Genomic DNA, 56,000 nt, shown 5'->3' with positions numbered 1-56,000 from the left:
AACGCGGAGCCGAGGATGTAGTCCTTGTACTTGGCGAGGGCCTTCTGCTTGTACTGGTCCGAGTCGACGCCGATGGCCCACTTCTTCTGCGAGCCTGCCTCCTGGATGACGCCCTGGCCCGAGAGGCCCGCCGCGTGGTAGATCACGTCCGCGCCGGCCTCGATCTGACCGCTCGCCGCGTTCTGCCCGCGGTCCGGGCTGGAGAATCCGCCCTCCTCGGGCTTCTCGGTCAGATACCGCTTCTCAATTTTGATCTTGGGATCGACGGATTTCACGCCCTGCACGAATCCGGCCTCGAATTTGTGGATGAGCGGAATGTCCACGCCGCCCACGAATCCGACGTGTTTGGCCTTGGTCGCCTTGGCGGCGGCGACGCCCGCCAGATAGGAGCCCTGTTCCTCGTGGAAGACCAGGTCGGCGACGTTGTCCGCTTTCACGGTGTTGTCGTCGATGATCCCGAAGGTGGTGTCGGGGAACTTCTTGGCCGCCGCCTCCACCGCGGGCGCGTAGACGAAGCCGACGCCGATGACCGGGTCGTAGCCCTGCCTCGCGAGCTGTTCGAGGCGCTGGACCTTGTCGGCGCTGGACTCGCCGTCGCCCGGCTCCATGTCCACGCCACCGATCTTGAACTCCTTGCGGGCCTTCGCATAGCCCGCGTACGCGGCGTCGTTGAAGGACTGGTCGCCCTGCCCGCCGATGTCGTACGCGAGTCCGATGCCCTTGCCCTTGTACGAGGAGCCGGCGGAGCCCTTGTCCTTGCGGTTGTCGTCCTGCGAGGCCTCGTTGCTCGTCTCGCCGCAGCCGGCCGCGGCGAGAGCGAGGACCGCGAAGGCGGCGGTGATGTGAGTGGCGCGAGATTTCCGCGATTTCGAAGAGAGACGACGCACAGGAGCACCCCTTGATCGCCAACGCGCCGCGTACGGCGCTGATTTCGGCGCACATTAACGCGCGTAGAAAGGGAGGGGAACGGGTTTTCGCGATGCCGTTACCCCTTCGTGCTTTTCGTGCTCCACGCGACGGGGGCCGGTTACGCCGACGGGCTCACGCCCCGCGCAACCGGCCCCGCCGTCATGCCGTGCCGTGCCGCTAGCTCACCGCGTCCAACAGCGCTGCGGCGGTGAAGAGTTCGACGCCTGCCGTGATCGCCGCCTCGTCCACGTCGAAGTCGCCCTGGTGGAGGTCGCGGACGGTGTGCTCGCCCGGGACGCGCACGCCGAGCCGGGCCATGGCGCCCGGCACGTGCTCCAGGTACCAGGAGAAGTCCTCGCCGCCGAGGCTCTGCTCGGTGTCCTCGACGGAGTGCGGGCCGCGTCGCTCGGACATCGCGTCGCGCAGGAGGTCGGCGACCGCGCCGTCGTTGACGACGGGGGGCACGCCGCGGATGTAGTTGATGCCGGACTTGGCGCGGTACATGTCGGCGACCTCCTGCACGGCGCCGTGCAGCAGGTCCGGCGCCTCCCGCCAGGCCCTGAGGTCGAGGCAGCGCACGGTGCCGGAGAGCTCGGCGTGCTGCGGGATGACGTTCGGCGCGTGGCCCGCCTCGATGCGGCCCCAGGTCACCGAGAGGCCGGAGCGGGCGTCGACGCGGCGGGCGACCAGGGCGGGCACCTCGGTGGCGACCTTGGCGGCGGCGGTGACGAGGTCCGTGGTGAGGTGCGGGCGCGCGGTGTGCCCGCCGGGTCCGTCGAGCGAGACCTCCAAGCGGTCGCAGGCGGAGGTGATGGGGCCGTGCCGCAGGCCGATGCGGCCCGCGTCGACCCGGGGGTCGCAGTGCACGGCGATGATCTTGCCGACGCCGTCGAGGGCGCCCGACGCGATGACCTCGGTGGCGCCGCCCGGCAGGACCTCCTCGGCGGGCTGGAAGATCAACCGCACCGGAAAGGGCAGCTGCCCCTTCCTCGCAAGATCGGCGAGGACGAGTCCGGCGCCGAGGACGACGGTGGTGTGCACGTCGTGCCCGCAGGCGTGGGCGCGGTCGGGCACGGTGGAGCGGTACGGCACCCCGAGCTTGGTGTCCGGGATGGGCAGCGCGTCGATGTCGGCGCGCAGGGCGAGCATGGGCCGCACGCCGTGCGCGCCGCCCCCGGCGGGGCCGCCCGCCGCCACGGGGTGCGCGCCGATGTCGCAGACGAGCCCCGTGCCGGTGGGGAGCACACGGGGCTCGAGGCCCGCCTCCTCGAGGCGGGCCTTGATGGCCGCGGTGGTACGGAACTCCTGGTTGCCGAGCTCGGGGTGCATGTGGAGGTCGCGACGGAAAGCGACCAGTTCGGCACGCAGCGCTTCGGGCAGCGTGCCGGGGAGTGTTTCCGCAGGTGCGGACTCCGTTCCGGACACGCCGTCGGACACCTCTTCGGACGCACGGGACATCAGTTGGTTCACCCTCTGAAGGGTAAGGCGATGCAACGGCCAACTAACCCACGATCAACAAAAGTTCAGCCCGATAGGGGAAGAATTACTGGCCTCGTGGCGCATGGCCGCCGATCGGGATGGGTAGAGATTTACGCCGCCTCGGGGATGCGCAAGTCGTCCGGCGCCTGTAGTAGGCGAGGGCGACCGCTGTGAGCAAGGGCGGCCACGCGATCAGCGGTATATAGCAGAACACGAGTAGTGCGGTTTGCGCTGTTCCGCCCGTCACACCCGTTTCGCTCCCCAGTCCGGCGACCTGGGCGTAGCAGGCCCAGCCCAGGAGCCCGAAGAGCCCGGCCGCGCCGAGCAGGGCCGGTACGACGGCGGCCGGCGGCGGGATCTGCCGCCCGCCGAGCACGGGTACCCACGCGGGGACGACCTCACCCCACTCGCGCACCAGACCGAGCGTGAGCAGGGCCAGCCCCTCGGACACGACGCTGAGCAGCAGGATGTACACGGCCTCCCCCACTCCTCGCTGCGGTTCCGCGGCCACGGGGAGCCCGGCGACGAGGGCCACCCGCCACAGCCCCGAGGGCAGTGTGACGAGCGGCACGGCGTGCGCGGCGAGGGCGGCCCAGCGGGGGACGTCGGGCAGCGCGGTGATTTTCATCGGCATGCGTCCGATGCTCCCGCCGGGCACGGGTGCCCCACGTCCTCATCGAGGCCCAGATGCCTCCGCCGTCCGGGGGAGCCGGCCTCACCCCCACGGGTCGGAGAACGACCGCCCCGGCACGGGCTTGGCCACCAGTGCCACGGCGATGAAGAAGTTGACCTGACCGATCGCGAACATCAGGGTGGCGAGCGCCTTGGGGTCGTAGTGCTCGGCCGCTTCGGCGTACAGCTCGTCGGAGACCCTCTCGCCGTGGGCGGCCGGCTGGAGCACGGCCTCCACGAGCGCCAGCGCGGCCCGCTCGGGGCCGGTGAAGTACGGCGAATCCTGCCAGGACGCGACCGACGTGATCTTCTCCTCCGGCACGCCGCCCTTCCGCAGGAAGCCGGTGTGCAGCACGGTCAGATAGGTGCTGCCGACGATCTGCCCGGCGCGCAGCTGCACCAGGCCGATCGTCGGGCGCGGCACCGAGCCGTTGCCGGTGGCCCGGAACAGTGCCGCCGAGACGTCCGCCAGCTCGGGGACGAGCTGCGCGGGGTCCTGGGCCATCCGGGGCGCCATCGGGACCTCTGCCGTGATCGAACGCGTTTCCATGGCCATCTCCTCGTGTCGTGGTGCCTGCTCTCGGTGCACTGACGGAGCCCGGCGGGGAGATGTGACCGGTCGCGCGCTAGGAAGCGGAAATTTCTCGTGCCGTCCGTGCGAAGGCCGCCACCGCGCCCGTTTCCTGGTCCCTGCGCCAGACCAGGCCGTAGGCCGTCGGCTCCGCGTCCGTGAGGGGGACGTAGGCGATGCGGGGGCGGGCGAAGTACGTGGCGGTGTGGGCAGGGGCCAGGAGGGCGCCCTTGCCCCCGGCCACCAGCGTCAGGGCCTCCTGCATGTTCGTCACGCCGGGGCCGCGGCCGATGGGGCGGCCGCTCGGGGTGGTGGACGGGACGTGGTGGTCGAGCCAGTAGTCCGGGACCTCGCCGGCGATGGTGAGGAGGGGGACGTCGGCCAGGTCCTCCAGGGTCACGGAGGACCTGGCCGCCAGGGCGTGGCTCGCGGGCAGGGCGAGGACCCGGTCCTCCGCGAGCAGCACCGACCCTCCGCGCAGGTCCTCCTCCCGTACGGGGAACTCCGTCAGCTGCACGTCGAACTCGCCCTTGCGCAACTGCCCGTACGGATCGCCGAGCGGCACCTCGCACACCTCCACGGCCAGGCCGGGGTGGCTGACGCGCAGGGCCTCCGTCGTCCTCATCACGATCTCGCCGGTGAGGGGGTTGTCGAAGCCCACGTGCAGGACGGAGTCGATGCCGCGGGCCGTCGCCACGGCCCGCGCCAGGGCGTCCTCGATGCCGCGGTGGTGCGGTTCGAGGTCGGCGCGCAGCTGGCGGCCGAGCGAGGTGAGGGCCACGCGGCGGCTGGTGCGGATGAACAGCGGTGACCCGACGCGGCGTTCGAGGCGCTGCACGAGCTGGCTCACCCGGGCCCTGGACAGCCGCATGCGCTCGGCCGTGCGGCCGAAGTGCAGCTCCTCGGCGAGGAGCAAGAAGCACTCCAGTTCGTCGCGTTCCATCGCCGTACCCCCAGGTCGTTCCGTATCGGTCAGCCTGGCTGAACGAACGTTGCGATGTTCGCCGTTGTTCCGCGACCGCGCCCGGCCGAGGGTGTCGGCATGAGCGAAAACCACGCGCCGCACGCGCACCAGTCCCCCGACAGACCCCTCACCGGCCGCGAGTGGGGCGTCCTCCTCGTCCTCTGCGGCGCGATCTTCCTCGAGGGCATCGATGTCGCGATGCTCAACGTCGCCCTCCCCTCCATCCGCGCCGACCTCGGCCTGTCCACCGGCTCGCTCCAGTGGGTCATGAGCGCGTACGTCCTCGGGTACGGCGGGTTCATGCTGCTCGGCGGGCGGGCCGCCGACCTCTTCGGGCGCCGCCGGATGTTCGTCCTCTGGCTCGCCGTCTTCCTCGTCTTCTCCGGGCTCGGCGGCCTCGCCACCGAGGGCTGGATGCTGATCGTCGCCCGCTTCGTCACGGGGATCGCCGCGGCGTTCATGACGCCCGCGGGGCTGTCCATCATCACCACCGGATTCGAGGAGGGGCCGCGGCGCAACAAGGCGCTGCTCTTCTACTCCGGCACGGCCGCCGGCGGCTTCTCCATCGGTCTGGTCGTCGGCGGGCTGCTCACCCAGCTCGGCTGGCGGTGGGTGTTCTTCGCGCCCGTCGTGCTGTCCGCGGTGATCCTGCTCGCCGCCCTCGCGCTGGTGCCCCGCTCGCCGCGGCCGGACCGCGCCGGGCAGAGCGTCGACCTGGCGGGCGGGCTCACGATCACCGCCGCCATCGTGCTGCTGGTCCTCGGCGTGGAGCGCGCCGCGCACACCGCCTTCGGGTGGACGGCGCTCACGGTCGGCGCCGGGCTCGCCCTGCTGGCCGCGTTCGTCGCGATCGAGCGCCGCGCGCCGGCCCCGCTGGTCCGCCTCGGCATCCTGCGGAGCGGCCCACTGGTCCGCGCCAACCTCTCCGGGCTGCTCTTCGCCGCGGGCTTCTTCGGCTTCCAGTTCCTGGTCGTCCTCTACCTCCAGGAGCTGCGGGACTGGTCGACGCTGCAGACCAGCTTCGCGATGATCGTCATCGGGGTCGACGCGATCCTCTCCCCCGTCCTCACGCCCCGCCTGGTGGCCCGCTTCGGCAACGCCCGGGTGATCTTCGGCGGCCTGCTGCTCGCCGCGCTGGCATACGCCCTGTTCCTGCCGGTCGGCCCCGACTGGACGTACGCGATGATGTTCCCCAGCCTGATCATCCTCGGTACCGCGTTCTCCCTGGCGTACGGCCCACTCACGATCGTCGCCACGGAAGGCGTGGCGGAGGAGGAGCAGGGCCTGGCGGGCGCACTGCTCTACACGTCCTTCCAGTTCGGCGCGGCGGTCGGGCTTTCGACGGTCACGGCGGTCAACGTCGCGGCCACGACGTCGACTTCACCTGCGGCGCTGCTCGACGGTTATCGGGCCGCGCTCTGGGTGCCATTGGCGGCGGCGCTGCTGGCGGCGCTGATCAGTGCGTTCGGGCTGCGCGGGCGGCGGAGTGCGCTGGTGGCGGCCGGGGCCCCGGCCGCCGGGGACGAGGTGCCCGTCCTCGATGCTGCGGGGCGCCCATGACAAACCCTGTACGCCGGCGGAGCCCACGCGTGAGACTGAGGTCATGGACGAGAACCGTGGCGTGACGACAGTGAGCTGGCAGGCCGCTGCCCCCGGTGTTCTCCGGTTGCCCTCCGGGCGGCTGGTCCGGGGGCGGGGGCTGCGGCGGCCGTTGCCGGAGGGGGATGTGCCGGGCCTCGGTGTGTATCTGCTCGGGAAGGAGCCGCCCGGCGTCCCCTGGGAGGCGCGGTGGCTGCGGTGGCCCGACTTCCGGCTTCCCGGGGACCGGGAGCTCGCGCGGGAGGTGTTGCGCGAGGCGTGGGAGCGGGCCGCCGGGGAGCGGGTCGAGGTCGCGTGCGGGGGCGGGCGCGGCAGGACCGGGACGGCGCTGGCGTGCATCGCCGTCCTCGACGGGGTGCCCGCGGACGAAGCCGTCTCCTATGTACGGGCGCATTACGACCGGCACGCGGTGGAGACGCCGTGGCAGCGGCGGTACGTGCGGAACTTCAGCGGTAGTGGCGGTACGTAAGGGACTTCAGCCGGTGGCGGCCGCCCCGTGTCGTACCGAGGACAGCCGGTGCACGTCGCGGGCCGTGCCCGTGACGCCGGAGAGGAAGCCCTGGGCGCGTGGTGACGCCGTCTCTGTGAGCCAGGCCGGGTCGATGTCGCAGACCGCCACCTTCACCTCCGTGCCCGCCAGGGCGAGCGGCAGGGTGTGGACGACGGTGGAGGGGAAGCTGAGGATGGTGCGGCCGACGGGGCCGCGGCGGGCGATGAGTTCGAGGGGGAGGTCCGGGCGGACCACCTGGAGGCCCGTCTCGACCGCGAGCCGGTGGAGTTTCTCGGAGCTTTCGCGGCGGTGGGCGAAGTAGCGGTTGGCACCGTGGGCGCGGGAGAGGGCGCGGACCGCTTCGACGTAGCGGTCCGGGTCGACCACGCCCGTCTCCACCAGTGAGGTGCCCACCAGGTCGGCGCCGCGCGTGATGCGGGGCGGGCCGAAGCGTTCCCTGGTCCAGGCGAAGGTGTTGACGGAGACGGTCACGCCGTCGGGCGCGCTGTCGATCGGCATCGCGGAGAAGACCTCCACGGTGCGGGTGCCGCCCGGGGTGAGGCGGCGCCGCGCCGAGGCCGAGACCGGGGCGAAGACCAGGTCGCGGGGGCCCGGCCGGCCGCCCTTGCGGTGCCAGCGCTGGAGCCGCTCGCCGCGGGCCAGCTGGGAGATGAACTCCATCGTGGCCGTGCCGTCGTCCACCACGGCCAGGGAGCGGGCCCTGGTGATGGTGAGGAGGAGCTGTACGTAGCGGGAGAACGGGTCGCCGATGACGATCCGGTCGGCCCTGCGCAGGGGGCCCGCGAGGCCCCCGATGGTCTGGAAGGGAGCCGACGCGCCGCCGCGCGCCTCCTCCCAGCGGACCTCGACGCCCTCTTCGCGGGCGAGCTGGGCCATGCGGCGCAGCTGGCCGCGTGTCATGGGGTCGTTCGGGGACAGGACGACGACGGTGAGGCCCCCGGCCGGGCCGGTGGCTGCCGCGGAGTGCGCCCACTCCAGGACGTTCAGCAGCTGGACCGGGCTCTCCACGAACGCGAGCGTCGTGGCGGCCCCGGCCGGGGCCGTGGTGTCGTCGGCCCGGCCGACTCGGGGGCTCATCGTCGTATGTCCGTCTCCCGGTAAGAGGTTCAGACCGCGACCGGCTCGGCGTCCGAGGAGTTCTCGCTCTCGGCGACGACGCCGGCGACGCGGCGGAGCTTCTTCATGGGGCCGAGCTCCGACTCGTAGACCTTCTTGACGCCGTCGCCGAGGGACGCCTCGATGGTGCGGATGTCGCGGACGAGGCGGGTGAGGCCCTGCGGCTCGACGGAGGCGGCCTGGTCGGAGCCCCACATGGCGCGGTCGAGGGTGATGTGGCGCTCGACGAAGGTGGCGCCGAGGGCGACGGCGGCGAGCGTTGTCTGGAGGCCGGTCTCGTGGCCGGAGTAGCCGATCGGGACGTTCGGGTACTCGGCCTGGAGGGTGTTGATGACGCGGAGGTTGAGCTCCTCGGCCTGCGCCGGGTAGGTCGACGTGGCGTGGCACATCAGGATGTTGTCGGAGCCGAGGACCTCCACCGCGTGGCGGATCTGCTTCGGGGTCGACATGCCGGTGGAGAGGATGATCGTGCGGCCCGTGGCGCGCAGGGCGCGGAGCAGCTCGTCGTCGGTGAGGGAGGCGGAGGCGACCTTGTGGGCGGGCAGGTCGAACTTCTCCAGGAAGGCGACGGCCTCGGTGTCCCACGGGGACGCGAACCAGTCGATGCCGCGCTTGGCGCAGTGCTCGCTGATGGCCTGGTACTCGGCCTCGCCGAACTCCACGCGGTGGCGGTAGTCGATGTACGTCATGCGGCCCCAGGGGGTGTCGCGCTCGATGTCCCACTGGTCGCGCGGGGTGCAGATCTCCGGGGTGCGCTTCTGGAACTTCACCGCGTCGCAGCCGGCCTCGGCGGCCACATCGATCAGCTTGAACGCGTTCTCCAGGTCGCCGTTGTGGTTGATGCCGATCTCACCGGTGATGTACACGGGCTGACCGGGACCGGCCGTCTTCGAACCGAAGCGGCGGAGACGGGAGTTGGCGCCGATGGAGGTGATGTTGCTCATGGTGGGAACAGTCCTTAATTGTGGAGGGAGTCGAGAGAGGGGCCGAGGATCCAGGTGGCGATCTCTCGGATCGCGCCTTCACCGCCGGGGAGGGTGGTGACCGCGCGTGCGGCGCCGCGTACGACGTCGTGGGCGCTCGCGACCGCCACGGGCCAGCCCACGAGGGCGAAGCACGGGAGGTCATTGACGTCGTTGCCGACGTAGAGCACGCGCTCGGGAGCGATGCCCTGTTCCTCGCACCACTGCTTCAGTGCGAGGTCCTTGCGGTCGATGCCGTGCAGGACGGGAAGCTTGAGCTTCCTGGCGCGCGCGGCGACGACCGGGTTCTGTTCCGTGGACAGGATCAGCATGTGCAGGCCGCTCCTGCGGAGGGCCGCGATGCCGAGGCCGTCCCCGCGGTGCACGGAGACGAACTCCCGTCCCTCGGAGTCGATCAGCACCCTGTCGTCGGTCTGGGTGCCGTCGAAGTCGAGGACGACCGCGTCGATGTCGGCGGCGGTCGGGAGGGCGGCCGCGTCCCCGGGACGGGCCGCGTCGAAGAGGGGGGCGAGCGCGCGGGCGCGGGCGAGGTCGTGCGGGTCGTCGACCTCGAGGACGCGCGCGGGGTCGGTGCGGACGGGCTCGGTGCGGCCGAAGAAGCGGTGCTTCTCGGTGCGGAAGCCGGCCGCGTCCATCGCGTAGGCGGCACCGGTCTCCAGGAGGTCCTGGGGGCGGTCCTGGCGGCGCGGGCGGAACGACTTGTCGTGGTTGACGCCGTAACCGCCGTGGATCCGCTTGGAGTTGGCGAGCATCGCCGTGCCGCCGCGGGTGTCCGTGCGCTGGGCGGGGACCTCGGTGGAGTTGTCGGCGTCGTCGGCCGCGTCGCGCCAGATGAAGCCGTGGAAGGGCGCCACCGTGACGGCCGTGTCGGCGCCGTGCTCGGCGACGGCCGACGCCACCCCGTCGATGTCCTCGTGGGTGAGGAAGGGGCTGGTGCACTGCACGAGCAGGACGACGTCGACGGTCGTGCCGTGCAGCTCCTCGTGGGCGTCCATCGCGTGCAGCACGGCGGCCTCGCTGGTCGCGGTGTCCCCGGCGATCGCGGCGGGGCGCAGGACCACTTCGGCGCCGGCGGCGCGGGCGGCCTCGGCGATCACGTGGTCGTCGGTGGAGACGACGACGTCGGTGACGAGCCGGGCGGCGAGGCACTCGCGGATGGCGCGGGCCACCAGCGGCACGCCGCCGACCGGGGCGAGGTTCTTGGCGGGCACGCCCTTGGAGCCGCCGCGGGCGGGGATGACGGCGAGCACGCGGCGGTCCTGCGCGCTCGCGGGGTCGGGGAGGGGCATGGGGGCTCCTTGGAGGGGGTGGGTGCGCTCGGCTCGCCCGGGGCTCACAGCTCGCCCATCCGCCGGATGACGGGGGCCACGCGCTGCACTCCGTGGCGGTAGGCGCCACGGGCCGCGCGGCGCACGATCTGCCGTACGGGGCCGGGGTCCTTGCCGGGCGTGGGGGCGCCCGGCAGCGGGGTGCCGTCGGGGCCGAGGTGGTGGCGGGCGAGGATGCCGGGCAGATAGCCGCGGGCGGTGGTGAGGCTGTAGTAGGGCTGGAGGGGCGGGAGCCCGCCGGCGGCCGCGTCGGCGAGCAGCTCCGTGACGCGCTCGCGTGCCGCGTCGAAGGCCTTCTCGTACGCCCCGTCGGCGGCGACGCCCTGCCGGGCCAGCCACCTCTCGTCGGGCTCGGGCAGGTGGCCCGCGTCCAGCTGGTCCCAGGAGGCGAGGCAGCCCGAGCCGGTGAAGTGGTGGTTGCCGAGCGCCTCGCGCACCCCGAGGTCGGTGAGGACGGCGGTGGGGATGCGGCGGTGCAGGGATTCGAGCGCGGCCGTGGAGCTGACGGTGACGAGGAGGTCGGTGCGGTCGAGGACCTCGCCCATGTGGCCGTAGACGAGGCGGCAGTTGGCGGGCAGGCCGCCGTCGACGCGCTGCGCCAGCTTCTGGTAGGGCAGCTCCTCGATGTGCGTGGTGTGCTCGCCGGGCTTGCTGCGCAGCTTGAGCAGGACCTCGCGGTCGGGGTGCAGCCTGGCGTGCTCGGCGAGGCGGCGCAGCAGGTAGGTGCGGTGCGCCGCGGTCTCCGGCACGGAGGGCTGGGCGGCGAAGACGACGGTGTACGGGTCGTGCTCCGCGTAGGGCGCGCCGCCGAGGAAGGGCAGCGCGGCCTCCGTCACCGCCGACCCGTCGGCGCCCACTCCTTCGTACACCGCGCGGAAGCGCTCCGCGTCCTGGCGGGAGTTGGCGAGGACGACGTCCGCGCCGTGCCGCAGGAGGAGGCCGTCGGCGAGCTTCTCGTAGACGACGCCGACATAGCCGGTGACGACGACGGGCCGCTTCCTGGTGGCGCCGGTGAGGCGGGCGTCCTGCGTGACGCGGGCGAGTCCGTGCAGCACCGCCTGGACCGCCCCGCCCACCAGGGCGAGCACGATCACGTCGGGTGCGTCCCGCTCCATCTCGCGCAGGAACTCGACGGCGGTGACCTCGCGCAGTGAATCCGCGCGGACGCCCACTTCGTCGAGCTGCCGGGGGGTGGGAGTGGCCCGGCCGCGGAGCAGGAAGCCGCTGAGCCGACCGTCCGACACGATGCGGTTCGCTGTGAGAGCGCCCCATTTCCATCGTGTGTCGGAGTCGGCGAGCACGGCGACCCGCAGCGGGTTTCGATGACTTCCTTGCACGTCCCAGACGCTAGGAAGGCATTTCGATTCGCGGCCCAACTCAGGTGCAACAAACGGTTAACAGCACGCCGACGAATGGCGAATCGGCCCCGGAAAAGCCGGTCCGGCAGCCTGGTTAACCATTCCGCCACGCGTCGTTCACCTGGCATACCGCTGCGGGTCGACACGAATCACGGGCCGACACCTAACGTCACCCACGTGGTTAAGCTCTCCGTCATCGTGCCGTTCTACAACGTGCAGCAATACGCGCCCGACACCTTGAGGAGTCTGCGTGCGAACGCACGTGACGACTTCGAATTCATTCTCGTCGACGACTGCTCGCGCGACGAGACTCCGGACATCCTGGAGCGTGCGGCGCGCGAGCTGCCCGGCGCCGTCCATCTCAGACATGAGACGAACGGCGGCCTCGCGACCGCCCGCAACACGGGCCTCGACGCGGCCCGCGGCGAGTACCTCACCTTCCTGGACGGTGACGACTGGCTCGCGCCCGGCTACTTCTCGCAACTCGTCGCCGCCATCGAGCAGTTGGGCTGCGACTTCGTGCGCACCGACCATGTGCAGTGCACCGCGCGGGCCCGCACCGTGCACCGTGTCCCGCACGGCAGGCGCGGCGTCGTGCTGAATCCGCGCGACGTGATACTGCCCGCCGACCGGTCGACGTCCGTCGACTACGCGTACGCGTGGGCGGGCATCTACCACCGCAGGCTCGCCGACGCGGGGCTGCTGCACTTCACCGACGGCCTGCGCACCGCGGAGGACCGCCCCTGGATCTGGCGGCTGCACCGGGAGGCGGAATCCTTCGCCGCGGTTGGTCTTCTCGGGGTGTTCTACCGGCGCGGGGTCGCCTCGTCACTGACACAGATCGGCGACGTACGCCAGCTCGATTTCATCAAGGCATTCGACCAGGTCGTACGGGAAACAGCGGCTGACCGGGACGCGGACGAACTCCTGCCGAAGGCCGTGCGCACCTACTGCGCGATCATCTCCCACCATTTGGGATCCATCGAAAGGTTCGAGCCATCCGTGGCGCGGAAATTGAAGTCAATGAGTGCGGCCGCGCTGAAGCGGATGCCGCAGGGCGTTCTGGACGACGCGCTCGACTCCATGGACGTCCAGCGGGCGACCCGGCTGCGCAGGCTGCGCCGGCGTCCGGCGTCGGCGGAGGTGGCCGCGTAATGGCGACCCCGCAGGCGTCGCGCCGTACGACGCAGATCTTCCTGGCGTCCACGCTGTACGGCGCCGCGACGCTGGCCGCGGCCCTGGACGCCGACCGCTTCGGCCCCGCCGACCGCCGCATCCTCCTGGTCAGCAACAACGCGGCGACGCCCGAGACGACGACGCCCCTCGACGAGATGCCCGGCTTCGAGCGGCTGCGCGGCCGGTTCGACGAGGTGCGGTCCTGGAACGAGACCATCGCCCCTTTCCACCCGGGCGGCTGGGCCCCGCGCGGCGACGACGTCGTGCTGTGGGAGCGTTACGTCCGGCTGCTCTGGGGCCTCGGTGACGACGCCGTCGAGCTGGCCGTCGAGTCGATCCAGGTCAACCCCGCGCTCGCCCTCGCACAGATCTTCCCCGGCGTCCCCGTCGACGTCTACGCCGACGGCCTGATGAGCTACGGCCCGACCCGCAACAAGCTCGACCCGCTGGTCGGCACCCGTGTGCGGCGCCTGCTGCACCTGGACCTGGTGCCGGGCCTCACGCCGCTGCTCCTCACCGAGTTCGGGGTGGAGCCGGAGGTGGTGCCGACGGACGCGTTCGTGAAGGTGCTCGGTGAACTCGCCGAAGCGGACGAGGGCGACGAGGGCGGCGAGGGCACCGTGCTGCCGGACATCGAGGCGCCCGTCCTCGTCCTCGGCCAGTACCTCTCCGCCCTCTCCATCCTCACCCCCGAGGAAGAGGAGGAGCTGCACATCCGCATGGTGCGCGGCGCCGCGGAACTCGGCCACACGCGCGTGGTGTTCAAGCCCCACCCCACCGCGCCGGCCCGCTGGTCGCGCGCCCTGGAGAAGGAGGCGCAGACGATCGGCGTCGAGCTGACGGTGCTCGACACCCCCGTGCTCGCCGAGGTCCTCTACCAGCGGATGCGGCCCGCGCTCGTCGTCGGCTGCTTCTCCACCGCCCTGCTCACGGCGTCCGCGCTCTACGACCTGCCCGTCGCCCGCACCGGCACGAACCTCCTCCTGGAGCGCCTCGCGCCCTACCAGAACAGCAACCGCGTCCCGGTCACCATCGTCGACGCCCTGCTGCCCGAGCTCACCGACCGGGCCGCCGTCACCGCGCGGGCACCGGGCCTCGGCACCGGCGAGCTGACGAACCTCCTCAAGGCCGTCGGCTTCGCGATGCAGCCGCAGATCTACCCCCGGCTCCGCCCCGACGCCGAGCGCTACCTCGCGCGCCACCTCTCGGCCGCCACCTGGCGCTACTTCAAGCGGCGCCGCCTCACCGCGCTCGCGCTGCCCGGCGCCGTCCCCTCGCAGCTGGCCTTCATCCCGCGCAACGCGGCCGTCCGCCGGGTCGCCCGCCGAGCCCGTTCCGTACAGCGCTCGCTCAAGCGGACCGCGCTCGGATGACCTCCCCCGACATAACGCTCCCGAAGCTCTCACCGGGAGCGGAATCCGCGGCGCCGCACACCCTTCGGGCCCCGCGGCCCGCCCGCGGGAAGCCCCGGCTGCGCGCTCTCGACGGGCTGCGGCTCGTCGCCGCGCTCATGGTCGCCGCCTACCACTACGGCGGCCGTGACGGCGAGATAACCGAGGCCTGGGGCAGCTCGCCGAAGCAGCAGTTCCCCACGGCCAGCGAGTGGTTCGCCTACGGCTGCCTGGGCGTGCAGATCTTCTTCGTGATCAGCGGCTTCGTCATCTGCATGAGCGGCTGGGGCAGGCCCCTGCGCTCGTTCTTCGCCTCCCGGGCCTCCCGCCTGCTGCCGTCGTACTGGGCGGCGATCGTCCTGGTGACGGCCGTCTTCGCACTGCCAGCCGTCGCGTACAAGGCCGTCTCGCCCAGTGACGCGCTGGTCAACCTCACCATGCTGCAGCAGCCGCTGGGCGCGGACCGGGTGCTCGGCGTGTGCTGGACCCTCTGGGCCGAGCTGCGCTTCTACGCGCTGTTCGCGCTGTGTGTGGTCATGCCGGGCGCGACCCGCGCGCGCGTCGTGCTGTTCTGCGCGGTGTGGACCCTGGCCGCGGCCGTCGCGGAGGCCGCGGACCAGCCGCTGCTCGACCTGGTCCTGATGCCGGAGTACGCGCCGTTCTTCGTCGGCGGCATCGGCATCTATCTGATCCACCGCGACCGCCGCGACCTGACGGCGTGGGGCATCACCGGCGTGAGCTGGCTGATCGGCCAGCACTACGCGGTCGACCGGCTGTGGCACGCCCCGAACCCGGACTTCTTCTCGTACCGCTCCTCGGTCGGGATCATGGCGGTGGTGACGGCGGGCTTCGCCGCGGTGCTGCTGATCGCGCTCGGCCGCCTGGACCGGGCGAACTGGCGCTGGCTGACCGTGGCCGGCGCGCTGACGTACCCGTTCTACCTGGTGCACGAGCACCTGGGCTGGGTGACGGTGGAGGTGCTGCACCGCCATCTGGGGCTGCCGTCGTACGCGACGCTCGGCCTGACCGTCGCCGCGATGCTGGCCCTCGCGTGGCTCCTGAACCGGTACGTGGAGGAGCGGCTGACCCCGTTGATCCGCAACGGCCTCAACCGCAGCCTGACCACCGCTACCGCTCCCTCTCCCGCTCCCGCTCGCCGGAAGTAGCGCCGGAAGCAGCGCCGGGAGCAGCGCCGGAAGCAGCGAGCGTCGCCCCGATCCCCGCCACGACCGCGGCGAGACCCTCCTCGAAGCCGCGGTCGTGCGAGCGGAACATCTCCTCGCCCGCCGCGGCGGCCAGCGGGTACGCGGCGAGGCGCTCGGCGCGCGCCACGAGGTCGTAGCCTTCGTCGCCTTCTCTGCCGCCGCGCCGAGCCGGGCCCGTGGACTGCTCCTCGATGACGTACCCGATCGTGTAGCTGTACACGGTGAACCAGGCCCGTACCGCCGCGCCCGGCGCGAATCCCGCATCGCCGAGCGCCCGCAGATGGGTTTCGAGGGGCGCCGCGTACGACAGGTCCGTGTAGCGCGTACCGCTGAAGACCTTGGCGCCGTCGCGGTAGCCCAGCAGGTGGGCGCGGAGGCCGCGCATCGCGGCGGTGAGCGCCGTGCGCCAGTCCGGGTCGGGCGTGGACAGGAAATCCTCGCCCATGCGCCGCATCATCTCGGTCGCCATCTCGTCGAGCAGCGCCTGCTTGTCCTTGAAGTGCCAGTACAGCGCGGGTGCCTTCACATCGAGGCGCTGGGCGATGGCGCGCAGGGTCAGCCCTTCGAGCCCCGTCTCGTTCAGCAGCTCGAGCGCGGTGCGCGCCACGCGGGTCCGGTCCAGTTTCGTCGTAGCCACCTTGACAATTTAACACCGTTAAGCGCACCCTCGTCGGCATGGCACTTAACGACGTTAAGGAAATCGGCACGACCGGTGTGCTCATCGTGGGCGCGGGCCCCACCGGGCTTGCGCTCGCCTGCGACCTCGCGCGGCGCGGCGTGGCCGCCCGTGTCGTCGAGCGGGCCCCGGCCCTCTTCCCCGGCTCGCGCGGCAAGGGTCTGCAACCCCGCACCATGGAGGTCTTCGACGACCTCGGCGTGGTCGGCGCGGTGCTCGCGGCGGGCGGCCCCATCCCGGTCGGGATGGTGTGGCGGGACGGCGAACGGCAGGGCGAGCACCGGATGTTCGACGAGCCGGAGCCCACGGAGACCGCCCCGTACACGACACCGTGGATGCTCCCCCAGTGGCGCACGCAGGAGATCCTGCTGACCCGCCTGCGGGAGCTCGGTGGCGACGTCGCCTTCGGCGCGGAGGTGACGGAGCTGGCGCAGGAGGCCGATGGGGTCACCGCCCGGCTGTCGACGGGTGCGACGGTGCGAGCCGCGTACGCGGTGGCGGCCGACGGCGGCCGCTCCACCCTCCGCGGGGCGCTGGGCATCGCGATGACGGGCGAGACCGTGGACCCGAACCCGGTCCTGGTCGCGGACATCCGCGCCCCCGCGCTCGACCGCGACAACTGGCACATGTTCCCGGCCGCCGACGGCACCGGCCTCTATACGGCGATCTGCCCGCTGGCCGGCACCGAGGACTTCCAGCTGACGGCCCAGCTGCCCGCAGGGGCGACACCCGACCTCTCCCTTCAGGGCGTACGCGACCTGGTCGCCGCCCGGACGCACCTGAGCGCCGACGACGTGACCGCGGTCCGCTGGTCGTCGGACTTCCGGCCGCGCGCGGCGCTGGCCGACCGCTTCCGCGAGGGCCGCGTCTTCCTGGCCGGCGACGCGGCTCACGTCCACTCGCCCGCAGGCGGCCAGGGCCTGAACACCAGCGTCCAGGACGCCTACAACCTGGGCTGGAAGCTGGCCGCGGTGCTCCGGCACGGCGCGCCCGCGGCCCTCCTCGACACGTACGAGGAGGAGCGGCGGCCCAACGCCGCGCGAATGCTGGGCCTGTCGACCCGCATCCACCGGGGCGAGGCGCGGCGCGGGGCGGCCACCCGGCAGCTCGGCATCGGCTACCGCGACGCGTCACTGGCGGTGGAGACCCGCGAGGGCCTGCCGGAGGAGGCGCTGCGGGCGGGCGACCGGGCGCCGGACGGGCCGTGCGGCACCGGGACGCTGTTCGACGTGTTCCGCGGCCCGCACTGGACGCTGCTCGCGGTGGGCACGGACGCGGAACTGCCGCCGATGGACGCGGAGTTGGTCCGCGTGCAGGCCCTTCCCGCGTACGAGCCGTACGGCAAGGGGCTCTTCCTCGTCCGCCCCGACGGGTACGTGGGCTGGGCGGGGACGGACGCGCGGGACGGCCTCACGGAGTACTTGGCGCGGTGCGGCGCCTCCTTCCGAGCCGACTTTCCGGCTTGACCTCAAGCAGACTTGAGGTTTTAGGTTCAAGCACATGTCAGCTTTCGCGTACTCACACAGTGACCAGGACCTCGTCAACCAGCCCATCGGCTACTGGAGTTCGGCCGCGGGCGCGGCCGTCGTCAACCACATTCGCACCATGCTCGCCGAGATGGGCCTCACCCAGCCCCAGTGGTGGACCCTCAGCCAGCTCGTACCCGCGCCGGAGGGCCGCCCGCGGGACGAGGTCGTGGGGGTCCTGAAGGGCTACCTGGAGATCGGCGAGGGCGCCCTGCACCACAACATCAACGCCCTGCACGACCGCGGCCTGATCACCGAGGACTCCGCGGGACGCATCGCCCTCACCGAGGACGGCCGCGCACTCCAGGCCCGCGTGGCGGAGCGACAGAAGGCCGTCCGCGCGGAGATCCACGAGGGCATCACCGACGAGGACTACGTGCGCACGCTGAAGGTCCTCCAGCGGATGATCCACAACGTGGGCGGCTCGGCCTGGCACCACTGACGGTCAGTCGGCGCGGGGCCTGCTGAACTCCTCGATCAGCACGGGGTACTGCTCCGCGCCGTGTCCGGCGGCGATCGCGCGGGCGGCCATCGCCTGGATCAGCTTCGGCAGTTCGGCGTTGACGCCCGCGGCCTCGCTCTCCTCGACCATGTGCGCCATGGCCCGCGCGTCGGTCTCCAGGGCCGACACCTCGGCGGGGAAGGCGCCGGCGTCGATCTGCCCGGCGTACCCGGGCAGCCATTCGGCGACGCCGGCGGCGATCTGCCGGGCGAACGGCGCGTACGTCGCGGCGTCGACGCCGGCCGTCCTGAGCAGGGCGGTGCCCTGGAGCCAGGCGTTCAGGACGCTCCACATCATGGCGAGCCCGGCCACGTCGTACAGGGCCGCGAGGCCGTGGTCCTCGCCGAGGTGGGTGACGGTGCCGAGCGCGGCGAGGGCCGGCTCGTGCGCCGCGAAGTCCGCCGTGGGGCCGCTGTGCAGGATCACCGCGTCGGCGGTGCCGATGACCGGCGGGACGGCCATGATGGCGCCGTCGAGGTAGCGGGCACCCCATTTCCCGGCCCACCGCGCGGCCTCCCTGGCCTGGGCGGACGAGCCCGAGGTCAGATTGACCAACGTCCGTCCTTCGAGGGCGGGTTCGGCCGTGCCGAGCAGTTCGCGTACGGCGTCGTAGTCGGTGAGGCAGATGACCGTCAGCGGGCTCGCCCTGAGGGCGTCACCGACGTTCGGCGCCAAGTGCGCTCCGTCCGCCACGAGTTGGTCGGCCTTGGCTGCGGTGCGGTTCCACACGGTGGTGGGGTGCCCGGCTCTCAGGAACGCGGCGGCGAGCGCCTGGCCCATGAGGCCGAGTCCGATGACGGTCACGGGCGCGGGCGCGTTCACGGGTGCTGCGGAATTGTTGATCTCGGGTTCGTTGTTCATGACAGCATCGTCAACGTTCATACCGGTATGAAGGTCAAGCGAGGTGCGATGCGGATCGGGGAACTGGGGCGCCGGACGGGCGTCAACGCCCACCAGTTGCGCTACTACGAGGCCCAGGGCCTCCTGGAGGCGGAGCGCGGCGCGAACGGGTACCGCGAGTACGACGAGAGTGCCGTGCTGCGGGTGACGCAGATCCGGCACCTGCTGGGCGCCGGGCTGTCCTCCGAGGACATCGCGTACGTGCTGCCCTGCGCGGACGGAGAGGCCCCGCGGCTGCCCGCGTGCCCCGAGCTGCTGGCCGCGATGCGGACGCGGATGCGCCGCCTCGACGACCAGATGGAGAAGATCGCGCGGTCCCGCGAGGCCCTGGCCACGTACATCGACGCGGCCGACCGGATGGGCGGCGACAGCTACGCGCCCTTGACGGGTGCCGCCGCCACAGGTCCGTGACGCGGCGACCGTCACCGGGACGTGACGGCGGCGGCCGTCACACGCTGCTGACCGACAGCTTCACCGCGAACCCGAGGAACAGCGCGCCCGCCGCCGACGTGGCACCGGCCGAGAGCCGCCTGCGGCGGCGGAAGGCGGCCGCCAGCTTGGTGCCGCTGAAGATCAGGGCCGTCAGATAGAGGAAGCTCGCCAGCTGGGCCAGGATGCCGAGCACGACGAAGGACAGCGCGGGATAGGCGTACCCGGGGTCGACGAACTGCACGAAGAAGGCGATGAAGAAGAGGATCGCCTTGGGGTTGAGCAGGCTGATCACCAGGGCCCTGCGGAACGGCCGCTCCCCCGGGGCCGCCGCCCCGTCGTCCGCGGCCCGGCCCCCTTCGGCCGCCTGGTCCCGGCGCGCCCGCCACATGCCCCACGCCGCCCGCAGCATGCCGACCGCCAGCCAGGTCAGATAGCCGGCGCCGGCGTACTTCACGATCCCGAACAGCACGGCGTTGGCCTGGAGCAGCGAGGCGACACCGGCCGCCGAGAGCGTCATCAGGACGGCGTCGCCGCACCAGACGCCGGCGGCCGCGGTGTACCCGGTGCGGACGCCGCGGCGTGCGGCGACGGAGAGCACGTACAGCGAGTTCGGCCCCGGCAGGAGGATGATCAGGACGAGGCCCGCGAGATAGGTCGGAAGATCGGTGACACCCAGCATGGCGGGAGTTTCGCACGAGTGTGCGGCGTGGGGACAGGGGTGTCCGTGTGACGGACGGCCGTGCTTTCAGGCCTCAGGCCGCCTACAGGCCGCACAACGCGTACGTCAGAACGCGTCCGTCGGGACATACGCCCCCCACACCTCCCGCAGCGCGTCGCACACCTCGCCCACGGTGGCCCGCGCCCGGAGCGCCTCCTTCATCGGGTACAGCACATTGGCGCCCTCCCCCTTCGCCGCCTCCTGGAGCGCGGCGAGGGCTGCGCTCACCGCCGCGCCGTCCCGCTCCGCGCGGAGCCGGGCCAGGCGGGCGGCCTGCTGGGCCTCGATGGCGGGGTCCACGCGCAGCGGTTCGTACGGCTCCTCCTCGTCGAGCCGGAAGCGGTTGACGCCGACCACGACGCGGTCGCCGCTCTCCGTCTCCTGCGCGATGCGGTAGGCGTTGCGCTCGATCTCGCCCTTCTGGAAACCCTGCTCGATGGCGTGCACCGCCCCGCCGAGGTCCTCGACGCGCCGCATGAGGGCGAGGGCCGCCTCCTCCACGTCGTCGGTCATCCTCTCCACGACGTACGACCCGGCGAAGGGGTCGACGGTCGCCGTCACGTCCGTCTCGTACGCGAGGACCTGCTGGGTGCGCAGCGCGAGCCGGGCCGACTTGTCGGTGGGCAGGGCGATGGCCTCGTCGAAGGAGTTGGTGTGGAGCGACTGGGTGCCGCCGAGGACCGCGCCGAGGCCCTGGACGGCGACGCGGACGAGGTTCAGCTCCGGCTGCTGGGCGGTGAGCTGGACGCCGGCCGTCTGGGTGTGGAAGCGGAGCATCAGCGACTTGGGGTTCCGCGCGCCGAACTCCTCCCGCATGATCCTGGCCCACATGCGCCTGGCCGCCCGGAACTTGGCGACCTCCTCCAGGAGCGTCGTACGCGCCACGAAGAAGAAGGAGAGGCGCGGCGCGAAGTCGTCCACGTCCAGGCCGGCCGCGACCGCCGTACGGACGTACTCGATGCCGTCGGCGAGGGTGAAGGCGATCTCCTGCGCGGGCGAGGCACCCGCCTCGGCCATGTGGTAGCCGGAGATGGAGATGGTGTTCCACTTCGGGATCTCGGCCCCGCAGTACCGGAAGGTGTCCGCGACGAGGCGCAGCGAGGGCTGCGGCGGGAAGATGTACGTGCCGCGGGCGATGTACTCCTTCAGCACGTCGTTCTGGATCGTGCCGGTCAGCCTGTCGGCCGGGATGCCCTGCTCCTCGGCGACCAGTTGGTACAGGAGGAGCAGCGGCGCGGCGGGGGCGTTGATCGTCATCGACGTGGAGACCTTGTCCAGCGGGATTCCGCCGAACAGGACGCGCATGTCCTCGACCGAGTCGACCGCGACACCGACCTTGCCGACCTCTCCGCTCGCGATCGGGGCGTCGGAGTCGTGGCCCATCTGCGTCGGCAGGTCGAAGGCGACGGAGAGGCCGGTCGTGCCGTGCTCGATCAGCTGCCGGTAGCGGGCGTTGGACTCGGCGGCGGTGCCGAAGCCCGCGTACTGGCGCATCGTCCAGGGGCGGCCGGTGTACATCGTGGGGTAGACGCCGCGCGTGTAGGGGTACGCGCCGGGGGCGCCGAGCCGCTCCGCCGGGTCCCAGTCCGACAGGGCCTCGGGGCCGTACACGGGTTCGATGGGCAGTCCTGACTCCGACTCGTGTGTCATGCCTCCAGCTTGCGCCCGCGCGCGGGACGCGTCACTCGCGGCAAACCGGGAAACACTTCCAGAGTCATGAGTCGTGTGTCGTGAGTCGGTCGTGAGTCGTCTAGGAACGCGGGGGCGTGATGGGCAGGGGCGCGATATCGGTGGGGGCCGTGGCGGTGCTGGTGCTGACGGCGGGGTGCAAGGCGGTCGCGGTGGACACGGACGGGAAACCGGGCGGCGCGGACGCCGGAGCGGGCAGATCGACGGGCGGCCGGGCGGCGTCACCCCCGGCGGTATCACCCCCGGCTGCGCCTCCCACCGCGTCTCCCCCTCCCGCCTCATCCGCCGCGCCGGCCGCTCCCGCTGCTCCCGCCACCCCCGCCGTCCCGCCCAGGACGCTCATGCGGGCCGGCGACAGCTCCGGGCAGGTGCGGGAACTGCAGGCCAGGCTGCGGCAGATCGCCTGGTTCCACGAGAACCCGACGGGGACGTACGGGCCCCGCACGGTCAGCGCGGTCAAGGGCTTCCAGGCCAAGCGGGGACTGCCCCGCACGGGTGACACGGACACGGTCACCTGGCGGCGGCTGCTCGACATGACACGCGAGCCGACGCGGCACGAGCGGTACGCGGGCGGCGGCATTCCGGCGGCCGCGCCGGACAAGCGGTGCCTGACCGGCCGGGTCCTGTGCATCGCCAAGAGCAGCCGCACGCTGACGTGGATGATCGACGGCAGGGCGGTGTCGACGATGGACGTGCGGTTCGGCTCGCAGTACACGCCGACCCGCGAGGGCGCCTTCACCGTCTACTGGAAGTCCCGGCACCACGTCTCGACGCTCTACGACACGGCCATGCCGTACGCGATGTTCTTCAGCGGCGGCCAGGCCGTCCACTACTCGTCGGACTTCGCGGCCACGGGGTACGGGGGCGCGTCGCACGGTTGTGTGAACGTCCGGGACGAGAAGAAGATCGCGAGCCTGTTCGCGCAGGTGCGGAACGGCGATCGGGTCGTCATCTACAAGTGATCCGGGTGCTCCAAGCACTCCGGGAAAAAGCGGCGTGGGCGGGATCGGGGGAACGTATCCCGCCCACGCCGAGGGCACGGAGCCGAAGGTACGGGGGGAACCCCCGGCTCGTGCGTGGGCCGATGACCAGTCGGCTCATTACTTACTGCGTCTCCTGCTCGAAAAACGTCACACCCCCGTGGGAAGCCCGGGTTACGGGAGGCCTCGGCTACGGAAGGTGGGGCAGGGCGCTGCGGGACGGCTTGGGGGTCTGGTGAGGAGTTGAGGGGGTGGAGACGGGGGGCGGGACCGGGGCGCCCCCGGTGTCACCGCCCGAGCTGCCGTCCTCGTCACCGCCCGGGCCGTTCTCCCCGTCGCCGTTCTGCCCGTCGTCACCACCGTGGCCGCCGCCACCGCCCTGACCGCCACCGCCGCCGTTGCCGCCGCCCTGGTGGCCGCCACCTTGGTGGCCGCCTCCGCCCTGGTGGCCGCCGCTGCCCGGGCCGCCCAGAATCCGGCCGCAGAACGCCTCCACGCGCGCCGGCCCCTTGGCGGCCTCCTCCAGACGGCGGCGCTTGTCGCCCTGGAGCTCACCGCTGCGGTAGGCGCGGCAGGCGGTGACCACCTTGCGGTACCACGTCCTCGCCTCGTCGCCGCGGGGCGGCCTGTCACCGCTCGGCTGCCGCGGGACGTCGGTGTGCGCGCCGCCCGCCTCGGCCTCCGGCGGGGAACTCGACACGGGCTCCCGCGACGTCGGCTCGTCGTCGGGTGCCGTGCTCTCGTCCGGGACCACGTCCTCGGACGGCTCACCCGCGTCGTCCGACGGGGTGGGGGAGGCCGTCGACTCCTCCGGTGTGGTGGCCGGCGACACGGAGGCGGCGGGGCCCGGGTCACTGTGCGTGCCGAACGGCGAGGGCAGTACGCCCGTCCCCGCGGCCACGGCGACACCGCCGGCCATGCAGGCCGCGAGGGCCGCGGCGATCCCGAAGCGGACGGGGCGGCCCCAGCGGCTGGGGGTCGGACGGTTTCCGGCACGCCCCAGACGTACGGTCTCGCCCGCGGCCGCCTCGTGGGCGGCCGTCGCGTACGGCGCGGTCCTGGCACCGCCGCCGCGGACGGCCCCCGCGCTCTCCGCACGGGCGTCCCGAGGCTCCCGCGCCGCCCGGAACGCGGCCAACGCCGCGGCCTCGCCCGGAAGTTCACCGGCAACGATGTCGGACCCCTCGGCGACGGACTCGGCGACGGACCCGGCAACCGCTTCCGCCCCCGGCTCCACCTCGCCGACACCCTCCTGCGCGGCCAGCGCGGCGAGTGCCCGGGCCAGCCGGTCGGCCTCCGCGCGGTCGTGAGGGCCGATGCCTTCGAGGGGCTCCCCGCGCAGCAGACGCTCCGCCGCGTCGCGGTCCAGCCACTGGTGCTGCTCGTCGGCCATCACATGTCCTTCTGCGTCCGCGAACGCCATTGCGTCACACCGGCGGACGTCACCGCGCAGCCGCGCGGCTCTCTCTGCGGCGGTACGGCGTCGAGCGCGTCCCTGGGGTCCGCGCCCTCCGAACCGAGCAGCTCGGCGAGGCGCTTGAGGCCGCGGTGCGCCGCCGTGCGGACGGCTCCGGGACGCTTGCCGAGGGTCTGCGCGGCGCTCTTCGCGTCGAGGCCGACGACGACGCGGAGCACGACGGCCTCCGCCTGGTCCTGCGGGAGCCTGGCTATCAGGGCGAGCGCGTCGCCGGTGGCGAGGGACTCCATCGCCTCGCCCGCGGTGTCCGCGTCGCCCGGCTTCCCGGTCAGCTCCGACTCGTCGCCGCCGACGGCGGGGCGGCGGCCCCGCATGCGTATGTGATCGAGGGCGCGGTTGCGCGCGATGCGCGCCGCCCAGCCCCGGAACCGGTCCGCGTCACCGCTGAACCGGTCGAGGTCGCGCGCTATCTGCAGCCAGGCCTCGGAGGCGACGTCCTCGGCGTCCGGGTCGGCGACCAGCGTGCGTACGTATCCCAACAACCGTGGGTGCACAGCGCGGTACACAGTCCGGAAAGCGGTCTCGTCCCCGTCCTGCGCCGCAAGCACCGCGGCGGTCAGCTCCGCGTCGTCCCCCAGCACTCTCTCAATCCTGCCACTCGGAGATCTGCGCCCGGCCCCGGCGCGAAGCAGCACGCTACGGGCTCGGACAGCCTTACGTCCATGTTTGTACAACGTGCAACTACCAGGTGACAGAACGCGGTGTGACAGAAAACGCACCAGCGGCGCTGAAGGAAGTACGGACCGCACGCGGTTCGTACCGTGTGCCGGCCGGGGCCTCTCCTGTGGGGGGTGGCGGCCCCGGCCGGGCACGTTCTTCACCCCGCGCGGCGGTCAGCACCCATGCCCGCCGCCCGCCCCCGCACACCCGCACCGCCGAGCACGCCCGGGCACCTTCACCCACCACGACGCCCCCGAGCACCCGCTCAGGGACGCCTTCGGCCCCAGCACCGCCCCCAAGCCCCTGCTCCGCCACTCGCCCCGGCCACCCCACCCATCTCTCGCCTCGCCCCCGACCTTCTCCCCCAAGCTCAGCTTCCGCCTCATCCCCGACCTCGGCTTCGGCCTTATCCCCGACCTCGGCTTTCGCCTTATCCCCGACCTGGGCTCTCGCCTTATCTGCGGCCCAGGCCTTCGCCACGCCCCCGACCTTGGGCCTTCTCCCCGACCTCGGCTCTCGCCTTATCTGCGGCCCAGGCCTTCGCCTCGCCCCCGGCCTTGGCTTTCGCCTTCTCCTCGACCTCGGCTTTCGCCATGCCCGCGGCCTTGGCCTTCGCCACGCCCCCAGCCTTGGGCCTTCTCCCCAACCTCGGCTTTCGCCTTACCCCCGGCCTCGGCTCTCGCCTTGCCTGCGGCCCCGGCCTTCGCCTCGCCCCCGGCCTTGGGCCTTCTCCCCGTCCCTGGGTTTCGCCTTACCCCCAGCCACGGCTTTCGCCTTGTCTGCGGCCTCGGCTCTCGCCCTGTCTGCGGCCCGGGCCTTCACCTCACCCCCGGCCTTGACTTTCGCCTTCTCCTCGACCTCGGCTTTCGCCTTGTCAGCGGCCCGGGCCTTCGCCCCACCCCCGGCCCTGGGCCTTCTCCCCCGCCCCCGGGTTTCGCCTTATCCCCGGCCTCGGCTTTCGCCATGCCCGCGGCCTTGGCCTTCGCCACGCCCCCAGCCTTGGGCCTTCTCCCCGACTTGGCTTTCGCCTTGCCCGCGGCCTTGGCCTTCGCCTCGCCCCCGGCCTTGGGCCTTCTCCCCGTCCCCGCCCCCGGCCTTGGGCTTCGCCTTGTCCTCGGGTTTCTTCCCGGCCTGCGGCTTGCCTCTCGGCGGCTTGTTCTCCTGCTTGCCCGCGGTGGTCGGCTCGGCGGGCTTCTTCTCCTTCTTCTCAGCGTGCCCCTTGCCCTTGCCCTTGGGCTCGTTCCTGCTCTCAGGGTTCTCTGGGCTATCCGGTTCCGGCCCGGGCTTCCGCCCGGCGTCGCCCGACCCGCCCGGGCGGGTGCCTCCCTCCGAGGATGGGGAGGGGAGGGTCGGCGGTGCGGACGACGGGGCCGGGACGGGGTGGTCGTGCAGGGGCGGGGGGTCGGAGATCGTGCCCGCGCCCGCCAGGGCGACGCCGCCGAGCAGGCCGCCCGCCAGCACCACACCCCCGGCCGCCCGCAGCGACACCTTGCCCCGGCGCGTCTCGCGGGGGCGCCAGTCGTCGCGGCGCCGCGTCCTCGCCCGGCGGTGCGCGCCCTCGTCGCGGGCCGCCCGGAACGCCGCGACCGCCTCGCGCTGCGCGTCCGTGTCGACCTCGGCGTACGCGCCGGCCCGCACGGCCGCCTCGAGCAGCTCGTGCGTGGCGGTGAGGGAAGGGGGCGGGGGCGGCTTGCCGTCGGGTCCGGCGGCGTCGTCTGCGTTCATCTCGACTCCCCCAGCGTGCCGGAGCCGTCATCCGTCACACCGTCGGGCCTCGCACCGTCGATCCCGAGCCGCTCCCCCAGCTTCCTCAGCCCCCGGTACGCGGCCGTCCGCACCGCCCCAGGGCGCTTGCCGAGGACGCGCGCCGCCGTCGTGCCGTCCAGGCCGACGACCACCCGCAGCAGCACCGCTTCCGCCTGGTCGCGCGGCAGCGTGGCGACCAGGGCGAGCACCCGTTCCGTCGAGATCGCCTCCAGGGCCGACGCCGGCGTGCTGTGCGGGCCCGGCAGTTCGAGCACGTCCTGTTCGAGCGCGGTGGGACGCGGCCGCGCCTTCTGGCGGCGCAGATGGTCGAAGGCCCGGTGCCGGGCGATCGTCGCGGTCCAGCCGCGGAAACCCGCCCCGTCCCCGCGGAACCGCCCGAGGTCCCTGGCGATCTCCAGCCACGCCTCGGCGGCGACGTCCTCCGCGGTCTCGCCGTCCGTGCCCACGAGTCCGCGCAGATAGCCCACCAGCCCTGGCTGGACGAGGCGGTACGCGACCGCGAACGCGGCCTCGTCGCCCTCCTGGGCCGCTGCTACGGCCCTGCCCAGCTCCTCGTCGTGCGCCTGTGCGCGACGGGGTCCCCCACCCTGGCCCAACCCGCTCCCATCCGGCCGTCTCGGCACAGTGCACCGCGCCCGTGCCCCCACGGTCACCAGCGTCGCCGGGCGCGGAAATGTCACAGCGCGTCGGCGGACGGCCACCTGCCGGAGATCTCACACGAGACCTCACACCCCGGCCTCACACCTCGAAGAGGCCTCCGCCGCCCCCGGGGCCGATCTCCGAGATGTCGAGCGTCAGCGCCGGTGCCGGAGCCACCGCGGAGACCGGCTCGCCGTACTCGGACAGCCGCATCCGCATCGTCTCGCCGTCCTTCTCCGACTCCAGGCCGAGAAGGTACGGCCTGCCTTCAGCCGCCACGTACACGGCCGTGCCGCTGTCGTCCTCGTGCTCGACGAGCGGGGTGACGTCCTTGCCGTAACGCCGGGTCTTCGGCAGGGCCTTGACCACGTCGTCCGCGCCCGGGCTGCCGGGCATCGCGCGGGTGATCTTGTCGAGGTCGCAGCTGTTCACCGGCATCGAGGGGCCGCCGCCGGCGCCCGTCGGGATCTTCAGATACTTTCCGCGCGCCAGCGCCGTCCGCTCCTGGACCCGCGCCGCGGTCTCGGGGCCCCTGCTCGCCGCCATCTCGCGGATCGCCTGCAACGACGCGTCACTGAAGCGTACGTAGGTCGAGCCGCCCCCGATCATGATGAGGTCGCCGCGCTGCATCGGGCCCGCGTCGAAGGTGCCCGTGCAGTTGCTGTCGCGGTCCATGTGCAGCGACACCTTCTGCCGGCCCTTCGGGGTGGACATGTCGACGGCGATGCGCACCGATTCCGCGTCGCGCAGCAGCTTCATCGCCTCGGCGGAGAGCTCCTTGCCGCGTGCCTCGTCGGCGGGCACGACGTCCTCCAAGGTTCCTCCGGAGTACGCGACTTCGCGTTCCGTGCCGCAGGACGTGAGCCCGCCCGCGACCGCGCCCACCGCGACGCAGAGCGCGGCACCCCGCACCCACCGCCCGCCAGCCCCGGCGCGGCCCGCCACGCGCTCTCCCACCCGATCCCCCACCCATATGCCCATGTCACAACTGTCACATCCCCCAGCGCGCCCACCCGCCCCGGTGTCACACCCTCCGCATGCGGGATACATCACGCGACAAATCGCCTGCCCGGCTACAACCCTTTGCCCTCTCTGCCAGTCGTACGGACTTGGTTCACCTGAAATTCGTTGAGGAGTGGGGCAATTGATCCCGCGCAAACCGCGTGAAAAGGCGCGTACCACGCATGCGTACAGGCCGCTGAGTCACAAGCGACGGGCGTGGCTGACGATCGGGGCCGTCGTGCTGGGCGGCGCAGGTGCGGTGACGTACGCGACGGCCGGCCCGAGCAACGGGGAGGGTCCCGGCGTCGACCCGCGCGCCGAGCGCCCGTCGAGCGTGCACGACCTCCCGCTGAAGACCGACGGCGCGACGAAGCGCACGCTGCCGCGCACGTCGACCGAGCAGTTCTCGCTCCTCGGCGTCTCCTGGAGCGGTGCCAACGCGGAGCCGGCGGGCACGGCGCAGGTGCGCACGCGCGCCATCGGCTCCGGCGCGTGGAGCGGCTGGCGGTCGCTCGATCTGGAGCCGCACCCTCCGGAGAGCGCCGGCTCGGAACGAGCCGCGTCCGACCCGCTCTGGGTCGGCCCGTCGGACGGCGTGGAGGCCCGCGTCGTCGCGGCCGACGGTTCGTCGAGTGCCGGACTGCCCAAGGGACTTGAGGTCAACCTCGTGGACCCGGGCGTGACGCCCAAGGAGGCGCGGAACCCGTCACTCGACGGCGGCACCACGGCGAAGGGCACCGCCACCGCGATGACCCCCGCCGCCTTCGCGGCCGACGCCGACACCCGCGCCCCCGCCGCCAGGCCGACACCCCCGCCGTCCACGGTCACCCGGCCGCCCGTGATCAGCCGGTCGGCCTGGGGCGCCGACGAGTCCGCCGTCACGGACCCGCCGGAGTACATCGAGAAGGTCAAGGCCGTCTTCGTCCACCACACGGCCGGCACGAACGACTACAGCTGCGCCCAGTCCGCGTCGCTGGTCCGCGGCCTCATGACGTACCAGGTGGAGACCGAGGGCCGGAGCGACCTCGGCTACAACTTCCTCGTGGACAAGTGCGGCCAGATATTCGAGGGCCGCGGCGGCGGCATCGACGAGCCCGTCCGCGGCGCCCACACCACCGGCTTCGACGGCGACTCGACGGGCATCGCCGTCCTCGGCGACTTCGAGGGCGACCCGGCGACGGGCAGGGCCGCGGGCCGGCCGACCCGCGCCGCCCTGGAGTCGGTGGCGCGCGTGGCGGCCTGGAAGCTCGGCCAGTACGCGGGCGACCCGGCCGGCAAGGTCACGCTGACCGCGTCCGAGGACACCGGCGTGTGGAAGAAGGACGAGCGGGCCTCGCTCAACACCGTCTCCGGCCACCGCGACGGCGCCACGACCGCGTGCCCCGGCAAGAACCTGTACGCCAAGCTCGGTGAGATACGCCGGTACGCGAGCAGCGCGGGCCGCAACTCCGCCGTACCGACGGGCGACTACAACCGCGACGGCATCACGGACCTGATCGCCGGCACCCCGAAGGCGTCGTCCAGCCGCGGCCGCGTGACGGTCGTGCCCGGTGGCCTCGACGGCCCGGTGGGCGCCTCGAAGATCTCGCTGACGCAGACCAGTCCCGGTGTCCCCGGCAACTCCGAGACCGGCGACGACTGGGGCGCGGCCACGGCGTGGGGCGATCTGAACGGCGACGGTCACGCGGACCTCGTCATCGGCGCCCCCGGCGAGGACGACTCGTCGGGCCACAAGGACCGCGGCGCGGTCACGATGCTGTACGGCCCGAAGTTCACGTCCGGCACGGACATGCAGCTCTCCGCCGACTTCCACTACCCCGGCGCCAGGTTCGGCGCGGCGGTCGCGTCCGGCGACTTCAACGCCGACGGCAAGGCCGACGTGTTCGCCGCGGCGACCGGCACCGGCGGCTCGTGGGCCGCGCGGCTCGACGCCGACCACGCGTCGGGCGGCAGCCTCACCCCGGGCGACACCGCGATCGCCTACCCCGACGCCGCGTCCGGCGACTTCAACCGCGACGGTTACGCGGACGTGGCGCTGACCTACCGCGACCAGGCAGGCAAGGGCAAGGTCGCCTGGTTCAGGGGCGGCAGGTCGGGGCTGAGCCGGGTCGGCGTGCTCTCCGTACCGGGCGGCCGCTCGGTCGCCGTGGGCGACGTCAACGGCAACGGCTACGACGACCTCGTCATCGGCCAGCCGTACACCTCCGAGTCCGGCGCCCACGCGGGCGGCCAGGTCACGGTGGTCCCCGGCACGTCGACGGGTTTCACGACGACCGGCATGAAGACGGTCCACCAGGCGACGTCCGGCGTCGTCGGCGCGGCCGAGGCGGGCGACGCGATGGGCTGGTCGGTCGCGGCGGGCGACTACAACGCCGACGGTTACGCGGACGTCCTCACCGGCGCCCCCGGCGAGGACATCACCCGCGGCACCAACCGCAAGGACGCGGGCACCTCGCTCCTCCTGAAGGGCTCCTCGTCCGGCCTCACCGGCACGGGCGCGAAGGCCTTCTCGCAGGACGAGCCCGATGTGCCGGGCTCCACGGAGTCGGGCGACCGGCTCGGCACCTCGGTGACGCTGGCCGATCTGTCCGGCTCCGGCCGCGCGGACCTGGCCATCGGCGCCGAGGGCGAGGACTCCGGCGACGGCACCATCCTCCAGCTGGACAGCACCGCTTCGGGCGTCCCTGGCGCGAGCGGCGTCTATTACGGGCGTACGTTGCTGGGGACCCCGGCCGGCGCCAAGCTGGGCCAGGCGCTGACGCCGTAGCGGTTCCGCACACGGCGCGTGGCGCCGCTCCCCGGGTCGGCCGGGGGGGCGGCGCCTCACGTTTCGCTGGGCACCCTGCACCCCTCGGGCTGCGCCTTGCCCTTGGGCCAGCCGATGCCGACGAACTCCAGCCTCTCGGTGCGCGGGTTCAGCTCCACCACGGCCACCGGCTTGTTGTAGGCGTTCCCCGCGTTGGTCAGACAGATCCAGCCGCTGGTCCCGCGCACGCGGTTGACGGCTTCGAGGCGCTGCCACATGTCGGCGACGCGTTTCAGCGGCGACACCGTGCCCTCGGTCTGGGCGTTCGCCAGCACCACGGCCTTGGCGATGGTGCGTACGCCGTCGTGCACCAGCATGGTGCGGGAGTCCTCCAGGCGGACCTCGCCGATGTCCCCGGCGCGCCCCCTCCGGATCAGCGCCTCCAGCGCCTCCAGCTCCGCCCGGGGCTCGGTGAGATGGGCCCTCCGCTCCTTGGCGCCGCCCGGCTTCTCCAGTTCCCTGTCCCAGGCGTCGGGGTGGCCCGGAGCCGCGTACTGCACCTTGATGACGGGTTCCTTGCCGCCGCCGCGCAGCCGGTCCCAGTCGTCGTCCTTCATGTACCGGTTGAGCGTGGCCGCGCCCGATCCGCTGACGATCGTGTACTTCTTCCCCGCGCACTGCACGTCCGCCAGCTTCAGCGCGAAGAGCCGCAGATGGACGGGGCGGCCCGCGAAGTAGACGTACTTCGCGGTGGACTGGCAGATGTTCTGGGCGATGAGGGTGAAGTCGTTCCCCGTGTCCCCCGGGTCGGTGATCGAGGGGGACTCGAAGGGCTGCTCCTTGGGTCCCGGCGGGCCGTCCTCGTCGCGGCTGAAGGCCGCGGCGAGCGAGTCGTTGTAGATGTCGTGCGGGCGCTTGTCCCTGACCAGGACGGTCTCCTCGTCCTTGAGCTCGCCGTGGAAGCTGGCCAGCGCGTCGGCCTGCTGGCGGTTGGTCGGGATGATGCGGGCGAGGCCGGGATAGGGGTCCTTGCCGGTGCTGTTCTCCGGGTTGGCGAGTTCGTCGGCGCTGACGCGGGCGGCGAGGACGGGGATGTGCAGCTCGTTGGTCAGGCGCGCGATCGCCTTCTTCGTCGCCTCCAGGCTGAGGTTGAAGCCGGTGACGGCCCGGAGGTTGTCGCGCTTGTCGGCCGCCATGGCCGCCAGCTGGTCGACGACCTTCTCCTGCTGGGCGTATCCGTCACCGGGGTTGGCGAGGACGAGGCGCAGCAGCGGGGTGGTCTCGTCGCGGTTCGCCCGGTACTGGGCCAGGTACGCGCCCTGCACCTCGCTGCGGAGCTGTACGCGCTCGGCGGCGAGGTCGGGCTGGAGCGGCAGCATGAGCGCGACGGTGACGTGCGGCTTGTCGCCGACGAACTCCTCGTTCTCCTTGGCGATGGCCCGGGCCACCGCGTCGATCTCCGGCGTGCCGAAGGCGTATCCCGTGCCGTTGACGCCGATGCACTCGCCGCCGTGCTTCTCGACGCCCTTGGCGCAGTCCTCGGGTTCGCCGATCGGCGGCGTCAGCCAGTACAGGAGCCCGGCCGCGGCGGCGAGGCCGGCCAGCGTAAGGATCCTGCGCGTCCAGTTGGCCAGGAACGTGTTGTACAGCCAGTTTCCGAACTGTCTCACCGCTGCCCTCCCCTTGCGTCCCGTCACGTCAGCCGAACCCGATGTGCTCCGTGCACACGCACCGCTTCAGCGGCTGCTTGTCCTCGGCCCGGTCCCCCCAGTCGCGGGCCATGCGGATGAGGAGCGCGGCGCCCTCGGCCGCCCTGGCCACGTCGGCGCCCTCGGGCCCCTGGTCGCGCACCGCCTCGTCGGCGGTCTTCGCCAGCTCCTCGCTGAGCTCCCGCAGGGGCCCGCGCAGGACGCCGGGCACGATCTCCTCCAGAGGCCGCGTCCGGTCCTCGGTCAGCCACACGGCGTGCAGCAGCCGGTCGATCCGGCGCCGCAGGGTGTCGCCGCGCACATGGGTCTCGCCGAGGGCCCTGGCGTACCGGTCGTCCTCGACGCCGATCAGGGCGGCGTCCGCGATGGCGAGCAACTCCTCGCACCACTCGTCGGCGGGCCGGGTGCGGAAGGCGTCGGCCAGATAGCGGGTGACGAGGTCCGCGCCGTCGGAGGCGAGGAGGTGGTGCGTGCGGTGCGCGCCCGCGGTGACGAACAGCGGGTCGGGGTGGCGGTCGCCGAGGTCCCGGTAGTGGCCCTGGAGCAGCGCGTGGTCGGCGTGCCAGGCGGCCCCGCCGGGGCGCAGCCGGTGGAGTCGGCGCGTCAGCAGGCGGCGCAGGCCGAGGTCGCCGATGAAGTGCCGGGGGCAGCGGGGCCAGCCGGTGTCCTCCAGGAGTTCGACGATGCGGTACGCGTTGAGCTGCTCGGTCCGCCCCTCCTGCACCGCGCGCATCAGGGTCTGGGCGCACTCCACGTCGTGCGCGACCGACAGGTGGGTCAGCAGGTCGAGCCAGTGGCCGCGGTGCTCCGGCGGCAGCTCCTCTGGGCGCTGGCGTACGACGAGTTCGTCGATGAGTACGTCGGCCACCGGGCGGTCGGCGACGGGGCGGCCCTGCTCGTCCTCGGCCGCGGGCACCCGGGCGTCGAGGAGCGCCCAGTCGGTGCACTCCTCCGGCGTGGGGAAGGCCGTCGACACCGCCGCCGCGGTCGCCTGGCCGAGCCGGGTCACGAACAGCGGGCGGCCGCCGCTCAGCCGGTGCACACCGCTGTGGATACGGAGCCGGACCGCGTTGTCCGGCTGCTCGTGGCCGCCCCGCAACCGGCTGAGCTCGTCCTTCTGCCGGTCGCGGGTGAGCACGGGCATGCGGACGAGGAGGACGCCGCGCCCCAGGGGCGCGTGGTCGGGGACTCCGCCCGGCGGGCGGCGCCACTCGGGGAGCACGCCCGTGAAGGGCTGCCAGCTCACCATGCCGTCGTGGCTGCTGCCCGCCCGGTGGAGGAAGCGGCCGCCGTCCTCGCGGCGGGCCGTCGCGAAGATCACCAGGCGGTCGTGGTGCCCCCGCTCCCGGTCCTCGAGGGCCGGTTTCACCAGCCGCCGGCCGAGGGCGCCGTCCGCGTGGTCGAGGAGCAGGGCGGGCCGCCCCACCCGCGACATGCGCCCGCGCACCCCGTGATAGGCGGCGTCGATGTCCTGCCGCAGCGCCCGGAAGAGGAAGCCCTCGGCGATCCGCCGGGCCTCGCCGCCCTGCTGGAAGTCCTCGCCCAGCGCGCGCAGCCCGGCCTGCGCGCCCCCGCCGGCGCCCGGGTATTCGCCGTAGCAGGCCGCGAGGGCCGCCTTGCCCTCCGTCGAGAGGCGGGTGAACAGCCCGTCGAGCAGGGCGTTGAGGAAGGGCCCGGCCAGCGGGCTGGTGACGAGCCCCGCCAGATATCCCAGGTAGTTCCTGGCCGTGCCCTTCAGGACGCCGCGCCAGAAGGAGCCGGGCGGCAGGATTCCGTCGAGGCGGCTCACCTCGTCCACCAGGGGCGCCGCCCGGGCGAGCCGGTCGCTGGCCGCCACGGCCGCGAGGCCCGCGTACAGCCGCGGCACGGTGATCCCGCCGCCGTCGCCGCTCCAGTCGCCGTACTGCAGGGCGATCTTGCGCAGCACCTCGGTCACTTCGGACCGGCTGCCGGGCCGCTCCTCGGCCTGCTCCCGGCAGTCGGTCAGGGCGCAGTCCAGATACGCGACGGGGACCCGCGGCCCGAACTGCCGCCGTATGCACCGCAGCAGACGCCCTTTGCCCATGCCGGGACCGCCGACGAGAAGGACGACGGGGAGGTCGGGGCCGTAGAGCAGGTCCCGTTTGCGCCCGGCCGCGGTCTTCCCGAGCAGCCGGGCGATCAGGCCGTCGTCGTCCAGGAGCTCGTCGAATCCGAGATCGTCAGGCACGGGCCTCTCCGCGGCCTGCACGGCCGAGTCTGCGAATGATGGCTCGTCAGGTTAGCTGCGTCACAAGGGTTTGGGGAGAGCCCGCAACCGGCCACCCCGCATCGACGGCTTGGCGGAAGTCGTCGTTCCTCGGCGGCGACGGCCGGGAGCCGCGCCGACGGTACTGATCACCGGTCTGCGCGTGGCCCCCGCGCCCGGCGCGACACCACCGCCCGCAGCACCCGGCGGCCCTCCATCGAGACGTCGAGGGCCTGGCGCAGGCCGCCCGCGGGGCCCGCGCCCTTGTTGGCGAGGAGCTCCAGGATGCGTATCTGACGGCGGAGCTCGGCCGCGACCAGAGGGGACATGCCGTCCGTGCGGCCCTCGCGGCGCGCCGCCACCGAGCGCGTCCCGGTGGGCTCGGTGTCCAGCAGGCGGTGGACCTGGAGCGCGGCGACGGAGCAGCCGTCGGCCCACTCGCGCACATCGGCCCCCGAGTGCGCCTTCGGCACCGCGTCGAGCATGCGCCGGGCGAGCGCGGCCGCCTCACCGGACGTGCCCGGCACCTGTCCCGCGGGACCGCCCGCGGCGTCGAGCGCCGAGCGCGCGTCGGCCAGCGGCCCGCCCCAGTCGCCGCCCTCGGCGAGCCTCGCCCAGAGCGGGCGCAGCAGGTCGTCGTCCCCGCCGAGCACCGGAACACACCGGTCCAGGCAGGCGAGCCCACTCGCCGCCAGACCTCTCTCGTCGGCCTGCGCGATCAGCTCCACCAGGCTCATGCTGTACGTCTCCCCCGTCACGGACCCTGCACTGCCCCTTACTGCGTGCACCGCCCCGGGAACGTCACTGGGGGACCACGCCCAGCCTGTCGAGGAAGCGGAAGAAGAGCTGCTCCGCGGAGGGTTCCGCCTTCGCGTTCAGTACGTCGAGGAGGGGGCCCGCCGGCACCGTCCGGCCGGACTCCGCGGCCCAGGCGACGGCTCGGTGTGCGGCGTCGCGCGGTTCCAGGAAGTAGTCCTCGATGGTCAGCTCGGTGTCGCCGAGGTATCCGGCCATCGCGCGCCGCGCCAGACACGTGCTCCACGCGCCGCTCTCGGGCGCCGCCGCCTCGACGATCACGCAGGCGCTGTCCAGCACATAACCGAAGAGGGCGGGCGCGCCCGTCTCCCGGGCCAGCGTGTTCATGCTCCCGACGTCGCGCGTGCCGTCGCTGCCCGGCACCTCCCACACCTGCCAGCCGTCGGGCCGCCGGTCGAGGAGGGTCAGGTCGTCCCGCGGGCCCGCCTCCGCCGAGAACACCGGGAGCTCCGCGAGCGGCCGCTCACTCCTGCCGACGACGTAGTACCCCCAGTAGCCCATGCCCGTCCCCCCACCGCGTTCCGCCCGCCCCGTACCGCAATTCTGTCGTTCGTGGCCGAATACACCACAGTTGTCGTCACGTTCGCCACCGGAAGACAGAAACGCGGCCAAGGGCTCCCGTCAGCCGACCGAATCGGCGAGTTTCACGAAGTCGGGCCAGGCCATGGCGGGTTTCCCGGGGTCCCAGAGCTTCTGCACAGTGGCCCGCAGGGGCATGCGGATGCCCCGGGCGACCTGCTCCTGCGTCTGCGCCCCCGCGAGGTCGCCCCACACCGCGAACGAGCCGCCGAGGATCTGGTCGTCGTACTTCTCGCTCACCGGCCGCGTGCCGCGGACGACCAGCGGGGTCCAGTCCTCGTAGATCCGCTGTCCGGTCGGGTAGCGGAAGTCGTTCGGCTGCCCGAGGACGTAGTAGAGGTACTCGTCGTTGTAGTTGACGAGCTTGCGGCCGGCCTTCAGATACTCGTCGGGCTCGCGCGCGCCGATCTCCTTGCCCGTCCAGTAGGCGACCTCCAGGTCGGCGGCGGCCTCGGCGGTGCCGCCCCGGAAGAAGCCGTCGTTCCAGGCCTTCGGCTTCTTCTCGTGCTCGCGCACGGTGTCGGCCCGGTCGTTCAGCCAGCCCGTCGCCAGGTCCTGCACGCGGCCGCCGGGGCCGTAGCGCTCGCGGGCGGCGGCGGCCAGCTGCGGATAGGAGGCCTCGGGGTCCTTGACCGTGAGGGCCTGGTACTCGTCGGCGCCGAGGTGCCAGTACGCGCCGGGGAACAGCTCGGCGTACTCCCCGAGCAGCTCGTCGACGATCTTCGCGGCCGCCGGCTTCGAGATGTCGACGGCGCCTTGCGTGGGGACCCCGCGGGCGTTCCGGAGCTGCAAGGAAGGGTGCTCGCGGATGACCGCGCCGAGGTGTCCGGGCGAGTCGATCTCTGGCACGACGGTGATGTGCCGGCTCGCCGCCAGCTTCAGGATGCGGCGGACCTGGTCCTTGGTGAGGTGGTCGGAGGAGACGATCTCCGGGTGCGACTCCGACTCGATGCGGAACGCCTGGTCGTCGGAGAAGTGCAGACCGAGCTGGTTGTACTTGAGGTCGCCGAGCTCGCGTATGCGGTCCTCGATCCACTCCACGTCGAAGTGCTTGCGGGCGATGTCGAGCATGAAGCCGCGCTGCGGCTTGGCCGGGCGGTCCCGCACGACGCCCTCGGGAGCGGTCCTACCCCCGCTCACCTCCTGCTTGAGGGTGCGGGTCCCGTAGAAGACGCCGGCCTCGGCGGGCGCGGCGATCCGGACCTGCTCTCCCTTGACGGAGAGGGTGTACGACTCGGGCCCGCCCGCCTTCGCTTCGTCCTTCGCCCCGTCCTTGGCACTGTCCGTGAGCGCCAGTTCCACGTCGCCCTTCCCGGGCCGCGCGTCTCCCCCGTACCGCAGCTTCAGCTCACCGGCGAGCAGCCGCGCCTCGTCGGCGAGGCCGTCGTCCCGTATGACGACACGGCCCTTGTTCTCGGCGGGGCGCCAGCCGGGGCCGCGGGCCGCGGTGTGCTCGCGCACGGCGGGGATGGTGGCCGGGGCCTTGGAGAGCTCGTAGCTCTTGCTGGGGCTCGGAGCGACGGACGGGGCGGACTTGCCGCCCGCCGGCCGGTCGGCCGCCTTCTCGCCGTCGCCGCCGGGCCAGACCGCCACGGTCAGCACGACGGCTCCGGCGACCGCCGCGCCGCCCGCCGCGGCTATCGGCCCGCGCTTCACCGGTCACCTCGCGGCGCCGCCCTCGCGCCTCGTGGTGTCGCCACCAGCGATGTTCTCGGTGCCGTACCTGAATTCAGTGTCAGAACCAGAGCCATGGATCCACGCTACGACGCGTTCTCACACCCGGCTCGTCCACACCGTGAGGCGAAACTCCCCTATTCAGGTGAAATTCGCTCATCCTTCGGACACCTCTCCGCATGTCTCGATAGCGTTACGTCACCCCCACGCCCTCCCCTGCCGCCCCCTGCCCAGGAGCGCACGCTGCCCCCGCACCAGCCGACCCGGCTAGACGAGTTCAACTCCGCCACTCCGACCGCCGCCGAGGCCGCGCTCCTCACCTGCTGCGGCAGTCGGCGCTGGGCCCGCCGGGTCGCCGCCCACCGCCCGTATCCCGACGTGGACGCGCTGCTCGCGGCGTCCGACGAGGCGGCGTACGACCTGTCGCCCGCCGACCTCACCGAGGCCCTGACCTGCGAGCCCCTCGATCCCGCCGTCCCGCCCCGTAGCGTGCCGCCCGCCACCTCCGCCGCTGCTCACACCGCCCTGCGCGCCGCCCACGCCGCGTACGAGAGCCGCTTCGGCCACACCTTCGTGATCTGCCTCGACGACATCGCCCCGGACGAGGCCCTCGGCCACCTGCTCGCCGGCATCCGGTCACGCCTCGGCAACGATCCGGAGGACGAGCGCGCCGTCACCGCAGAGGAAATGCGGCGTCTGGCGCGCGGCAGGCTGGCCCGCCTCACCCTGGGCGAGGGCCCGGAAACCCTGGGCGTGGCCCCGGAAACCCCCGTGGGACACGCCGTCGGACACGCCGCACGGGAGAGTCGCCCGCAAACGCGTCCCGATAGCCCGTACGTGCCTGTTTGATTGCCTGTTTGATCACACCTGCGGACCCGGGGCAGGGCTACCGACAACTCGTCGATACGATGACGGGCGGCCGGTGGACCGTACCCGGCCGGGCTCGTCCGACGCCGAAGCCGGCCGGCCCCAACCCCCGCTCCCGGAGGAACTTCCGTGCCGGCTGGAACGCTGTACCGCGGCCGGGAAGGAATGTGGTCCTGGGTGGCTCATCGAGTCACCGGCGTCCTCATCTTCTTCTTCCTGTTCGTGCATGTGCTCGACACCGCTCTCGTCCGCGTCTCCCCGGAGGCGTACGACGATGTCGTCAGCACCTACAAGACGCCGATCGTCGCACTCCTTGAGTACGGCCTGGTCGCCGCCATCCTCTTCCACGCCCTCAACGGCCTGCGCGTCATCGCCGTCGACTTCTGGTCGAAGGGTCCCCGCTACCAGAAGCAGATGCTCTGGACCGTCGTCGGCATCTGGCTCGTCCTGATGGTGGGGGCGCTCTACCCCGTCCTCGGCCACGCCGTCCGCGAAGTCTTCGGGAGCTGACGCCAGACATGTCTGCTGACACCACGCTCGACAAGTCCGCGACGTCCGGAGTGGGCCCCGTCGAGGGCGCCTCGCTCTACGACGTCGACAACCCCGCCCCGGTCATCGAGGCGCCCCGCAAGCGCACCGCCAAGACCCCGCGCTCGACCCGCGGCAACTTCGAGATGGCCGCATGGCTCTTCATGCGCCTGTCCGGTGTCGTCCTGGTCGTCCTCGTCCTCGGCCACCTGCTGATCCAGCTGGTGCTCGACGGCGGTGTCTCGAAGATCGGCTTCGCGTTCGTCGCCGGCCGCTGGGCCTCGCCGTTCTGGCAGGTCTGGGACCTGCTGATGCTGTGGCTCGCGATGCTGCACGGCGCCAACGGCCTGCGCACGGTCATCAACGACTACGCGGAGCGCCCGAACACGCGTCTGTGGCTCAAGGGCCTGCTGTACACCGCCACGGTGTTCACCATCCTTCTGGGCACGCTGGTGATCTTCACCTTCGACCCGAACATCCGCTAAAGCCGAGGCGACTTCCGTGAAGATTCACAAGTACGACACCGTCATCGTCGGCGCGGGCGGCGCCGGCATGCGCGCCGCCATCGAGGCGACGAAGCGCAGCCGCACCGCCGTGCTCACCAAGCTCTACCCCACGCGTTCCCACACGGGCGCCGCGCAGGGCGGCATGGCCGCCGCGCTCGCCAACGTGGAGGAGGACAACTGGGAGTGGCACACCTTCGACACGATCAAGGGCGGCGACTACCTGGTCGACCAGGACGCCGCCGAGATCCTGGCGAAGGAGGCCATCGACGCGGTCCTCGACCTGGAGAAGATGGGCCTGCCGTTCAACCGCACGCCGGACGGCACCATCGACCAGCGCCGCTTCGGCGGTCACACCCGTAACCACGGCGAGGCCGCCGTGCGCCGCTCCTGCTATGCCGCGGACCGCACCGGCCACATGATCCTCCAGACGCTCTACCAGAACTGCGTCAAGGAGGGTGTGGAGTTCTTCAACGAGTTCTACGTCCTCGACCAGCTCATCGTCGAGGTCGACGGGGTCAAGAAGAGCGCGGGCGTCGTCGCGTACGAACTGGCCACCGGCGAGATCCACGTCTTCCAGGCCAAGTCCGTGATCTACGCGTCCGGCGGCACCGGCAAGTTCTTCAAGGTGACGTCGAACGCGCACACGCTCACCGGTGACGGCCAGGCGGCCTGCTACCGGCGCGGCCTGCCGCTGGAGGACATGGAGTTCTTCCAGTTCCACCCGACCGGCATCTGGCGCATGGGCATCCTGCTGACGGAGGGCGCCCGCGGTGAGGGCGGCATCCTCCGCAACAAGGACGGCGAGCGCTTCATGGAGAAGTACGCGCCGGTCATGAAGGACCTCGCGTCGCGCGACGTGGTGTCCCGCTCCATCTACACGGAGATCCGAGAGGGCCGCGGCTGCGGTCCCGAGGGCGACCACGTGTACCTGGACCTGACGCACCTCCCGCCGGAGCAGCTGGACGCGAAGCTCCCCGACATCACGGAGTTCGCGCGTACGTACCTCGGCATCGAGCCCTACACGGACCCGATCCCGATCCAGCCGACCGCGCACTACGCCATGGGCGGCATCCCGACGAACGTCGAGGGTGAGGTCCTCGCGGACAACACCACGGTCGTTCCCGGCCTGTACGCGGCGGGCGAGGTCGCCTGTGTCTCCGTGCACGGCGCCAACCGCCTCGGCACCAACTCGCTCCTCGACATCAACGTCTTCGGCAAGCGCGCGGGCATCGCCGCCGCCGAGTACGCGGCGAAGGCCGACTTCGTCGAGCTCCCGGAGAACCCGGAGGAGCTGGTCGTCTCCCAGGTCGAGCGGCTGCGCGACGCCACGGGCACCGAGCGGGTCGCCGAGCTCCGCAAGGAGCTGCAGGAGACCATGGACGCCAACGTCATGGTGTTCCGCACCGAGCAGACGATCAAGACGGCGGTGGAGAAGATCGCGGAGCTCCGCGAGCGCTACCTCAACGTCTCGATCCAGGACAAGGGCAAGCGGTTCAACACCGACCTCCTGGAGGCCATCGAGCTGGGCAACCTGCTCGACCTCGCCGAGGTCATGGCGCAGTCCGCGCTCGCCCGCAAGGAGTCCCGCGGCGGTCACTACCGCGAGGACTTCCCGAACCGCGACGACGTCAACTTCATGCGCCACACCATGGCGTACCGCGAGGTCGGCGACGACGGCACGGAGACGATCCGTCTCGACTACAAGCCGGTCGTCCAGACCCGCTACCAGCCGATGGAGCGTAAGTACTGATGGCTACCCCGACCCTCGACAAGGAAGACGCCAAGCCCGAGGCGGGCTTCGCCGACTCCCCGTACATCACGATCACCCTGCGCGTCCGCCGCTTCAACCCCGAGGTCTCGGCGGACGCCACCTGGGAAGACTTCCAGCTGGAGATCGACCCCAAGGAGCGTGTCCTCGACGCCCTCCACAAGGTCAAGTGGGACCTGGACGGCACGCTGACGTTCCGCCGCTCCTGCGCGCACGGCATCTGCGGCTCGGACGCCATGCGGATCAACGGCAAGAACCGTCTCGCCTGCAAGACCCTGATCAAGGACATCAACCCGGGCAAGCCGATCACGGTCGAGCCCATCAAGGGTCTGACGGTCCTGAAGGACCTGGTCGTCGACATGGACCCGTTCTTCCAGGCGTACCGCGACGTCATGCCGTTCCTGGTGACGACGGGCAACGAGCCGACGCGCGAGCGTCTGCAGTCCGCCGAGGACCGCGAGCGCTTCGACGACACGACGAAGTGCATCCTCTGCGCTGCCTGCACCTCCTCGTGCCCGGTCTTCTGGAACGACGGCCAGTACTTCGGCCCCGCCGCGATCGTGAACGCCCACCGCTTCATCTTCGACTCGCGTGACGAGGCGGGCGAGCAGCGCCTCGAGATCCTGAACGACAAGGACGGCGTGTGGCGCTGCCGCACGACGTTCAACTGCACGGACGCGTGCCCGCGTGGCATCGAGGTCACGAAGGCGATCCAGGAGGTCAAGCGCGCACTGATCACGCGTCGCTTCTGATCCCGCATCGTTTCTGGTCCATCCGGGCCCCGCTCCTTTTCGGGAGCGGGGCCCGGTTGCGTTTGCCTCGGTCGCTCAGGTCACTCAGGCCACTTAGGTCGCGATGGCGAAGGGACCACGGCGGCACCGATGCGGTAGATCACATCCCGCACGGCGTCCTGCCCTTCTTTGTCATCACAAATCCCGCAACTCCTCGCCCGCACAGCCCAATACGCGCTTGGCGCTCCCACCAGCCCTCCGGATACGTTGAGTTCGCATAGGACAACCTCTGCCTCATTCGTGTAGGGCAGTCCTCGCCCAAGTCCCCTGACGGCGCTGCGCCACTGCGACACCCCCCACTCATAAGGAGTCCAGAGTGAACCGCCCCACCCGTCTCGTGACGGCCGCGCTGACCGCTTCCGCAGGCCTGCTGTTGGTCGCGTGTGGTTCGGGAGGAGGTGACGGCGGGGCCTCCGAGAAGATCGAGGGGGCCGACGGCGGCCGGCAGCCCAAGGCGTCGGCGAGCGCACGGCCGGACGGTGCGAAGCGGCCTGAGGTGAAGCTGCCGGGCTCGTTCAAGGCCGACTTCGTGGGGTGGCACAACAGCGACCCGAAGAAGCAGGCGATCCTGGACGACGGCAGGGAGCGCCTGAAGGCGGAGTACGCGGCCGTCATCGACGCCGACCCGCAGGCCGGAGCGGTGAGCTTCTACACGTCGCAGCAGGCGCTGAAGTCCTCCAGGACGTACATCAAGGGCTACGTGGACAACAACCACACGCTGGTCGGCGGCGCGAGGGTGTTCAACCCGCAGGTGAGCCTCTCCGACGCCGGTGGCGTGCTGTTCTATTGCGTGGACGAGAGCAAGGGCTACACGGAGGACCGCGAGACGAAGAAGCGGACGGGCACGCCCGACGACGTGAACCCCGTCCTCCAGTACCGCACCACGCTGAAGAAGACGCCCGAAGGGGTCTGGAGCACCGTTTCCCTGGAGACGGAGCGCGGGGGGTGCGACAAGTGACGGGGGCGCTGAAGCGGTCGCTCCCGCTGCTGGTCACGGCTGGTCTTGCGCTCGGCGCCTGCCCGGCGACGGCGTACGCGTTCGGTGAGGACGCGGACCATCCGCCCGCCGGACGGCCCGGCGGACCGTCCGGCGGACCGTCCGGCGGCGCTTCCGGCAACTCGCTCACGGCCGGCGTCGGCACCAGCGTCACCGTGAAGCAGGTCAGCGGCGGCAAGGGCGGCTCGGCCGACAAGCCCATCGTGGCGGTCGACCCGAACTGGAAGCCGCCGTCCTGCTGGTACGAGCCGGTGGCTTCGCCCGAGGAGCTGAAGGACAGCGTTGAGAAGCTCAAGAAGGGCGGCGACTCCGTCCATGTGACGCCCTCGTTGAGCTGGGGCGAACAGCTCATGGTGGACCACTACGAAAAGGGCAAGGCCCAGTCCGACGGCGCCAAGGGCTACAAGAACTTCAACGTGGGCAAGGACGGCAAGTTCTGGCGCGGGGTCATGAACCCCGACGTCGAGGACACCTTCGAGGCCCGGCAGTGCGAGACGAACCTGTTCTGGCAGGACGCCGCCACGATCCCCGACATCAAGAACGCGCCCACCCCGGAGATCCTGGCCGGTTACGCCTACAACAAGGTCAAGGTCCCCGACACCAAGGTCGAACTGAAGCCCGAGGGCAAGTCGACCGTGAACCTGCCCACGTGGGTGTGGCTGGACAAGGGGAAGTTCGAGCCGGTGAAGGTCCGCGCCGAGCTGCCGGGCACGGGTCTCTGGGCCGAGACCACCGCCAGGCCCGTCAGCCTGCACCTGGACCCCGGCACGTCGGACGCAGAGACCTTCCCCGCCGACGGCGAGTGCCCGGTCGGCGAGGACGGCAGCATCGGCACCCCGTACGCGAAGGGGGCCGCCACGGAGGACCCGCCGTGCGGCATCAGGTACCTGCGGCCCACCAACGGCGAGCCGTTCCGGATGAAGGCCTCGATCACCTGGGAGATCACCTGGGAAGGCACCGACGACGCCGGCGGCGACCTCCCCGACGGCACCTTCGACGGGACGCAGGACGTCGCAGTCCAGGAGGTCCAGTCGATCAACCGCTAGGCCTATGGGTTGGGGTGGGGCCGTGTGGTGGTACCGCCGTACGACCACACGGCCGAAGGATCGCGCGCCCTGTGGGGCGGTTCATGCGCGCCTGCGCCGGTGCGGCGGCCCCCGACCTACCCTGACGGAATGTCAGACAACCAGTCGGTCGGCCTGTCCGCTGACCAGTCCGCAGAGCTTCTCGGCTTCGACAACGTCCTGTTCCCCGTCGGCGACCTGGGCGAGGCCGTCGGCTTCTACGAGCGGGCCGGGTTCCCCGTCGCCTTCCGGCTCGACGAGATCGGTCTCGCCATCCTGAAGGTCGGCAAGGAGACCCCGGGCGTGCTGCTGCGCGTGGAGGACGGCATCGTCCCGCGTACGCCGTCGTGGCCTTCGCCCCGCCTCTGGCTGGAGGTCAAGGATGCCCGCGCGAAGGGCCGGGCGCTGGCGGCCGCAGGGGTCCCCCTGCTCGCCGAGCCGTTCTCCGTGGCCACAGGATGGACCGTGGAGATCGCCGACCCCTGGGGCAACGTCGTCGGATTCGCCGACTACCTGAAGCGACCGGAACTCGCGCGCAGCTTCTGAGGCGGGGCTGGGGGCGGTGCCGAGACTGAGGGGCTATCGCCAGCCCGCCCCACCCTCCGCCTCCGCGACCACCATGATCCGGCGCAGCATGTCGGAGAGCAGCGCCCGCTCCGCCGCCGGGAGCACGCCGAGAAGCCGTTCCTCCTCGCGGCCGAGCACGGCCATCGCGCCCCGCCACGCCGACCTGCCCGCCTCCGTCAGCTCCACGTCGACCCGACGGCGGTCCTTCCTGGACGGCGTACGGCGGATCAGGTCCCGGCGCTCCAGGCCGTCCAGGCGGCCCGTGACGGAGGCCGGTGCCAGGTCCAGGTCCCCGGCGAGCTCGGAGGGGCTCGCCGCGCCGCCCCGGCCCGCCAGCTTGTGCAGGGTGTCGAACTCGTGGCGCTCCAGGTCGAAGTCGGCGAGGGACTGCTCGCGGACGCGGCGCAGATGGACCGTGAGCTTGCTCATGCGGGTGACCGCGCCCTCGATGTCCGGGTCGAGGGTGGGCAGGACGGGCAGCCAGCGCTCGACGTGCCCGTCCGTCCAGTCCCGGCCCGGCCGGTCTGCCGACGCATCGCCCCTTACGTCGCCCACCGCGTGGTTCGCCTTCTCGTCCATCATCCCAGGACTGTACTTCGGTTTCAGATATTTCGTTGACGAATAGTTCGGCGCCGAAATACCGTCCTCTCCATGCCGCTGCCACGACCGTCGTCGTACCCCCTGCTGCGCAACCGCCCCTTCCGGCTCCTCCTCCTCGGCCGCACCCTGTCCCTCATCGGCGACGCCGTCATCCCCGCGGCCCTCGCCCTCGCCGTCCTGCGCGCCACCGGATCGAGCTCCGCCCTGGCCGTCGTCCTGGGCTGCGCGATGGGGCCACGGCTGCTCCTGCTGCCGCTCGGCGGAGTCGTCGCGGACCGCTTCAACCCCCGCGCCATCGCCCTCACCACCGACCTGGTGCGCTGCGGCGCCCAGCTCTTCGTGGGAGTCGAACTGCTCGGCGGCGAACCGAGGTTGTGGCACATCGCCGCCGCGGAGGCCGTCGGCGGTGCCGCGTCCGCCTTCGCCATGCCGACGCTGCCGCGACTGATCACCGGCACGGTCACGGCGAAGGACCTGCACGGCGCCAACTCCCTGTTCGGCGTGGTCAGGAGCAGCACCGTGCTGGGCGGCCCCGCGCTCGCCGGACTCCTGATCGCCTACGCCGGCCCCGGCTGGGCCTTCGTCCTCGACGCCGCCTCCTTCGCGGTCAGCGCCTGCCTCCTCTCGGCGCTGCGTCTCCCCCACGCGCCCGCTCCGACTCCCGTGGACCAGCGCCACTCCCTGCGCGAGGACCTCGTCGAGGGCTGGCACGAAGTCCGCAGCCGCGACTGGTACTGGACGAGTCTGGTCGCCCACGCCGCCTGGAACGGCGCCGCCGCCGTGCTCATGACCCTCGGGCCCGCCCTCGCCGTCGAGGAGCTGGGCGGCGAGGGCACGTGGATCTGGATCCTCCAGGCGGGCGCGGTCGGGCTGCTGCTCGGCTCGCTGCTGGCCGGCCGCGCCAAGCCGCGCCGCCCCATCCTGACGGCCAACCTGGGCCTCGCGACGTACGCCCTGCCGCTCGGCCTGCTCGCCGCCGGCGCCCCCGCGCCCGCCATCATCGCCGCCTACTGCCTCGCGCAGGCGGGACTCGGCTTCCTCAGCCCCGTCTGGGAGACCTCGGTGCAGGCGGCGATACCTCCCGCGGTGCTGGCCCGCGTCACCTCGTACGACTGGCTGCTCTCGATGGCCGCGATGCCGCTCGGCTACGTCCTCGCTCCCCTCGCCGCGACCGCCTGGGGCACGGGGACGCCCCTGTGGATCGCGGCTGTCGGCGTCGGCGTGGCGTGCGCGGGGACGGCGGCGGTCCCGGGCGTCCGCCGCTTCACCCTTCCCACCGCTGCCCCCACCCCTCGTACCGCCGAGTCGGACACCGCCTCCACAGACGAGGACGAGGCCGCGAGAGGCGAGGACGACGCGGTCAGAGGCGGGGGCGGCGTCGTCAGAGCTGGCTGAGGATTGTCGGGTCCGTGATCTTGTCGTCTCTGGCCAGCATCATCGCCTTGCTGAGGATGACCGCCAGCGTCCGGTCGCCCTCGAAGGGCAGATATCCGGTGCCGCCCACGGAGGGCCCCGACGCCGACGTCGAGGGAACTATGCAGACGTACTGGTCCGACGGCGTCCGGAGGATGTTTCCCGAGCCCAGGTGGATCTTGTACGTGTGCAACTCGCCCCGCACGTGCAGGAACCGGCCCTCGACCGTGCACCGGTCGCCTATCGCGAGCCGCGGCACCAGGCGGGCGACCAGGTCCCTGCGTGTCTCCGCGCCCGGCCCGAGCTCCCCGAAGCCGTACGCCGTCCAGTACTCGCGGAAGCGTCCCGCGGGGCCGCCGTCCTGCCAGGTGGGGTCGTTGCCCACGCTGGCCACGCCCACGAACAGGTCGACGTCGCGCAGGACTTCGCTCAGGACCAGCTCCGGTATCTCCTCCAGGGGCAGTGGGTCGACCGGTTCCCGGCCGTCGGATAGCCACATGCGGTACTCGCCGCCGCCCGCGTGCGCGGAGTTCTCCGGGGCGTCGATCGGGTAGAAGCGGACCTGGTCGGTGCGGACCCGCAGATAGCTGCCCGCGTCGGTGAGGTCCTCGGTCCAGTTCTCCCCGCCGATGCCCTCGATCCAGTACTCGGCGCGCAGCCCCCACCGCGGCAGCTCGCGCACCGCGGGCGGGTACTCGTCATCCACACACAGGCGCAGCTTGTTCCGCCAGCCCCGCGCCGCGGCGAGGGAGTTGAACTGGTGCTGGCGCAGGATGTGCGCGGCGAAGCGGTTCGAGTACGTCCCCGTGGTGCGCTCGGCGTCGGTGAGGAGGTACACCTCGCGGTGGGCCTGCTTGAACGGCTGGGTGATGCCGTGCCGCTCCAGCCAGTCGCGCCAGGCGACGATCTCTGCGGGCTCATGGCCGACGGGGTGCCAGAGCCCGACCGTCGCGCCGTCCTTCACCGGGTCGTCGGTGAGGGTGCGCAGCTCCCCCTCGGCGTACCCGCAGCCCGTGCCGTCGACGGTCCACAGGAGGCGGCGGGCGAGCGTGCCGACCAAGGGGTGGTCGAGGAAGCGCTCGCGCCACGCGTCGTACGGCCACTCGCGGCGGGCAAGGAACTGCCGGTCGAGCCGCTCCGCCTGCGCCGAAAGCATCTTGTCGATGTCCTTGACGGCGGCCTTCAGCTCCTTGAGGTCGTCCGCGTGGTCACGCTTCACGGCGGCGGGCGGCGCCTTGACCTGCTTGCCCGCGCCGTTGCGCCACTGGAGCGCGGCCTTCGTCCCGGTGACCGTCAACTCGGCCTCGCAGTCGCCGAGCCGGCGCACGGAGTGCCCGACCTCCGTCAGGCCGTACGCCGGGACGGCCAGCTCCTCGACCTCGTCACGGCTCAGCCCGAGCGCCTCGGCACGCGCCTCAAGGCCGGTGTTGATCATCTTGAGTGTGGTCTTGTACGTGACCCGGGAGGCGAGGCGGGACAGTTCGGCGAGGGACGCCTCTCCCTCGGCTCGGGCGAGCGCGACGACGCCGGCGTTGGCGACCTTGGGGTTGCGGGGGCCGAGCCCCTGGATCTTGCGCAGGGACGTCTCGACGAGGGCGCCGAGGGTACGGGCCGACTCCGGGTGGGGCGGGAGCAGCGCGAGGGTCCAGGCGAGGCCGCGGATCGCGTCGGCGTTGAACGGGTCGTACTCGTCGTTCGGCGCGATGCCGTGGCCGTAGGTCAGGAGCGGCTGGGTGCGGGGCGCGCCGACCAGCGCGAGCCATGTCACCAGCGTGTGGCGCACCTTGTCGGGGTCCAAGGGCGCGACCAGGGTGCGGGCCGTCTGCTCCCACTTGGGGGCGGGCTTGGCTGTCTTGGCGGTGAGCGCGTGCCGCACGAGCGCGTGCCAGGCGTCGCCGAGCCCGGCCAGGTCCTCCAGAACCCGGTCGGACCAGGGCTCGCCCGGGTTGAGCAGCGGCTCCGACAGCTCCGCGACCACCCGCTTCAAGCGGGCGTCGCCCTGCCAGTACTGGACGAGGAGGGTGCGCCGCAGGGCCGCGACGGCGAGCGCGGGCGGGGTGCGGCCGGCCGCCGCCTCGGCCTCGACGAGCGCGACGGCCTCACGCGTCGACCGCACGCAGTGCTCCGAGCCGAGCTCCGCGAGGCGCCGCTCCCGCTCCGCCGAGAGCGGATCGCCCGGCAGGTCCTTGCCGATGATCGCGAGCAGCGTGAGGGCGTTGATCCGCGTCGGCGACTCCAGGTGGTACGGATTGCTGAGCTCGATGAGGGAGTCCGCGACCCGGTGGCGCTGGTCCTGGGGCAGCCCCTGGACGACGGCGAGGACCTTCTCGCCGTCGTGGCTCCAGTCGTTGTCGTTGGTGATGGCCGTCTTCAGGAGCTCCTCGGCGAGCCCCCGCATGTCGCCGTCGGCGGCGAACCGCTCCACGTTCCGCACGCGGTCCGGGTAATACCTGGTCATCAGCCACCCGCCAGCGGGACGAGCTTGAGGAAGGTGACCTCCGTGCCGGGTGCCAGGTCGACCTCCGCGTCCAGGTCCTCCACCTGCCGCTCACCGACCAGCACCAGGAAGCCGTTGCGCCCGAACGCCTCGACGGCCTGCCGGAACTGCCGCTCGGGGTCTATGCGGCGCGGGGTGCGCAGCGCGTATCCGTTCAAGGTCTGCTCCGCGTCCGTGGGCCGGACAAGGCCGCGGAAGACACCCGACGTACTCGCGTTGTACTCCGCGACCTCCTGGAACACCCTTCGCCGGAGCACCTCGCGCAGCGCGAGCCGCTCCTCCGCCACATCGAGTCCCCCGCCGGTACGGCGCTCCCCCGCTGTCGTCTCATCGACGAACGTCACCATTCCCATGCCCTCGACAGTAGAGGCCACCACTGACAACGGCCCGCCCGCACCCGAGTTGCCAGGCCCCGCACCGGTGTTGCCAGCCCCGCACCGGCACGCTCAGCCTCGTACCGGCACGCTCAGCCCCGCACCAGCGCCCACACCGTCTTGCCGTACCTGCCGCGCCGCCACACGCCCCACGCCTCCGCGATCGCGTCGAGGAGCCGCATGCCGCGGCCGCTCTCGTCCTCCCAGCCGTCCGCCGTGCGCAGCTCGGGCTCCGACGGGCTCTCGTCGGACACCTCGATGAAGCACGAGCCGTCAGCGAGTACCGTCACCGCCACCTCGAACTCCCGCTCGACCACGAGCCCGTGGAGGATCGCGTTGGTCGCCAGCTCCGACACGAGGAGCACGGTGTCGTCGAGCGCCCCCTGGTCCGCCGTCTGCCCCCAGGCCGCGAGATGGTCACGTACGCGCGTACGAGCGAGCGGCACCGACGCGGGGTGCGGCGGCAGTCTGAAGGCATCACGTCTCAACAAGTCCCCATTCCCCCTCCGACGCCTCAATGCTGCGCAGAGGGGCCGCGCGGTGTCACTGCGGCACCTCTGGGCTCACTCATATCTGGCCAGTTCTGAACCAAATACCCCAGCAAAGAGGCGCGTTGGTGACACCGCGTGCGGCTCAGGCCTGTCTCGACGCCAGTTCCACGACCGTGATGTCCGACGGTGCCCCGACCCGTACGGGCGGCCCCCAGGCGCCCGCGCCACGCGTCACGTAGAGCTGCGTGTCGCCGTACCGCTCCAGGCCCGCGAGCGTCGGATTGGCCAGGTCGGCGACGAGGTTGCCCGGCCACAGCTGGCCGCCGTGGGTATGGCCGGAGAGCTGCAGGTCCACGCCGTGCTCGACGGCATCGTGGATGACGACCGGCTGGTGGGCGAGGAGCACGGAGGCCCGCGAGCGGTCCCGGTCGCCGAGCGCCTTGGCGAAGTCGGGGCCCTTGCCCTCGTCCTCGCCCGCCACGTCGTCGACGCCCGCGAGATCGAAACCGGGGAGTTCGGTACGGGCGTTCCGCAGCGGGCGCAGACCCAGTTCGCGCACGTGGTCGACCCACTGTTCGGCCCCGGAGAAGTACTCGTGGTTGCCCGTGACGAAGTACGCGCCGTGCTTCGCCCGCAGACCGGCGAGCGGCGCGGCGGCGGGGCCCAGGTCCTCGACGCTGCCGTCCACCAGGTCACCGACCACGGCGATCAGATCGGGCTGCGTGGCGTTGACGGTGTCCACCACGCGCTGTGAGAAACCGCGGCCGAGTATCGGCCCGAGGTGGATGTCGCTGACCACGGCGATCCGGAACCCGTGTGCTCCGCGCGGCAGTTTCGCCAGCGGCACGGTGACCCGCTTCACCTTGGGGCCGCGGAGCACGCCGTACGTTCCGTAGCCGACGGTTCCGGCCGCCACGGCCGCGGCGGTACCGCCGACGACACGGGAGACGAAGAGGCGGCGGGAGGGGGCGGGAGCGGCTCGCACGGGCTCGGGCGCAGGTTCCGGCTCGGGCGCGGGCGCGGATTCCGGCTCGGGCGCGGGCGCGGGTTCCGGCTCGGGCGCGGGCGACGCGTCAGGTGTGACATCCGCCGCAACCACAGCCGCGGGTACGGGCACGGGCTCCGGAACGCTCCTGCGTTCCACCCACCGCCGCAGCAAGGGACGTACCAGCTCCCCCACCAGCAGCGCGAGCAGCAGGTAGAGCGAGACGGCCAGCCACATGAACCCGGGCCAGGCGAGCACCCGCTGCAGCAGGAACGGCGCTCCGGAGCGCTCGGCCACGAGCGCGCCGAACATCAGCAGGGGCCCCGCCACGAAGACGACCGTGCCGGCGCGCCGGGCGAGTCCGGGCCCGGCCGTGGTGTCCCGCACCAGACGGCGCCACGCGTACCAGTGGAGGGCGGCGAAGGCCGCGAGGACGGCGAGGCCCACAAGGACCGTGAGGACGACCACGGCTATGACGTTCTACGCAGAGCACGGACTCCACGGAACCCGATGACCCCTACCACCGTCCCCAAGACAAAGGAGACAACGGCAAGCGTCAGGTGCACCCAGAAGTACCCGGTCGGGTTGTCCGCGTCGTCGAAGGCGAGCCCGCTGCCGTCCTTCCACAGGTTCTTGACGAAAGTGATCCAGATGAACCAGCTCCACACCCCGAAGGCGAGCAGGAACCAGGAGACAGGGCGGCTGAGCTTCATGCGTTCAGTATCGCGAGGTCCCCTGCCGCACCGCCGCCGGGGTGGGGACGACGGGACACAGCGCACCTCGGGAGCGACTCGCACAGTCACGCCCTGTACGTTCTCGTCCGTGCCTGCCGTAAAAAAGACCGCCATGTTGGTCGCTTCCGCCGCATTGCTGACCATGTCGACCGCGGCGCCCGCGCTGGCGGACGGGAAGCCGGGAGACGACAAGGACCAGCCGAAGCCGCCCTCCAGGATGTCCACCGTGGGCGGTGCGCAGCTCGGCGAGCCCGGCACCCAGGTGAAGCTCAAGGCGGGCGCCCCGGTGCTGCCCAAGGACCTGACGGGGCGTTCCTGGATCGTCTCGGACGCAGAGTCGGGTGAGGTGCTGGCCTCGCACAACGCGCACTGGCGGCTGCCTCCGGCGAGCACCCTGAAGATGCTGTTCGCGGACACGGTCCTGCCGAAGTTCCCCAAGTCGCAGAAGCACAAGGTCGCGCTCTCCGATCTGGAGGGCGTCGGTGCGGGCAGCAGCATGGTCGGCATCAAGGAGAACGAGACGTACTCCGTCCACGACCTGTGGCTGGGTGTCTTCCTGAAGTCGGGCAACGACGCGGTGCACGTCCTGTCCGCGATGAACGACGGCGTCCCGCAGACCGTCAAGGACATGCAGAAGCACGCCGAGGAGCTGCAGGCCCTCGACACGCACGTGGTCTCTCCGGACGGCTACGACGCCAAGGGGCAGGTCTCCTCGGCGTACGACCTGTCGCTGTTCGCCCGCTCCGGACTGCAGAAGAAGGACTTCCGGGAGTACTGCTCGACGGCCACGGCCCAGTTCCCCGGGGAGACCAAGAAGGTCGAGAAGGGCAAGGACAAGGGCAAGACGAAGCGCGGGTCCTTCGAGATCCAGAACACCAACAAGCTGCTGACCGGCGGCTTCGGAGTGACCCCCTACAAGGGCATCGCGGGCGTCAAGAACGGCTACACGTCGAACGCGGGCAACACCTTCACCGGTGTCGCCGAGCGCGACGGCAAGGTCCTCCTCGTGACCGTCATGAACCCCTCCTCCGGAGAGGCCCACGCGGTCTACAACGAGACGGCGCGGCTCTTCGACTGGGGCTTCAAGGCCGTCGGCAAGGTCGACCCGGTGGGTGAGCTCGTCGCTCCGAAGGGTGCCGCCACGGGTGGCGCCGGCAAGGGCGCCCCGGGCAGCGGCGGCGAGGGTGCCGTCGAGAAGGCGGCGCACTCCTCGGACGGCGGGTCGAGCGGGATGGGCATCGCGCTCGGCATCGCCGGTGGCGTGCTCGCGGTGCTCGCCGCGGGTGCCTTCGTGCTCAGGCGCCGGATGCCGCTGCCGGGCCAGGCGGGCCGACGGTCGCGTCAGGACTGACGGCCCCACCGACTGCCCGGCGCGAGGCACCAGCCCGCGCGCCGGGCCCGCACGGCTCACGCGTTCCAGCGGGCCGTGAGGAGATGTTCCCCGGGCGGCGGGCCCGGCAGCTCGGCGCGGGGTGCGGCGGCGATCCCGCCCAGGGCGATCGCGATGATCCTGCGCCGTGCGGCGCGCGCCTCGGCGGTGAGTTCCTCGTCGCCGAGGTCGTGGATCTGCTCGACCATCGTCGAGCGGCCGAGTTGTTCGATCAGCAGGATGATGTCGGTCGCCGTCACGTCATCACGCAGCCCGCCGCAGCGGTGCGCGCGGTCGACCAGCGCCTCGAAGTCCCGGTCCGCCTGAGCGGTGAGCTCGGCGAGCTCCGGTGGGACAGAGGCCAGTTTCCCCAGCGGCGAGAGCGTCCCCTGCCCGTACTCGACACTCTCCAGGATCAGCCCCGCCAGCCCTTCCCACGGGTCGGGGTGGGCCGCGGCCCGGCGCGCGGCCTCCGACCACTGCTCGTTCGCCAGCACCAACAGCCGCTCGAACAGTGCCTTCTTGCTCGGATACCGCCGGTACAGCGTGCCCGTGCCCACGCCTGCGGCCTCGGCGATGACGTTGACGGACACGTGCGCCCCGTCCCGGGCGATCACGCGCCGCGCCGCCTCCAGAAGTGCCGCGTCATTGCGTGCGACCTCGGCCTGTCGTGCTTGCTGCTGTCTCGAGACACCCATGAGCCCATCCTAGACCTTGCGGAGCAATTTACTCCGCGCTAGATTGACCGCTGTGCGGAGCAAATTGCTCCGCACAATGGTCGACGGGGAGATCCGATGGCTCAGAACAGGACAGCGCTCGGGGACAAGACCGCGTCCCTGGGCAAGACCGTGCCCCTGGGCAAGACCGTGCTCGTGACCGGGGCCACCGGAAACCAGGGCGGTGGCACGGCGAGAGCCCTGCTCGCCGACGGCTGGAGCGTGCGCGCCCTGGTGCGGGACCCCGACTCGGCCCCGGCGCGCGCCCTCGCCCGGCAGGGCGCGGTACTGGTGCGCGGCGACCTCGATGACTCCGATTCGCTCAAGCGGGCGACCGACGGTGTGCACGGAGTGTTCAGCGTGCAGCCGCTCACCGCCGAGGAGACGGCGGCGGCCACCGAGGTCCGGCGCGGCACCGCCCTGGCGGACGCCGCGGCCGCGGCAGGAGTCGCGCACTTCGTCTACAGCTCGGTCGGCGGCGCCGAACGCCGTACCGGAATCGATCACTTCGAGACCAAGGCCCGGATCGAGGCGCACCTCGCGTCCACGTCGCTGCCCACGACGGTCCTGCGGCCGACGTTCTTCATGGACAACCTGCTCGGGTACGCCGATGCCACCGGGGAGCGGGTCATGGAGCTCCCCGTCCTCCCCGGCCGTCCGATGCAGATGATCGCGGCATCCGACATCGGCCGGATCGCCGCGGCCGCCTTCGCCGAGCCGGAGACCTACGTCGGCGCACGGCTGGAGATCGCCGGAGACGCCCTCGGCTTCGAACAGGTCGCCGCTGTCTACCAGCAGGTCACCGGGGTTCCGACGCGCCTTGTGGCGCAGCCGATCGAGGACCGCATGTTCGAGTGGTTCGCCGAGAGCGGCTACCAGGCCGACCTCACGGCCCTGCGCACCCGATTCCCCTGGCTCCAGCGCTTCGACACCTTCCTGCGCGACGCCCTCGCGCCGAGCCGCCCCCGCGCCTGAGAAACCGACCAGCCACCCCACCAACCGACAGGAAGTAATCCGATGAATCCCGTGACTGCCCACACCACCGGAAACGACGACGACGTCAAGGCCATCGAGCAGGTGGTCGCCGCTGTCGAACGAACCCAGCGGGCCAAGGACGCCGAGGGTTTCCTCGCCCTCTTCCACCCCGAGGCGATGTGGACGACCGCCCACGGCAAAGTGCTGATCGGGTTCGACGCCATCGCCGAATTCACGCGGGCCGTGCTGCCGAACGCCGACTGGGACGGCGAAGTCACCTACGAGGTCGTCCACACGCAGTTCCTGCGCCCCGATGTGGCGGCCGTCAAGGTCCGGCAGATCTACCACACCGACCAGGGGAACGACGAAGGCGCTCCCCTGTACGTCATGACCAAGGAGAGCGACGGGAGCTGGCTCCTGCACACCGGCCAGAACACCCCTGTCCTCAACCCTTGAGCGCCGGCACCTCGTCGTCCGCCGTGGGTGCCTCCGTACGGGCCGCCTTCCGAGTCGCCGTCCACGCCGCGCAGAACAGCAGCAGCTTCGCGGTGAAGTTGATCCACAGGAGGAGTGCGACGGGCACTCCGAAGGCGCCGTACATGTTCTTCGCGGCGACGCCCTTCATGTAGCCGCCGAGCAGCAGCTTTAGCAGTTCGAATCCGGCCGCGCCGATCAGCCCCGCGGTGACGAGTTCGCGCCGGTGCGGCTGCACTCCGGGGAGCAGCGTCAGGACGTAGAGCAGCAGCAGGAAGTCCGCGAGGACGGCGATGGCGAACG

At 71.9% G+C, this 56,000-nt stretch carries 54 protein-coding genes (2 of these 54 only partly in view); 22 read left to right on the top strand and 32 right to left on the bottom strand.

From position 1 onward, the window contains the following. The 5 genes from ACZ56E_RS07965 to ACZ56E_RS07945 all read right to left on the bottom strand — a co-directional run. On the bottom strand, positions 1-887 hold the 5' portion of the coding sequence (locus ACZ56E_RS07965) for a BMP family lipoprotein (protein WP_471212222.1). It extends 214 nt beyond the left edge of the window; only the first 887 of its 1,101 coding nucleotides appear in the window; the start codon lies at positions 885-887; its stop codon lies beyond the left edge, outside the window. Positions 888-1,086: 199 nt separating this feature from the next. Then, the gene (locus ACZ56E_RS07960; RefSeq protein ID WP_471213104.1) at positions 1,087-2,367 is read right to left on the bottom strand and encodes an amidohydrolase; all 1,281 of its coding nucleotides are present in this window, start codon (positions 2,365-2,367) and stop codon (positions 1,087-1,089) included. 85 nt (positions 2,368-2,452) lie between these two features. Further along, on the bottom strand, positions 2,453-3,022 hold the full coding sequence (locus ACZ56E_RS07955) for a hypothetical protein (RefSeq protein WP_468604774.1): 570 nt from the start codon (positions 3,020-3,022) through the stop codon (positions 2,453-2,455). An 81-nt stretch (positions 3,023-3,103) separates the two neighbouring features. Continuing rightward, positions 3,104-3,610, bottom strand: coding sequence for a carboxymuconolactone decarboxylase family protein (locus tag ACZ56E_RS07950; RefSeq protein ID WP_471212220.1), 507 nt, complete (start codon positions 3,608-3,610; stop codon positions 3,104-3,106). A 76-nt stretch (positions 3,611-3,686) separates the two neighbouring features. After that, positions 3,687-4,574, bottom strand: coding sequence for a LysR family transcriptional regulator (locus ACZ56E_RS07945; protein WP_471212219.1), 888 nt, complete (start codon positions 4,572-4,574; stop codon positions 3,687-3,689). A gap of 99 nt (positions 4,575-4,673) precedes the next feature. Between ACZ56E_RS07945 and ACZ56E_RS07940 the strand changes: the two genes are divergently transcribed. After that, positions 4,674-6,155 (top strand): MFS transporter, encoded by a 1,482-nt coding sequence (locus tag ACZ56E_RS07940; protein ID WP_471212218.1) that lies wholly within the window; start codon positions 4,674-4,676, stop codon positions 6,153-6,155. A gap of 43 nt (positions 6,156-6,198) precedes the next feature. Continuing rightward, positions 6,199-6,663, top strand: coding sequence for a protein-tyrosine phosphatase family protein (locus tag ACZ56E_RS07935; protein ID WP_471212216.1), 465 nt, complete (start codon positions 6,199-6,201; stop codon positions 6,661-6,663). A gap of 6 nt (positions 6,664-6,669) precedes the next feature. On the opposite strand, the gene ACZ56E_RS07930 is transcribed toward ACZ56E_RS07935, so the two are convergent. From ACZ56E_RS07930 to ACZ56E_RS07915, 4 genes are read right to left on the bottom strand one after another with little or no spacing between them, the layout of a single operon-like run. Then, positions 6,670-7,782, bottom strand: a complete 1,113-nt coding sequence (locus ACZ56E_RS07930; RefSeq protein WP_471212214.1) for a hypothetical protein — start codon at positions 7,780-7,782, stop codon at positions 6,670-6,672. A 29-nt stretch (positions 7,783-7,811) separates the two neighbouring features. Next, positions 7,812-8,765, bottom strand: a complete 954-nt coding sequence (locus ACZ56E_RS07925) for an N-acetylneuraminate synthase family protein (RefSeq protein WP_398300482.1) — start codon at positions 8,763-8,765, stop codon at positions 7,812-7,814. Between the two features lie 14 nt (positions 8,766-8,779). Beyond that, a complete protein-coding gene (locus tag ACZ56E_RS07920; RefSeq protein ID WP_468604756.1) occupies positions 8,780-10,093 on the bottom strand; it encodes a cytidylyltransferase domain-containing protein in 1,314 nt (437 codons plus the stop codon). Positions 10,094-10,137: 44 nt separating this feature from the next. After that, entirely contained in the window at positions 10,138-11,469 is a 1,332-nt protein-coding gene (locus tag ACZ56E_RS07915) for a DUF6716 putative glycosyltransferase (protein ID WP_471212212.1), read from the bottom strand. Positions 11,470-11,667: 198 nt separating this feature from the next. Between ACZ56E_RS07915 and ACZ56E_RS07910 the strand changes: the two genes are divergently transcribed. From ACZ56E_RS07910 to ACZ56E_RS07900, 3 genes are read left to right on the top strand one after another with little or no spacing between them, the layout of a single operon-like run. Beyond that, entirely contained in the window at positions 11,668-12,645 is a 978-nt protein-coding gene (locus ACZ56E_RS07910) for a glycosyltransferase family 2 protein (protein ID WP_398300476.1), read from the top strand. Then, complete coding sequence (locus ACZ56E_RS07905) at positions 12,645-14,039, top strand: polysialyltransferase family glycosyltransferase (RefSeq protein WP_471212209.1); 1,395 nt, start codon at positions 12,645-12,647, stop codon at positions 14,037-14,039. The genes ACZ56E_RS07910 and ACZ56E_RS07905 overlap by 1 nt, the downstream gene beginning before the upstream one ends. Next, positions 14,036-15,223, top strand: a complete 1,188-nt coding sequence (locus tag ACZ56E_RS07900; protein ID WP_471212207.1) for an acyltransferase family protein — start codon at positions 14,036-14,038, stop codon at positions 15,221-15,223. Before ACZ56E_RS07905 ends, ACZ56E_RS07900 begins: the two co-directional genes overlap by 4 nt. Here the strand turns inward: ACZ56E_RS07900 and ACZ56E_RS07895 are convergent. Then, a complete protein-coding gene (locus ACZ56E_RS07895) occupies positions 15,186-15,908 on the bottom strand; it encodes a TetR/AcrR family transcriptional regulator C-terminal domain-containing protein (protein WP_471213101.1) in 723 nt (240 codons plus the stop codon). The genes ACZ56E_RS07900 and ACZ56E_RS07895 overlap by 38 nt on opposite strands. Positions 15,909-15,937: 29 nt before the next feature. On the opposite strand from ACZ56E_RS07895, the gene ACZ56E_RS07890 reads away from it, so the two are divergent. Further along, positions 15,938-17,404: an FAD-dependent oxidoreductase gene (locus ACZ56E_RS07890; RefSeq protein WP_471212205.1), complete on the top strand. Its 1,467-nt coding sequence runs from the start codon at positions 15,938-15,940 to the stop codon at positions 17,402-17,404. A 34-nt stretch (positions 17,405-17,438) separates the two neighbouring features. Continuing rightward, positions 17,439-17,906, top strand: coding sequence for a MarR family winged helix-turn-helix transcriptional regulator (locus ACZ56E_RS07885; RefSeq protein WP_471212202.1), 468 nt, complete (start codon positions 17,439-17,441; stop codon positions 17,904-17,906). Between the two features lie 3 nt (positions 17,907-17,909). On the opposite strand, the gene ACZ56E_RS07880 is transcribed toward ACZ56E_RS07885, so the two are convergent. Further along, positions 17,910-18,827: an NAD(P)-dependent oxidoreductase gene (locus tag ACZ56E_RS07880; RefSeq protein WP_471212200.1), complete on the bottom strand. Its 918-nt coding sequence runs from the start codon at positions 18,825-18,827 to the stop codon at positions 17,910-17,912. 48 nt (positions 18,828-18,875) lie between these two features. Here ACZ56E_RS07880 and ACZ56E_RS07875 point away from each other — a divergent pair, with 48 nt between their 5' ends. Beyond that, on the top strand, positions 18,876-19,277 hold the full coding sequence (locus ACZ56E_RS07875; protein ID WP_468605057.1) for a MerR family transcriptional regulator: 402 nt from the start codon (positions 18,876-18,878) through the stop codon (positions 19,275-19,277). 37 nt (positions 19,278-19,314) lie between these two features. Here the strand turns inward: ACZ56E_RS07875 and leuE are convergent, their stop codons facing one another. Next, positions 19,315-19,977: a leucine efflux protein LeuE gene (leuE, locus tag ACZ56E_RS07870; RefSeq protein ID WP_468604742.1), complete on the bottom strand. Its 663-nt coding sequence runs from the start codon at positions 19,975-19,977 to the stop codon at positions 19,315-19,317. A gap of 105 nt (positions 19,978-20,082) precedes the next feature. Continuing rightward, positions 20,083-21,666 carry an acyl-CoA mutase large subunit family protein gene (locus tag ACZ56E_RS07865; protein WP_471212198.1) on the bottom strand — a complete coding sequence of 528 codons (1,584 nt, stop codon included), beginning with the start codon at positions 21,664-21,666 and terminating at the stop codon, positions 20,083-20,085. 119 nt (positions 21,667-21,785) lie between these two features. Here ACZ56E_RS07865 and ACZ56E_RS07860 point away from each other — a divergent pair, with 119 nt between their 5' ends. After that, positions 21,786-22,667, top strand: coding sequence for a L,D-transpeptidase family protein (locus ACZ56E_RS07860; RefSeq protein ID WP_471213099.1), 882 nt, complete (start codon positions 21,786-21,788; stop codon positions 22,665-22,667). Positions 22,668-22,875: 208 nt separating this feature from the next. Here ACZ56E_RS07860 and ACZ56E_RS07855 read toward each other — a convergent pair whose 3' ends face one another. The 6 genes from ACZ56E_RS07855 to ACZ56E_RS07830 all read right to left on the bottom strand — a co-directional run bounded on the left by ACZ56E_RS07855 (position 22,876) and on the right by ACZ56E_RS07830 (position 28,209). Further along, the gene (locus ACZ56E_RS07855; RefSeq protein ID WP_471212196.1) at positions 22,876-24,078 is read right to left on the bottom strand and encodes a hypothetical protein; all 1,203 of its coding nucleotides are present in this window, start codon (positions 24,076-24,078) and stop codon (positions 22,876-22,878) included. Further along, positions 24,078-24,743, bottom strand: a complete 666-nt coding sequence (locus tag ACZ56E_RS07850; RefSeq protein WP_468604736.1) for an RNA polymerase sigma factor — start codon at positions 24,741-24,743, stop codon at positions 24,078-24,080. The genes ACZ56E_RS07855 and ACZ56E_RS07850 overlap by 1 nt, the downstream gene beginning before the upstream one ends. 533 nt (positions 24,744-25,276) lie before the next feature. Then, positions 25,277-25,441: a hypothetical protein gene (locus ACZ56E_RS07845; RefSeq protein WP_471212194.1), complete on the bottom strand. Its 165-nt coding sequence runs from the start codon at positions 25,439-25,441 to the stop codon at positions 25,277-25,279. 320 nt (positions 25,442-25,761) lie between these two features. Further along, positions 25,762-26,547, bottom strand: coding sequence for a hypothetical protein (locus tag ACZ56E_RS07840; protein WP_471212192.1), 786 nt, complete (start codon positions 26,545-26,547; stop codon positions 25,762-25,764). Next, positions 26,544-27,185 (bottom strand): RNA polymerase sigma factor, encoded by a 642-nt coding sequence (locus tag ACZ56E_RS07835; RefSeq protein ID WP_468604733.1) that lies wholly within the window; start codon positions 27,183-27,185, stop codon positions 26,544-26,546. Before ACZ56E_RS07835 ends, ACZ56E_RS07840 begins: the two co-directional genes overlap by 4 nt. 142 nt (positions 27,186-27,327) lie before the next feature. Then, positions 27,328-28,209 (bottom strand): hypothetical protein, encoded by an 882-nt coding sequence (locus ACZ56E_RS07830; protein ID WP_471212189.1) that lies wholly within the window; start codon positions 28,207-28,209, stop codon positions 27,328-27,330. A gap of 280 nt (positions 28,210-28,489) precedes the next feature. On the opposite strand from ACZ56E_RS07830, the gene ACZ56E_RS07825 reads away from it, so the two are divergent. Next, on the top strand, positions 28,490-30,997 hold the full coding sequence (locus ACZ56E_RS07825; RefSeq protein WP_471212187.1) for an FG-GAP-like repeat-containing protein: 2,508 nt from the start codon (positions 28,490-28,492) through the stop codon (positions 30,995-30,997). Between the two features lie 56 nt (positions 30,998-31,053). Here ACZ56E_RS07825 and ACZ56E_RS07820 read toward each other — a convergent pair whose 3' ends face one another. The 5 genes from ACZ56E_RS07820 to ACZ56E_RS07800 form a co-directional block, all read right to left on the bottom strand. Then, positions 31,054-32,646, bottom strand: a complete 1,593-nt coding sequence (locus ACZ56E_RS07820; RefSeq protein ID WP_471212186.1) for a type 1 periplasmic-binding domain-containing protein — start codon at positions 32,644-32,646, stop codon at positions 31,054-31,056. A 28-nt stretch (positions 32,647-32,674) separates the two neighbouring features. After that, entirely contained in the window at positions 32,675-34,894 is a 2,220-nt protein-coding gene (locus tag ACZ56E_RS07815; protein WP_471212183.1) for a hypothetical protein, read from the bottom strand. 167 nt (positions 34,895-35,061) lie between these two features. Then, complete coding sequence (locus tag ACZ56E_RS07810; protein ID WP_471212181.1) at positions 35,062-35,649, bottom strand: hypothetical protein; 588 nt, start codon at positions 35,647-35,649, stop codon at positions 35,062-35,064. 64 nt (positions 35,650-35,713) lie between these two features. After that, complete coding sequence (locus ACZ56E_RS07805) at positions 35,714-36,229, bottom strand: hypothetical protein (RefSeq protein ID WP_471212179.1); 516 nt, start codon at positions 36,227-36,229, stop codon at positions 35,714-35,716. Positions 36,230-36,349: 120 nt separating this feature from the next. Then, positions 36,350-37,963, bottom strand: coding sequence for a beta-N-acetylhexosaminidase (locus tag ACZ56E_RS07800; RefSeq protein WP_471212178.1), 1,614 nt, complete (start codon positions 37,961-37,963; stop codon positions 36,350-36,352). 93 nt (positions 37,964-38,056) lie between these two features. Here ACZ56E_RS07800 and ACZ56E_RS07795 point away from each other — a divergent pair, with 93 nt between their 5' ends. From ACZ56E_RS07795 to ACZ56E_RS07760, 8 genes are all read left to right on the top strand, one after another. Beyond that, positions 38,057-38,830, top strand: a complete 774-nt coding sequence (locus ACZ56E_RS07795; RefSeq protein ID WP_471212176.1) for a 2-oxo-4-hydroxy-4-carboxy-5-ureidoimidazoline decarboxylase — start codon at positions 38,057-38,059, stop codon at positions 38,828-38,830. A gap of 147 nt (positions 38,831-38,977) precedes the next feature. Beyond that, positions 38,978-39,358, top strand: a complete 381-nt coding sequence (sdhC, locus tag ACZ56E_RS07790; RefSeq protein ID WP_369214962.1) for a succinate dehydrogenase, cytochrome b556 subunit — start codon at positions 38,978-38,980, stop codon at positions 39,356-39,358. An 8-nt stretch (positions 39,359-39,366) separates the two neighbouring features. Further along, complete coding sequence (locus tag ACZ56E_RS07785; RefSeq protein WP_468333303.1) at positions 39,367-39,861, top strand: succinate dehydrogenase hydrophobic membrane anchor subunit; 495 nt, start codon at positions 39,367-39,369, stop codon at positions 39,859-39,861. A gap of 16 nt (positions 39,862-39,877) precedes the next feature. Beyond that, positions 39,878-41,632 (top strand): succinate dehydrogenase flavoprotein subunit, encoded by a 1,755-nt coding sequence (gene sdhA / locus ACZ56E_RS07780; RefSeq protein ID WP_468604717.1) that lies wholly within the window; start codon positions 39,878-39,880, stop codon positions 41,630-41,632. Continuing rightward, entirely contained in the window at positions 41,632-42,402 is a 771-nt protein-coding gene (locus ACZ56E_RS07775; protein WP_362993249.1) for a succinate dehydrogenase iron-sulfur subunit, read from the top strand. Before sdhA ends, ACZ56E_RS07775 begins: the two co-directional genes overlap by 1 nt. 355 nt (positions 42,403-42,757) lie before the next feature. After that, positions 42,758-43,399, top strand: a complete 642-nt coding sequence (locus tag ACZ56E_RS07770) for a hypothetical protein (RefSeq protein ID WP_471212173.1) — start codon at positions 42,758-42,760, stop codon at positions 43,397-43,399. After that, a complete protein-coding gene (locus ACZ56E_RS07765; RefSeq protein ID WP_471212172.1) occupies positions 43,387-44,484 on the top strand; it encodes a hypothetical protein in 1,098 nt (365 codons plus the stop codon). Before ACZ56E_RS07770 ends, ACZ56E_RS07765 begins: the two co-directional genes overlap by 13 nt. 153 nt (positions 44,485-44,637) lie before the next feature. After that, positions 44,638-45,048 carry a VOC family protein gene (locus ACZ56E_RS07760; protein ID WP_468605051.1) on the top strand — a complete coding sequence of 137 codons (411 nt, stop codon included), beginning with the start codon at positions 44,638-44,640 and terminating at the stop codon, positions 45,046-45,048. A 33-nt stretch (positions 45,049-45,081) separates the two neighbouring features. Here the strand turns inward: ACZ56E_RS07760 and ACZ56E_RS07755 are convergent, their stop codons facing one another. After that, the gene (locus ACZ56E_RS07755) at positions 45,082-45,648 is read right to left on the bottom strand and encodes a MarR family winged helix-turn-helix transcriptional regulator (RefSeq protein ID WP_471213097.1); all 567 of its coding nucleotides are present in this window, start codon (positions 45,646-45,648) and stop codon (positions 45,082-45,084) included. A gap of 72 nt (positions 45,649-45,720) precedes the next feature. Between ACZ56E_RS07755 and ACZ56E_RS07750 the strand changes: the two genes are divergently transcribed. Beyond that, positions 45,721-47,064: an MFS transporter gene (locus ACZ56E_RS07750; protein ID WP_471212169.1), complete on the top strand. Its 1,344-nt coding sequence runs from the start codon at positions 45,721-45,723 to the stop codon at positions 47,062-47,064. On the opposite strand, the gene ACZ56E_RS07745 is transcribed toward ACZ56E_RS07750, so the two are convergent. The 5 genes from ACZ56E_RS07745 to ACZ56E_RS07725 all read right to left on the bottom strand — a co-directional run bounded on the left by ACZ56E_RS07745 (position 47,051) and on the right by ACZ56E_RS07725 (position 52,142). Further along, entirely contained in the window at positions 47,051-49,540 is a 2,490-nt protein-coding gene (locus ACZ56E_RS07745) for a DUF4132 domain-containing protein (RefSeq protein WP_471212167.1), read from the bottom strand. The genes ACZ56E_RS07750 and ACZ56E_RS07745 overlap by 14 nt on opposite strands. Continuing rightward, the gene (locus ACZ56E_RS07740) at positions 49,540-49,932 is read right to left on the bottom strand and encodes a hypothetical protein (protein ID WP_471212165.1); all 393 of its coding nucleotides are present in this window, start codon (positions 49,930-49,932) and stop codon (positions 49,540-49,542) included. The genes ACZ56E_RS07745 and ACZ56E_RS07740 overlap by 1 nt, the downstream gene beginning before the upstream one ends. Positions 49,933-50,045: 113 nt before the next feature. Then, the gene (locus tag ACZ56E_RS07735; RefSeq protein WP_471212163.1) at positions 50,046-50,444 is read right to left on the bottom strand and encodes an ATP-binding protein; all 399 of its coding nucleotides are present in this window, start codon (positions 50,442-50,444) and stop codon (positions 50,046-50,048) included. Between the two features lie 142 nt (positions 50,445-50,586). Further along, entirely contained in the window at positions 50,587-51,897 is a 1,311-nt protein-coding gene (locus tag ACZ56E_RS07730; RefSeq protein WP_471212160.1) for a metallophosphoesterase, read from the bottom strand. 2 nt (positions 51,898-51,899) lie between these two features. Continuing rightward, positions 51,900-52,142 (bottom strand): SCO4848 family membrane protein, encoded by a 243-nt coding sequence (locus tag ACZ56E_RS07725; protein ID WP_062778448.1) that lies wholly within the window; start codon positions 52,140-52,142, stop codon positions 51,900-51,902. A 109-nt stretch (positions 52,143-52,251) separates the two neighbouring features. On the opposite strand from ACZ56E_RS07725, the gene ACZ56E_RS07720 reads away from it, so the two are divergent. Beyond that, positions 52,252-53,514: a D-alanyl-D-alanine carboxypeptidase family protein gene (locus tag ACZ56E_RS07720; RefSeq protein WP_468604701.1), complete on the top strand. Its 1,263-nt coding sequence runs from the start codon at positions 52,252-52,254 to the stop codon at positions 53,512-53,514. Positions 53,515-53,570: 56 nt separating this feature from the next. Here ACZ56E_RS07720 and ACZ56E_RS07715 read toward each other — a convergent pair whose 3' ends face one another. Further along, a complete protein-coding gene (locus tag ACZ56E_RS07715) occupies positions 53,571-54,230 on the bottom strand; it encodes a TetR/AcrR family transcriptional regulator (RefSeq protein WP_471212158.1) in 660 nt (219 codons plus the stop codon). A gap of 96 nt (positions 54,231-54,326) precedes the next feature. Here ACZ56E_RS07715 and ACZ56E_RS07710 point away from each other — a divergent pair, with 96 nt between their 5' ends. Then, positions 54,327-55,223 carry an NmrA/HSCARG family protein gene (locus tag ACZ56E_RS07710; RefSeq protein ID WP_471212156.1) on the top strand — a complete coding sequence of 299 codons (897 nt, stop codon included), beginning with the start codon at positions 54,327-54,329 and terminating at the stop codon, positions 55,221-55,223. Positions 55,224-55,265: 42 nt separating this feature from the next. Next, on the top strand, positions 55,266-55,679 hold the full coding sequence (locus ACZ56E_RS07705) for an SgcJ/EcaC family oxidoreductase (protein ID WP_468604697.1): 414 nt from the start codon (positions 55,266-55,268) through the stop codon (positions 55,677-55,679). Here the strand turns inward: ACZ56E_RS07705 and ACZ56E_RS07700 are convergent. Further along, positions 55,669-56,000: the 3' portion of a YihY/virulence factor BrkB family protein gene (locus ACZ56E_RS07700; protein ID WP_468604695.1), read on the bottom strand. It continues 568 nt past the right edge of the window; the window shows 332 of its 900 coding nt (coding positions 569-900); the start codon falls outside the window, past its right edge; the stop codon is at positions 55,669-55,671. The two genes, ACZ56E_RS07705 and ACZ56E_RS07700, sit on opposite strands and share 11 nt — an antisense overlap.

It is taken from the genome of Streptomyces sp. NPDC039480, from assembly GCF_055597165.1.
The sequence above is the reverse complement of the archived record's forward strand: the minus strand, read 5'-3'. Positions and strand labels throughout refer to the sequence as shown.

Coding starts and splice junctions, on each gene's coding strand:
- ACZ56E_RS07885 (WP_471212202.1), top strand. CDS start 17,439: ATGTCAGCTTTCGCGTACTCACACAGTGACCAGGACCTCGTCAACCAG.
- ACZ56E_RS07745 (WP_471212167.1), bottom strand. CDS start 49,540: ATGACCAGGTATTACCCGGACCGCGTGCGGAACGTGGAGCGGTTCGCC.
- ACZ56E_RS07755 (WP_471213097.1), bottom strand. CDS start 45,648: ATGGACGAGAAGGCGAACCACGCGGTGGGCGACGTAAGGGGCGATGCG.
- ACZ56E_RS07960 (WP_471213104.1), bottom strand. CDS start 2,367: ATGTCCCGTGCGTCCGAAGAGGTGTCCGACGGCGTGTCCGGAACGGAG.
- ACZ56E_RS07830 (WP_471212189.1), bottom strand. CDS start 28,209: ATGGGCATATGGGTGGGGGATCGGGTGGGAGAGCGCGTGGCGGGCCGC.
- ACZ56E_RS07710 (WP_471212156.1), top strand. CDS start 54,327: ATGGCTCAGAACAGGACAGCGCTCGGGGACAAGACCGCGTCCCTGGGC.
- ACZ56E_RS07890 (WP_471212205.1), top strand. CDS start 15,938: ATGGCACTTAACGACGTTAAGGAAATCGGCACGACCGGTGTGCTCATC.
- ACZ56E_RS07875 (WP_468605057.1), top strand. CDS start 18,876: ATGCGGATCGGGGAACTGGGGCGCCGGACGGGCGTCAACGCCCACCAG.
- ACZ56E_RS07955 (WP_468604774.1), bottom strand. CDS start 3,022: ATGCCGATGAAAATCACCGCGCTGCCCGACGTCCCCCGCTGGGCCGCC.
- ACZ56E_RS07925 (WP_398300482.1), bottom strand. CDS start 8,765: ATGAGCAACATCACCTCCATCGGCGCCAACTCCCGTCTCCGCCGCTTC.
- ACZ56E_RS07810 (WP_471212181.1), bottom strand. CDS start 35,649: ATGAGCCTGGTGGAGCTGATCGCGCAGGCCGACGAGAGAGGTCTGGCG.
- ACZ56E_RS07795 (WP_471212176.1), top strand. CDS start 38,057: ATGGATCCACGCTACGACGCGTTCTCACACCCGGCTCGTCCACACCGT.
- ACZ56E_RS07840 (WP_471212192.1), bottom strand. CDS start 26,547: ATGAACGCAGACGACGCCGCCGGACCCGACGGCAAGCCGCCCCCGCCC.
- ACZ56E_RS07880 (WP_471212200.1), bottom strand. CDS start 18,827: ATGAACAACGAACCCGAGATCAACAATTCCGCAGCACCCGTGAACGCG.
- ACZ56E_RS07905 (WP_471212209.1), top strand. CDS start 12,645: ATGGCGACCCCGCAGGCGTCGCGCCGTACGACGCAGATCTTCCTGGCG.
- ACZ56E_RS07805 (WP_471212179.1), bottom strand. CDS start 36,229: ATGGGCTACTGGGGGTACTACGTCGTCGGCAGGAGTGAGCGGCCGCTC.
- ACZ56E_RS07750 (WP_471212169.1), top strand. CDS start 45,721: ATGCCGCTGCCACGACCGTCGTCGTACCCCCTGCTGCGCAACCGCCCC.
- ACZ56E_RS07705 (WP_468604697.1), top strand. CDS start 55,266: ATGAATCCCGTGACTGCCCACACCACCGGAAACGACGACGACGTCAAG.
- ACZ56E_RS07785 (WP_468333303.1), top strand. CDS start 39,367: ATGTCTGCTGACACCACGCTCGACAAGTCCGCGACGTCCGGAGTGGGC.
- ACZ56E_RS07860 (WP_471213099.1), top strand. CDS start 21,786: ATGGGCAGGGGCGCGATATCGGTGGGGGCCGTGGCGGTGCTGGTGCTG.
- ACZ56E_RS07920 (WP_468604756.1), bottom strand. CDS start 10,093: ATGCCCCTCCCCGACCCCGCGAGCGCGCAGGACCGCCGCGTGCTCGCC.
- ACZ56E_RS07855 (WP_471212196.1), bottom strand. CDS start 24,078: ATGGCCGACGAGCAGCACCAGTGGCTGGACCGCGACGCGGCGGAGCGT.
- ACZ56E_RS07930 (WP_471212214.1), bottom strand. CDS start 7,782: ATGAGCCCCCGAGTCGGCCGGGCCGACGACACCACGGCCCCGGCCGGG.
- ACZ56E_RS07945 (WP_471212219.1), bottom strand. CDS start 4,574: ATGGAACGCGACGAACTGGAGTGCTTCTTGCTCCTCGCCGAGGAGCTG.
- ACZ56E_RS07950 (WP_471212220.1), bottom strand. CDS start 3,610: ATGGAAACGCGTTCGATCACGGCAGAGGTCCCGATGGCGCCCCGGATG.
- ACZ56E_RS07935 (WP_471212216.1), top strand. CDS start 6,199: ATGGACGAGAACCGTGGCGTGACGACAGTGAGCTGGCAGGCCGCTGCC.
- ACZ56E_RS07865 (WP_471212198.1), bottom strand. CDS start 21,666: ATGACACACGAGTCGGAGTCAGGACTGCCCATCGAACCCGTGTACGGC.
- ACZ56E_RS07725 (WP_062778448.1), bottom strand. CDS start 52,142: ATGAAGCTCAGCCGCCCTGTCTCCTGGTTCCTGCTCGCCTTCGGGGTG.
- ACZ56E_RS07740 (WP_471212165.1), bottom strand. CDS start 49,932: ATGGGAATGGTGACGTTCGTCGATGAGACGACAGCGGGGGAGCGCCGT.
- ACZ56E_RS07900 (WP_471212207.1), top strand. CDS start 14,036: ATGACCTCCCCCGACATAACGCTCCCGAAGCTCTCACCGGGAGCGGAA.
- ACZ56E_RS07775 (WP_362993249.1), top strand. CDS start 41,632: ATGGCTACCCCGACCCTCGACAAGGAAGACGCCAAGCCCGAGGCGGGC.
- leuE (WP_468604742.1), bottom strand. CDS start 19,977: ATGCTGGGTGTCACCGATCTTCCGACCTATCTCGCGGGCCTCGTCCTG.
- ACZ56E_RS07940 (WP_471212218.1), top strand. CDS start 4,674: ATGAGCGAAAACCACGCGCCGCACGCGCACCAGTCCCCCGACAGACCC.
- ACZ56E_RS07715 (WP_471212158.1), bottom strand. CDS start 54,230: ATGGGTGTCTCGAGACAGCAGCAAGCACGACAGGCCGAGGTCGCACGC.